This is a genomic window from Blattabacterium cuenoti (genome assembly GCF_014252095.1).
GTDB classification, from domain to species: domain Bacteria; phylum Bacteroidota; class Bacteroidia; order Flavobacteriales; family Blattabacteriaceae; genus Blattabacterium; species Blattabacterium cuenoti_F.
Genome location: NZ_CP059210.1, coordinates 543218 through 600888, shown reverse-complemented (window position 1 = coordinate 600888; position 57671 = coordinate 543218). Strand labels below are relative to the sequence as shown.

Genomic DNA, 57671 nt, shown 5'->3' with positions numbered 1-57671 from the left:
TTCTTGGATTTCTTTCTACAACAGAAAAGGTACCAAATCCAACTAAGGTAACCTTATTTCCTTTTTTTAGGGATTCAATAACCGTTTCAATAAATGCATCCGTAACGTTTTTTGCTTTTATTTTCGTCATCCCTGTTTTTTCAGCTATTGAATTCACCAATTCTGTTTTGTTCATGAAATATATATTGAATTAACTATAAAACATTTATTTACTCAGATAACAAATATAAAAGATTTATTATGGATAAAACGCCTTATGTAGTAAAAAAAAATACTTGTTATCGAACAAAAAGATTTTTTCTTATTTGTATTCCGTTAATTAAGTTTTTTATATTCATTTTTTTTTTCCCTTCTATTTGTCCTTCAATCACAGATATAAATCCTTCTTTTACAGAAATTTTCATTTCACAGGAAGAAAGGATGACTAATCCAATTGGAAAATTGTGTACTTTTCGTATTTTTTTTACAAAGAAAATTTTGAATCTTACAAATTTATTTTTATGAAAAAATAATGTTGTCCATGCTGATGGATGAGGACTAAGTCCTCTTATCTTATTATAAATAAAATCTATAGAATTTTCCTTCCAATGAATTTTACAATCTATAGGAGATATTTTTGGGGCATATTTTAATAAGGAAGAACTTATGATTTTTTGCGGAATAGGTTTAATTTTTTTTTGTAAAATTCCTTCTAATGTTTTTCTAACTATAGATCCACTAATCTTTTTTAATTTATCTTCAAGTTCTCCAGCCGTTTCATCTTTTTTTACCTCTACTTCTTTTTGCAAAAGAATATTTCCAGAATCTACTTGATTAGAAATAAAAAAAGTAGTTAATCCAGTTTTTTTTTCTCCATTGAGAATAACCCAATTTATAGGGGCAGCTCCTTTATATTGAGGAAGAAGTGAGGCATGTAAATTAAAAGTCCCCATTTTTGGATAAGACCAAATTTCTATAGGTAAAATTCTAAAAGAAACAACAATTTGTATATCTGCTTTCCACATTGTAAAATTTCTCAAAAAAGAATAATCCAAAAGATTTTTTGGTTGTAAAAGAGGAATATGATTTTCTAAAGCATATTCTTTGATAGGAAAAGAATTTTTTTTTTTAAAAAATGGAGGATCAGGAGTCGTGATTATTCCTACAATATTATATTTTCGAGTATATAATTCTTTCAAAGAGAAGAAAGAAAAAGGAGTAGAACCTATAAATACAATTCTAGGAAATTTTTTCATCTTATATATGTTTAAAATAATATCAAATTATTTGTAATTTAAATACACTAATTTTATCTTGTATGTGAAAAAGTTTATTGATTTTTGAAAATCAAATAAATGTCATTTCTTTGCAAAAAAATTTTTGGGATTTTTTTAATATAATTCATATATGTATTGGACTTTAGAATTAGCTTCTCATTTAGAAGATGCCCCTTGGCCAGCAACAAAAGAGGAATTAATTGATTTTGCTATTCGCACTGGCGCTCCATTAGAAGTCGTGGAAAATCTTCAACAATTAGAAAATGGAGAAGGAGAAGTTTTTGAATCCATAGAAGATATATGGGCGGATTATCCACGTGATGACGAAGATTTTTATTGGAATAGAGATGAATATGAACTTTAATTATCTGTTTATATTTTAATCATAGTATTTAATGAGTTTTTTTAAAAAAATATTAAAAAATTTATTGGGAAATAAAAATGAGAGAGATCTTCAAGAAGTAAAAAAATTCATCATTCATATAAAAGAAGAAGAAAAAAAAATATCTTTTTTACCAGATGATGAATTAAGGAATAGCACTAAAAAATTTAAAGAGATCATAAAAGAGGCTACAAAAAAATTTTATGAAAAGGAAAAATATTTCATTAAAAAAATAAAGGAAAAATCTTATTCTATAAGTACTTTAGAGGAAATTTACTTGAAAATAGAAAAACTGCGAGAAGAATGTTACAATACGGAAAAAGAAGTCTTGATGAATCTTTTATCCAAAGCTTTTGCAGTTATTAAGGAAACAGCTAAACGTTTTAAAGAAAAAAAGCAACTTATAGTCAAGTCTACTCTTTTTGACAAGGAATTGTCAAAAAAAAAATCTTATGTTTTATTGCAAAATGATAAGGCGATCTGGAAGAATAAATGGGACGCATATGGAAAATCTATCATATGGGATATGGTTCATTATGATGTTCAATTAATGGGAGGAGTAGTTTTACATCAAGGAAAAATAGCGGAAATGGCAACTGGAGAAGGAAAAACATTTGTGGCTACTTTATCTGCTTATTTAAATGCTCTATCTGGAAGGGGAGTTCACATTGTTACAGTAAACAATTATTTATCTAAAAGAGATGCTAATTGGATGGCTCCTTTAATGGAATTTCATGGATTAAGAGTGGATTGTATTGATAATTATCCATCTTCTAATGGATATATGCGTAAAAAAGCTTACCAAGCGGATATTACTTATGGAACTAATAATGAATTTGGTTTTGATTATTTACGTGATAATATGGCTTGTTCTAAAGAAGAATTAGTTCAAAGGGATTTGAATTATGCTATTATAGATGAAATTGATTCTGTTTTAATAGATGAAGCACGTACTCCTTTAGTGATATCAGGACCAGTTCACCCTCATAAAGATAATAAAGAGGAATTTAAATTATTAAAGGATAAAGTAGAAAAAATTGTTAATCAACAAAATATAGAAATTACAAAATTTTTTCAAGAATCTAAAAATTTAATTAAATCTGGAGAAAAAAAATTAGGTGGTTTTAAACTTTTTCAGGCTTACCGTGGTTTACCAAAAAAAAAATCATTGATTAAATTCTTAAGTGAAGATAAAATACGTTTGCTTTTACAAAAAGTGGAAAGTCAATATTTACAAGATAATGGTAGAGATATGCATAAAGTAGATCAAGATCTTTATTTTGTCATTGATGAAAAAAATAATACTGTAGAATTAACAGATAAAGGAATTGAATTTCTATCTAAAAATGTAGAAGATGTAGGTTTTTTTGTCTTACCTGATATTAATGTGGAAATTACTGAATTAGAAAAAGAAAATCACTCAAAAGAGAAAGAAACAAAAGAAAAAGAAAATCTTTTAAAAAATTTTACTGTCAAATTACAACGTATACATACTGTTAATCAACTTCTTAAAGCTTATACGTTATTTGAAAGAGATATAGATTATGTAGTTATGGATGGAAAAGTGAAAATTGTGGATGAACAAACTGGTCGGATTATGGAAGGAAGACGTTATTCAGATGGTCTTCACCAAGCTATTGAAGCTAAAGAAAAAGTAAAAATAGAATCTTCTAGTCAAACTTTTGCTACCATAACTTTACAAAATTATTTTAGAATGTATAAAAAAATTTCTGGAATGACTGGAACTGCAGAAACAGAAGCTGGAGAATTTTGGCATATCTATAAATTAGACGTAGTAGTCATTCCTACACATAAAACTATGCAAAGACAGGATTTACAAGATCTAGTTTTCAAAACAAAACGTGAAAAGTATAACGCAATTATAGAAAAAATTATTCATTTATCTAAATATGAACAACGTCCTGTTCTTGTTGGAACCACATCTGTTGAAGTTTCTGAATTTCTTAGCAGAGCTTTAAAATTTAGGAAAATAGCACATAATGTTTTAAATGCTAAATTACATGATAAAGAAGCGGAAATTATAGAGAAAGCAGGACTCCCTGGATCAGTCACTATAGCAACCAATATGGCAGGAAGAGGGACGGATATAAAGCTTTCGAATGAAGTCGTAAAATATGGAGGTTTAGCTGTTTTAGGTACGGAAAGACATGATTCTAGAAGGGTAGATAATCAATTAAGAGGACGTTCTGGACGTCAAGGGGATCCAGGCTCTTCTCAGTTTTATGTATCGCTAGAAGATAATTTAATTCGTTTATTTCTTGATTCAGAAAGACTTTCTAAATTAATGGATCGTTTCGGACATAAAGAAGGAGATATTATTCAACATCCTTTATTAACAAAATCTATAGAAAGAGCACAAAAAAAAATAGAAGATAATAACTTTAGTATACGTAAACGTTTGCTAGATTATGATGATGTTATTAATAAACAGCGAGAATTTATTTATAAAAAACGTAGAAATGCTTTATGTGGAGAAGAGTTAAGTTTAGATATTTCTAATATGATCTATGTTTTATTAGACAATATGATATTGTTGAACAAATCTTTGAATGATTTTAAAAATTTGGAATATGAATTCATTCAAACTTTTGGACTTGTATTTCCTATAAAAGAGAGTGAATTTTTTTCTTATAAAGAACGTGATTGTATCAATTATCTTCATGATCTTATTATAGATTTTTATGAGAAAAAAAAAGAAAGAATAGCTTTTAAAGAAATTATTCCTGTTATATCTCATATAATAGAGAAGGACGAAACTGATTATCAAATTCAGGTTATGTTTACGGATGGAATCAACAATATTAGTTCTGTATCAAGCTTAAAAGAAATTTATGATAGTCGTGGATTATCATTGTTCTCTATATTTGAAAAAAAAACTATATTGTGTTTTTTAGATGAAAAATGGAAAGAACATTTACGAGAAATGGATAGTTTGCGATATTCAGTGCAAAATGCAGTTTTTGAACAAAAAGATCCTCTGATTGTTTATAAGCAAAATGCTTTTAATTTATTTCAAGAAAGAGTTTATGAAATTAACAAACAGGTAATTTCTTTTTTGCTGAAGTCTATTATAATGAAAAGTGATATTTTATGTATTCCAAATCATCCTAGAATGATAGATCCTTTTTTGAAAGGAAAAAATGGGAAAAAATTAGGAAGAAATAATAGAATTAATATCCGTCATCTAATTACAGGAGAAACTAAAAACATAAAATTTAAACAAGTGGATTTTTTTTTAGAAAAGGGAGAATGGATCATAGAAGACGATCTTTTTTAGAATACGATTGTGTTAACTAACCATAAAACGTATATTCTTTATTATAGTTTTTATCATAGTTATTTGTTATCTAGGAATTAGTTTATGGGCTATAAGAAAAAGCTATGATAATATTGAAAAAATTCCATATAATACATTTGGAGTCGTTTTAGGTACTTCTAAGTATTTGCATGGAGGGGGATTAAATGCTTATTTTAAATATAGGATAGATGCCGCTTGTTTTCTGTTTTATCAGAAAAAAATTCGTTATATTATCGTAAGTGGAGATAATAGAGAAAAGAATTATAATGAACCAAAAATGATGAAAAAAGAATTAATAAGTAAGGGAATCCCCGATTATTTTATATATGAAGATTTTTCTGGAATCAGCACTATACATTCTGTATTAAGAGTCTATAAAGTTTTTAATCAAAAAAAGTTTACTATAATTTCTCAAAGATTTCATAATGAAAGAGCCATATTCATTGGAAATTGTTTCGGTTTAGATGTCATAGGTTTTAACGCTAAAAGTCTCTCTTTTGATTGTAAAACACAATTTAGAGAAATCTTAGCTAGAATCAAAGCTATATGGGATATTTTTTTATCTTTAAAATCAAGAAAGATAGGATAAATATTTTTTCAAAATTTTTGCATTTTTAGATTTTTGAGTATTTATTTCTAGTAGACAAGGAACATCCGATTTATTCCAAAAAATATTTAAACTCTTTTTCAAAGAGAATTTATTGGATATTCTTTCATATTTCCAATTATGCATTTCACAAATTTTTTCTGCAGTAAAAAGATGTTTTGTTTCAAAAAAATTGAATATTTTTTCAGGAATTTTATATTCTGAAATAGATCTAAAAATACTACCTCCTCCATTGTTAATAAGTATAAGTCGAAAATTATTTGGAATATAATTATTCCATAAGGCATTACTATCGTAAAAAAAACTTATGTCTCCGATAATTAAAGTTACCTTTTTTTTGCTACTAACCGCATAACCTATCGCAGTAGAAACACTTCCTTCTATCCCAGAAGTTCCTCTATTACAATAAGATTTTATGGAGGGGTTTTTTTTCTCAAAAAGTTGATAATATCTTATTATCGTGCTATTTCCTAATTGTAAAACTGAATGATTAGGAATAGATTTGAATATGCAAAATAAAACTTTGAGATCTGAAAAACTTTTCTCCTTTTTTAAAAAAGAGTCATTCTTTTTTCTTCTACATTTTTTCAATTTTTCCCATTTATATCGATAATCCGATGATTTTAAACTTTCTAAACTGTAAAAATGAAATATTTTGAAAAAAAATTCTGGTTCTATAGGCCAATAGGTGGTTAGTCTATAATAGGTATCTGGGTAATTATTTACATCATTATTTTCTCCTATGTGCCAATGATACTTAGGAGGTTTTTTTCTTAAAAAATACTTTATTTTTTTGGATATAATATTTCCACCAATAGTTAATAAAATGTGAGGTTTTAAATTTATCCATTCAGTATCTTTCATACTGAAAAGTAGTTGATCTATACAGGAGAAAAAAAATTTTCCGTACACATGAGATGTAGTTTCCGTGAAAATAACTATGGAAGGATCTTTACTTAATTTATTTAAAATTTTTTCTAATTTTTTTCCTGTATTATTATATAAACCTAGCAAAATCATTTTTTTTTTAGATTTTTTCCATATCTGTTTTTCTTTTTGATAATATTTAGGTTTTTCAATACAATTTTTTACAGGAAAAGTATTGATAATTTTAGGTTTTACGTGTAAAAATTCAGTGGTTTCATAAAGAGGTTCTGAAAATGGAATATTAATATGTATCGGTTTTTTTTTTTCGATACATTTATTAATAGATTCATTGATTAATCTTTCATTATACCATAATCCTAATTTTGATTCATCTTCTGTTAATTGAATAGATAATTCTACATGGTTTTGAAAAATATTTTCTTGATGAATGGTTTGTCCTTCTAGAATATTTATAATTTCTTTAGGACGATCTGCTGTAAGAAAAATAAGTGGAATATTTTGATAAAAAGCTTCTGTCACTGAAGGATAATAATTAACAACAGCAGATCCAGAAGTACAACTAAGAACTACTGGATTCTTTATTTTTTGAGCTATTCCTAAAGCAAAAAAACCTGCACAACGTTCATCTACAATACTATAAGTTTTAAAGTCTTTATGTTGTGTGAAGTGAATAATTATTGGAGCGTTTCTAGAACCTGGAGAGATTATTATATGAAATATGGATTTAGCTTTTAGGATTTCTCCTAAACTTTGTACAATCTTTTTATTTGAGTACATTTAAATTAAATTAGTCCTCCATTAACATTTAAAACAGATCCAGTTATGTAATTGGATAAATCCGAGGCTAGAAATAGAGTACAGTTAGCCACATCTTGAGGAATTCCCGGTCTTTTTAATGGAATATTCTTTATCCAATTTTCTTTTGTTTTTTGAGAAAAAAAAGAATTCATTTTCGTAGAAATATATCCAGGAGCAATGGCATTACAACGTATGTTTTTTTTTCCTAATTCCTTAGCTATAGATTTAGTAAAACCAATAATTCCAGCTTTGGATGTCGCATAATTAGTTTGTCCAGAGTTTCCTGTTATTCCTATAACGGAACTCATATTAATGATGCTTCCATTTTTTTGTTTGATCATAGGAAATATGACATATTTAGTCAGATGAAAAACAGAATAAATATTAGTACGAATAACTGTATCCCAATTTTTTTCAGACATTCTAAATAAAAAATTATCTCTTATAATTCCAGCATTATTGACTAATATATCTATACTTCCAAATTTGTCTATAACTCTTTGAACAAAGGTTTTAGAAGAATTTAAATCTTTTAGGTCTATTTCGTAAGCTTCTGCAGAATTTTCTAATTCTTTCACTAATTTTTTAGCGTTTTTTTTTGATGAAAAGTATGTAAAAATAACATAGGCTCCATGTTTTACAAATGTTTTCACTATAGATTTTCCTATATCTCCTGAACCACCTGTAACTATGGCTATTTTTCCATCTAGAAGTTTCATATTTTCTTTTTTTTTCTAATCTTATCTACCAATTGAAGTACAAGATCTAACTGTTTTTCAACATTAAGAAATGTATTATCTATTTCTACGGAATCTATAGGTTTTTGAAGTGGAGAAACTTTACGAGAAATGTCCATCATATCTCTATGAAAAATGTTTCTTCGTATTTCTTCATAAGAAACTTTTTTTCCTTTTTTTTGAAAATCTTGATATCTTCTATGAGCGCGAACATTTATAGATCCTTTCATAAATATTTTTAATTCTGAATGAGGAAAAATTCTATACCCCATGTCTCTTCCTTCCATAATAACCCCTTTTTGATTCCCAAATTTTTTTTGGATTTCTGATAATTTTTCCCGAATTTCTGGAATTCTTGCGATGAAACTGACTTTATCTGTCACTTCTATTGACTTAATTTCAGATTGAACGTTTTCTTGATTTAAAAAAATTTCTGTCTGATTCAATTTTTTATTCCATTTAAATTGGAAATTTATATTATTCAAAATAGGTATAAAATTTTTGACATTCCATAAATCACTGTTGAAAATTTTTTTTCTAATAGCTAACAAAGTAATACTTCTATACATAGCTCCAGTATCTATATGGGAGTATGATAATTTCTTAGAAAGCGCTTGAGATAAAGTACTTTTTCCAGAAGAAGAATATCCATCTATAGTTATGATCATTTTTTGATTCATGATTGATAAGTTATTAATTCATATTTGTATGACAATAGTTTATAATAAAGTTTAACGACTAAAAAATCTGTAGAAAATTCTCGTTCATTTGGTAAAAGTTCTACAATATCAAAACCTATAATTTTTTTCTTTTGAAAAACCATTTTCAAAAATTTTAAAGTTGTGTACCAAGATAAACCTCCTGGTTCTGGAGTTCCTGTAGAAGGCGCTATGCTTGGATCAAGAACATCTATATCTATGCTTAAAAATACATTTTCAGATAGTCTTTTAATAGCTTTTTTCATCCATAAATCATTTTGATAAATTTCATGAAAATAAAAGATGTTCCCATTTTGGATGTACGATTTTTCTGAAATATCCATACTTCGAATTCCTATCTGTATTACAGGATATTTTGTAGAGGCTTCATGCATAGAACATGCATGATTATAAGGATCTCCATTATAGATAGGACGTAAATCTGCATGTGCATCCATATGAAGAATACTCATATTAGTATATTTTTCTCCAAAAGCTCTGATACTTCCTATGGAAATGGAATGTTCTCCACCAATGAAAGTAATAAATTTTTCTTTTAAAAGATACTTTTTAGTAACATTATAAACTTTTTTTACCATTTCTCTGGAAGAAATTGAAGAATTTACAAAAGGGTTAACAAGAAAAATTCCTCTTTTGTATACTTCAGAATTAGTTTCTATATCATATAATTCCATATGTTCTGAGGCATCTAAAAAAGCTTTAGGTCCTTTTTTAGATCCTTTTTTCCATGTCCCTGTATAATCGTATGGAACAGGAATAAGGATTATTTGAGATGTTTTAAGAGTTGCATATTTTATAGGAATTTTTGCGAATGTTTTTTTTTTCATAATATTTTTATTAATCACCTTAATAACCTAAGATTTTCAATATTTCTTCAGGATTTTGAGAATGACGAAATATTTTATATACTAATTTTTTTTGATCATCATGATCAATTAAAATATGAATAGGTTGTGGGATTAAACAGTGGTGGACTCCTCCATATCCACTGATGGTATCTTGATAGGCTCCAGTATGAAAAAAACCAATATAAAGTGGAGGATTTTCTCGAAAAAGAGGAAGATATATGGCGTTCATATGCTGTTCAGAATTATAATAATCGTCACTATCACACGTTAAACCTCCTAAAAAAACTCTTTCATAAGAATCATTCCAACGGTTTATAGCCATCATAATAAATCTCCGACTAATAGCCCAAGTATCAGGAAGAGTCGTCATAAAAGAACTATCTATCATATTCCATTTTTCTCTATCATTTTGCCTTTTTTGACTAAGTATTCTATAAATAATTCCTCCACTTTCTCCAACTGTATAAGCTCCAAATTCTGTGTATATGTGAGGTTCTGAAATATTTTCTTCTTGGCAAAATTTTTTTATTTGATAAACGATTTCATTAGTCATGTATTCATAATCATACTTGAACGACATAGAGGTTTTAATAGGGAACCCCCCTCCTATATTTAAAATATCTAACTCTGGAGCAATTTTTTTTAATTTAGCGTAAATATGTAAACATTTAAAAAGTTCATTCCAGTAATAAGCCGTATCTTTAATTCCCGTATTTATAAAAAAGTGTAGCATTTTTAGTTCCACTTTTGGATTGTTTTTTATTTTATTCAAGTAAAAAACAATGATGTCTTTATATCCTATTCCTAAACGGGAGGTATAGAATTCAAATTTTGGTTCTTCCTCAGAGGCAATTCGAATTCCTAATTTAAATGGATAATGGATAAAAAAACTCAATTTTTCCAATTCATCGGAATTATCCAATATAGGAATAGTGTTATAAAAACCATTATTAATCAAATATGATATATTTTCTATGTAATTATGAGTTTTAAACCCATTGCAAATAACTTCAATATCTTTATTTGTTTTTCCTTTTTTATAAAGATTTTTTACAATTTCTATATCATAAGCATATGAAGTTTCAATACTAATATTGTTTTTTAATGCTTCTTCTAATACAAAAGAAAAATGAGAGCTTTTTGTGCAATAACAATAAGTATATTTATTATTATAATTATTAGAATGAATCGCCTTTTCAAACCATTTTCTAGCCTTTTGTATGTTTTTAGATATTTTTGGTAAATAAGTAAACTTTAATGGAGTTCCATATTTTTGAATCATCTCCATGAGTGGAATTCCATGAAATTCTAGAAGATTATTTTTTAGAGAAAATTCCTCGGTAGGAAAATCAAAAGTTTGATCGATAAGATCTGCATAGAGAATTTTCATTTAAAGAAAAATTAATTTTATGGTTAAATAAAAATAGGGTTTAAAAATTTTTAATTTTTTCATTCTTTTTCCTTTTTTTCTATTTTTTTATTGTATACCAAAAATTTTTTCAAGAAAATATCTATTTCTCCATTCATTACAGAATGGATTTTTTTAGTTTCATAACCTGTTCGTAAGTCCTTGACTAATTTATAAGGATGCATGATATAATTTCGAATCTGAGATCCCCATTCAATTTTTTTTTTACTGGATTCTATTTTGTTTTTTTTTTCATTTTTTTTTGAAATTTCTATTTCAAACAATCTAGACTTTAATAAATGCAATGCTTTTTGTCTATTTTGCATTTGCGAACGGGTCTCTGTATTTTCAATAATAATTCCCGTAGGATGATGACGTAATCTGACTCCAGTTTCCACTTTATTGACGTTTTGTCCTCCAGATCCACTAGAACGAAATGTTTCCCATTGAATATCAGATATGTTAATGTTTATATTTATGTCTTTATCTACTAAAGGATATACATAAACCGAAGAAAAAGAAGTATGACGTTTTGAATTATTATCAAATGGAGATAAACGTATTAATCTATGAACTCCATTTTCTCCTTTTAAATATCCAAAAGCATATAATCCATCTAATTCTAAAGTTACAGATTTGATTCCTGTGATATCTCCAGGAATATGATGAATGTTTTTTACAGAAAATTTATTTTTTTCAGCCCACATAATATACATTCTCATTAACATAGAAGTCCAATCACAACTTTCAGTTCCTCCTGCTCCAGAGGAAATTTGCAATATAGCGTTCAAAATATCTTCTTCTTCCGAAAGAAGATTTTTAAATTCTATATTTGACAAAAGTTTTTCTGTTTTATGGAATTGAATTTTAACCTCTTTTTCTAAATCTTCTTCTTTAGATAAAGAGAATAAAATTTCCAATTCTTCTAAAGCGTTTTTTAATTCAAAAAAATCTTTTATGCATGTTTTCATAGCATGCAAACGTTTTGTAAAATTTTTAGCTTTTTGACAGTTCTTCCAAAAATTTGGATTTAAAATTTTTTTTTCTTCTTTCTCAAGAAATTCTTGAATTTGATCTATGTTTAGAACCTCCTGAAGGTTATTAATTTTTTCTGAAATAAATTGAATATCTTCATTTTTTATCATGATACGAAAATCAATATTTTCGTAACTAAAAAATAGTTACATCTAAGTTAGAACACTTATTTTCTATTAATTCTTGAATTTTTTGTAAATTCTGGAAAAACTTAATTCATCCAGAAATATATGGAACTAATTTTCTATTAAAAATTCAACTTTTATTATGAATTTCAATAATAAATTTACTATAAAAACTCAAGAAATAATACAAGAAGCACAAAACATTGCTTTAAAAAATAATCAACCTTCAATTGAAAATGCACATATTTTAAAATCTCTTTTAGAAAAAGAAGAAAGTTTCATTCCTTTTTTTCTAAAAAAATTAAATATTAACCATCAAACACTTATGATCGGTTTGGATCGAATTATATCTTTTTATCCTAAAGTAGTAAGTGGAACAGTAACTCAACAACATTTAAGTCATTCAGTGACAAAAATGTTCAATATAGCAGAAAATTATGCTAAAACATTAAAAGATGAATTTATTTCTGTTGAACATATTTTTTATGGAATTTTTATGACTTCGGATGCTACTTCTAAATTCCTAAAAGATCAAGGAATTACAGAATTTAAGATCAAAATTTCGATTGAAAATATTAGAAAAAAAAGCGGAAATATTATTTCTCAAACAGCAGAAAATACTTATAATGCTTTAAATAAATATGCAAAAAATCTTAATGAATGGGCATCTAAAGGAAAATTAGATCCTGTTATTGGACGTGATGAAGAAATTCGTCGAGTTTTACAAATTTTATCCAGAAGAACTAAAAATAATCCTATCTTAATTGGAGAACCAGGAGTAGGGAAAACCGCTATAGCTGAAGGATTAGCTCATCGGATTATTAATGGAGATATTCCAGATAATTTAAAAGATAAAAAAGTTTTTTCATTGGATATGGCTTCTCTCATTGCAGGAGCTAAATATAAAGGAGAATTTGAAGAACGTCTTAAATCTGTTGTAAAAGAAGTAACTTTTTCAGATGGAGAAATTATTTTATTTATTGATGAAATACATACTTTGGTAGGTGCTGGAGGTGGAGAAGGAGCCATGGATGCTGCAAATATTCTAAAACCTGCATTGGCGAGAGGAGAACTTCGTGCTATAGGAGCAACGACTTTAAATGAATACCAAAAATATTTTAAAATAGATAAAGCTTTAGAAAGAAGATTTCAGCAAGTATATGTAGATGAGCCTTCAGTCACTGATGCTATATCCATATTACGTGGAATTAAAGAAAAATATGAAAGTCATCATAAAGTGAGAATTAAAGATGAATCTATTATTTCAGCCGTAGAATTGTCTCAGCGTTATATTAATGAACGTTTTTTACCGGATAAAGCTATTGATCTTATTGATGAAGCCGCTTCAAAAATTAGAATGGAGATTAATTCTAAACCAGAAGAATTGGATGTTTTGCATAGGAAAATTATGCAAATGGAAATACAGATAGAAGCCATCAAAAGAGAAAAAGATGAAAAACAATTGGTTCTTTTAAAAAAAGAATTAGCAAAATTGAATGAAGAAAGAATGCGATTACAAGTTCAATGGAAAAAAGAAAAGGATTTAGTTGAAGGAATCCAAAAGGCTAAGGAAAGAATAGAAAATTTCAAATTTGAAGCAGAACAAGCAGAAAGATCTGGAGACTATGGAAAGGTGGCGGAACTAAGGTATGGAAAGATTAAAGAAGAAGAAAATAAAGTCAAATCTTTTGAAATAGAATTAAAAAAGCAGGAGAATAAAGGAAAAAAAATGATTCAAGAAGAAGTTTCTAAAGAAGATATAGCTCAGGTAGTATCTAAGTGGACTGGAATTCCAATTACTAAAATGTTGAAAAGTGAAAGGGAAAAATTACTTTTTTTAGAAAAAGAATTACATAAAAGGGTTATAGGTCAAAATGAGGCCATTCAATCTATTGCAGATGCAATAAGACGTTCTAGAGCAGGCCTTCAAGATGAAAAAAGGCCCATAGGTTCTTTTCTTTTTATGGGGGGGACCGGTGTGGGTAAAACAGAATTAGCCAAAACATTAGCCGAATATCTGTTTGATAACGAAAATAACATGGTCCGTATAGATATGAGTGAGTATATGGAACGTCATTCTATAAGCCGACTTATTGGAGCTCCTCCTGGATACATTGGATATGAAGAAAGTGGACAATTAACAGAAGCCATACGTAGACGTCCTTACAGCGTTATTCTCTTAGATGAAATAGAAAAAGCTCATTCAGATATATTTAATATTCTTTTACAAATTTTAGATGATGGAAGATTAACAGATAATAAAGGTCGTACTGTCAATTTTACCAATACAATTATTATCATGACTTCCAATATAGGATCAGATATTATTCAGGAAAATTTAGACACGGAAATATCTATCAATAGAATGGAAACAACAAAAAATACTTTGATAGACTTGTTAAAGAATATAGTGAGACCAGAATTTATTAATAGAATTGATGAAATCATTTTATTTAAACCTATTTCTAGAAAAGAGATTAAAGAAATCGTCAAATTACAAATGAAAAAATTTGCTAATTTATTATCTCATAAAAATATTCATATAGAAGCAACTAATGAAGCTATAGATTATTTATCAGAAAAAGGTTATGATCCACATTTTGGAGCAAGACCCTTAAAAAGGGTTATTCAACACGATATCCTCAACAATCTTTCTAAAGAAATATTGAAAGGAAAAATACATGATAACAATAGAATATTAGTGGATTTTTTTAAAGAACAAGGAATTGTATTTAGACAATCTGATTCTGTGAATGTGCAAAGAAAAATTAATACATAAATCTGGTTTTGTAAACATTATAGGATTTCCTAATGTAGGAAAATCTACATTAATGAATTCTCTTGTAGGAGAAAATCTTTCTATCATTACACATAAACCACAAACAACTCGTCATAGAATAGTAGGAATAGTGGATAAATATAATGCGCAAATTATTTTTTCTGATACTCCTGGGTTGATGATAAAAACCCCATTCTTTATGCAAAGAATCATGATGAAATATATAGAAGAATCATTCATATCCTCTGATATTGTTTTGTTTACAACAGAAATAGGAAAATTTTTTATTTCCGATAAATATTTTTCTATTTTGAATTCTCTGAAAAATATAAAAAAAAATAAACCTTTTCTTATCTTAATCAATAAAATAGATAAAATTGGAGTAGAATGTGATGAAAAAATATTATATAAGACAATCAATTATTGGCATAGAATTTTTCCTCATTCAGAAATATTACCAATATCTGCATTGAAAGATATCAATCAAGATTTATTAATGGATAAGATTTTAGATTTATTATCGGAACATCCTCCTTATTATCCTAAGGGGGTCTTGACTGATAGATCAAAACGGTTTTTTGTGAATGAAATAATTAGAGAAAAAATATTTCTTCTTTATAAAAAAGAAATTCCTTATTCTGTAGAAGTTTTCACAGAAAAATTTAAGGAAAATGAAATGTTTCTACATATATTTTCTTCTATCTATGTAGAAAGGAATTCTCAAAAAGGTATTCTAATTGGAAAAAAAGGGAATTATATAAATAAATTAGGAGCTTTATCTATAAAAGGAATAGAAAAATTTTTTAGGAAAAAGGTTTGGCTAAAATTAAATGTAAAAATATGCAAAAATTTGCGTTCTGATTACAAAATATTAAAAAGATTTGGATATTAAATTTATTCAACTTTGATAATAAAAAAGTTTTTTTTTCCAAATTGAAATAAAATATATTTTTTTCCTATTAAGTTTTCTTTTTGAAGAAGAATATTTTTTTTGACGAGTTTTTTGTTGATAGAAATGGAATTTAAATTCAAAGCACGATTTGCTTCACTTTTTGAAGAAAAAAGACTGCTTTTTTTCAAAACGTCTAATAAAGAAACTCCTTCTTCAAATTCTTGATAAGAAAGTTTCATATGTGGAATATTCTCATATATAGAGAACAATATTTTTTCATCTAAAGTAAGTAAGAGGTCCTTGATATACTTTTTACAAAATAAAACATGCGATATTTTAACTACTTCTTCATAAGCTTTCTTTCCATGAACCCATTGAGTGATTTCTTCCGCTACTCTTTTTTGTAAAAATCTTTTTTCAGGATTTTCTCTATGTTTTAAAATCAAAGATTCTATTTTTTCTCTTGAAAAAAAAGTATAAATCTTAATAAATTTTTCAATTTCTTTATCTGAAACATTCATCCAAAATTGATAAAATTTGTATGGAGTAGTACGTTTTCTATCTAACCAGATATTTTCTCCTTTTTCACTTTTTCCAAACTTGATGCCATCAGATTTTGTCACTAAAGGAAATGTTATTCCATATGCTTTTTTTCCTGTTTTTTTTTTAATCAACTCTATTCCAGTAGTAATATTCCCCCATTGATCGGATCCACCTATTTGAAGTAGACAGTCTTTTTCTTGATTTAAATAAAGAAAATCATATCCTTGTATAAGAGAATAAGAAAATTCCGTAAAAGACATTCCGTTTTTTTTATTGTTATAAATTCTTTTTTTTACAGAATCTTTAGACATCATGTAATTTATAGGAAAGTGTTTTCCTACATTTCGTAAAAAATCTAAAAGGGATATTTTTTTTATCCAACTAAAATTATTTAATAATTCTGTCTTTTCTAAATTTAGCAATTTAGATAGTTGTTTTTTTATAGATTCTGTATTTTTTTGTAAATCTTCTAGACTAAAAAAAACTCTTTGATTTTTTTTTTCTGACGGATCTCCTATAAGACCTGTAGCTCCTCCAATTAACACTATCGATTTATGTCCAAGTTTTTGAAAATGTATCAATATAATAATAGGAAGTAAGCTACCTAAGTGTAAAGAATCTGATGTAGGATCAAAACCTACATACATAGTAGTACGTTTTTTTAATTGTTTTTCTACGCCAGGAACTTTATTTTTTATTAATCCTCTCCAGGAGAGTTCATCAATAATGTTTTTCATGTAAAAAATTAATAAATAACATTATTTTATTTTTATGGAATTTTGTACAATTCAACGAATTTTTCCATGATGATTAAAAAAATTATACTTTATAATCTTTTAACTGTTTTTTTTTCTTGCATTCATATAGTTAGTAATTTTCTTTTTTTTGAAAAAAATTTTTCTTTGTTAAAAATATATATTTTTTTATTACCTCTCAGTAGTTTTTTTTTCTCTTTTTTGTTGTTTACCATAAAAAAAAAACCCAATATAGCTATATTTGTTTATATTGTAGGTGGAATTGTAAAGTTTTTTTTTAGTATTTTTGTATTTTTTTATTTCATCCTAGAATATTTGAATATTTTTAAGACCCTTTTGGATTTTATTTTTTCATATTTTATGATTCTTTTTTTTAGAACTTTTTTATTAATAAAGGAAATTAACTAACAATGGTTTTTTAGAAATTTTTCTTTTACAATCATCTCCACAGATTTATTTTCTATTTTAGAAGTTAACCAAGAAATAATATCTAAATACAAGAAAGTTCTTTTTTCATAAGGATGATCAGAATATTTCATGAGTCTTTCTCTCAATTTTTTGAATTGTCCTTTAATTTGATGTGGATAGACATTTCCTAAATTTTTAAAAAAATGGATAATTTTTTTTTGGACAATGTACCAATCATCCATTTGAATAAAAAATTTATATGCGGATTGAATTTTTTTGTCCATATTTTCATCTAATCCACTTTCGTAACAAGCGATTATATGTAAAAGCCTGGCAAAACATTGTAAATCTTGTCGTATATTTTTTTCTTGATTTTCCATAATTTTTAATAAATATAAAATAGCATTTTGATTATCTCCACTTCCAAAATATAAACAAGAAATTTTATAATAAAGGACCATGATATAATGAGAATCCAAACGATTAGAAATTTTATGAAAATCTTTTAATAATGGAGGGATCACTTTTTTCACTCCTTCTGAAAAAGTCCCTTCCATATAATGTTTATTGATACGATTAGTATATTTATACATGAAAATTAATATTCTAGTGTTTCCATTTAAAATTATTTTTTCATTTTGAATTTCCTTTTCAAACTGTTCTAAAACTTTAGTGAATTTAGAATAATGATTTAAATAAAATAAAGTATCTAACAAATAATGATATCCTTTCAGATAGCTTACAGGAGCCATCTTTTTTGCTTTTTCATGATTTTTAAATAATTCTACCCATTTACATGATGATCTATAACACATGATAAAATCCTGTCTAATATAATGATACCAAACTTTAGCTTGATATAAAAATAATTTTTCATAAAAACTAAGTTTTTCGATATCAAATTTTGGAAGGTTAGTACGAAAGTAAGTTTCTATAAATATTTTATCTTTTTCATTTCTCACGTATCCAACTTTTAAATATAATCCGTATAATTCCAAGGAAAGACTAGATAGAGCGTCATGACATTGAATTCTTTCAATTAGTTCTTTGGATTCTACAGATAATTCTCCAGATCTAGAATAAAGACTTCTAGTTATATGTTGAGATTCTATCATTTTTTCAAATTCCACTAATTCTAAAAGAATAGTATTAGATTCATAACATCTAGCAATGATTTTTGCTTTTCCTAAAAATTTTAAACTTTGTATATACAAACCTTTGTTGTATAAAACTTTAGCAAAATCTAAATATTCACGTATTTGTAAATCGTAGTTTTCTTCAGTATGTTGTAATCGGAGACTAATTAAAATTTGCTTATATAAATGGGCTTTTATATTAGATAATTGTATTTTTCTTATAGGAGTGTTTTTCAAAATTTTTTTTTCATTATAACAATGTATTTTACTCATAATTTCAAATAGTTTTATAAACTTTGCATTTTTATTTCGTTTTATACGACCTGCATAAAGGTTAAAATTTATTTTTTCTGATTTTGATAAAGACTGAATCAATAAAAAAAGATGATCTAATTTATTATGATTTGACATTGTAATTATATTTTTTTATTTGATTTGATTGACAATAAAATATAAAATAGTTTTATCAATTAGATATTGTAAATATGTAAATTATTTGATATGATTTTCTTTTTGGAAAAAATAGTTTTGGAATTATCAAATAATCCAATGAGTATGGAAAAGAAAAGAATACAAATTTTTGATACAACACTGCGTGATGGAGAACAAGTTCCAGGATGTAAATTAAATACTAAAGAAAAAGTAAGGTTAGCTAAACAATTAGAAACTTTGGGTGTTGATGTGATTGAAGCTGGATTTCCAACTTCTAGTCCAGGAGATTATCAATCTGTAAAAGAGATTTGTAAATCTATTTCAGAACCCATTATTTGTGCATTATCTAGAGCCGTAGAAAAAGATATAGAAGTAGCTGGACACGCGTTGAAAGATGCGAAAAGAGCTAGAATCCATACTGGAATCGGAACTTCTGATTGTCATATTCGTTATAAATTTAATAGCACTCCAGAAAAAATTGTAGAAAAAGCAAAATTTTCGGTTCAATACGCAAAAAAATTCGTGGAAGATGTGGAATTTTATGCAGAAGACGCAGGGCGTACTAATAATGAATTTTTAGCAAAAATTTGTGAAACAGTTATAAAATATGGTGCTACGGTAATTAATATTCCAGATACTACAGGTTATTGTTTACCGGAAGAATATGGAAAAAAAATTCGTTTTTTGAAAGAAAATGTTAAAGGAATTCATAAAATCATATTGTCTACTCATTGTCATAATGATCTAGGATTGGCAACAGCTAATTCTTTATCTGGGATTATGAATGGGGCTCAACAAGTAGAATGTACCATTAATGGAATTGGAGAGAGAGCTGGAAACACCTCATTAGAAGAAATAGTAATGATCATTAGACAAAATTCTCATTTAAATTTATTTACAAATATAAAAACAAAGCTTATTTCCGAAACAAGTTATTTGGTATCAAAATGTACGGGAATGAAAGTTCAGCCTAATAAAGCCATTGTAGGAGTCAATGCTTTTTCTCATTCATCAGGAATTCATCAAGATGGTGTAATAAAAAAAAGAGAAACTTATGAAATTATCAATCCAGAAGATGTTGGAATTGATCAATCTTCAATTATTTTAACAGCTAGGAGTGGAAGGGCGGCTTTGGCATATCGTTATAAAAAATTGGGATATGTTTTAAGTAAAAATTCTTTGGATTTAGTTTATTCTATTTTTTTAAGTTATGCAGATAGAAAAAAAGAAATTGAAGATAAAGAATTAAAGATTATTTTAGAAAAAGCAAATATTAAGAAAAAACGCATATTACATAATAATGGTAATAATGGTAGAAGAAGAATAAATGTTGTTTAGTCATGTCAAAATCATTGTTTGATAAAATTTGGGAAACACATATAGTAAAAAAATTTGAAAATGGAGTAAATGTTCTGTATATCGATAGGCATTATATACATGAAGTCACTAGTCCTCAGGCGTTTTCAGAAATAGAAAAAAGAGAAATTCCAGTTTTTAGACCAGAAAAAATTATAGCCACGGCGGATCATAATGTTCCTACTATTAATCAACATTTACCTATTTCAGATCCTCTTTCTAAAAAACAAATAGATTTATTAATTAAAAATTGTAAAAAATTTGGAATCACGTTGTATGGATTAGGGCATAAAAATCATGGAATTGTTCATGTTCTGGGTCCAGAATTAGGTTTAACATTACCTGGAATGACTATAGTTTGTGGCGATAGTCATACTTCTACTCATGGAGCTTTTGGAAGTATAGCTTTTGGAATTGGAACTAGTCAAGTAGCCATGGTTATGGCTAGTCAATGTCTATTAGTATCTAAACCGAAACAGATGAGAATTCAATTAAAAGGGAAATCTTTGAAAAAAGGGGTGACTCCAAAAGATGTTATTTTATACATGATATCCAAGCTTGGTGTAGATATAGGAACTGGGTATTTTATAGAATATACGGGACCTATCATTAAAAATATGAGTATGGAAGGGAGAATGACTATTTGTAATATGAGTATTGAAATGGGAGCAAAAGGTGGATTAATTGCTCCAGATAAAATAACTTTTGATTATCTGAAAAATCATACTTTTTTAAAAAGAAAATATCATAAAAGACATTTGGAGTATTGGAAAACTTTAAAAACAGATGATTACGCAATTTTTGATAAAGAATATGTCCTAGATGCTGAAGAGGTTGAACCGATGATTACATTTGGAACAAACCCTGGAATGGGAATGAAAATTTATGACCGTATCCCTAAATTAACTGAATTTCAACAAAAAAAATCTTTGTCTTATATGGGATTTAAATCCGGAGAATCTCTAATTGGGAAACCCATTAATTATATTTTTATAGGAAGTTGTACAAATTCTAGGATAGAAGATCTACGATTAGTAGCTTCTGTAGTAAAAGGAAAGAAAAAAGCTAGTCATGTAACCGTTATGGTGGTTCCTGGATCGCAAAGAGTTATTCAACAGGCAAAAAAGGAAGGATTAGATCAAATTTTTAAAAATGCTGGATTTGAATTTCGTCAACCAGGATGTTCGGCTTGTTTAGGAATGAATGAGGATAAAATTCCTTTTGGAGAGTATTGTGTTTCTACGTCTAATAGAAATTTTGAAGGAAGACAAGGACCAGGTGTTCGGACCCTATTAGTAAGTCCTTTAACCGCTTCTATCATAGCGATTGAAGGAAAAATTGTAGATATTAAAAAATATGTATGATCTATGAAAAAATTTACTGTCATAACAAGCAAAGCGATTCCCTTGCCTGTGGAGGATATAGATACAGATCAAATTATCCCCGCTCGTTTTTTAAAAGAAACTAAACGTGAAGAATGTGGAAAGAATCTTTTTAGAGACTGGCGGTATTCTAACGATGGATCTTTGAAAAAAGATTTTATTTTAAATAATCCACTTTTTTCTGGAAAAATTCTTTTATCAGGAAGAAATTTTGGTTGTGGTTCTAGTCGTGAACATGCGGCTTGGGCTCTTTTTGATTATGGGTTTCAAGTAGTGATATCTAGTTTTTTTGCTGATATTTTTAAGGAAAATGCATTAAATAATGGATTACTTACTGTAGAAATATCCGAAAAATTTTTACAAAATTTATTTAATCTAGTTAATAAAAAACCGGAGACTAATATTAAAGTCGATTTAATCGAACAACTTATTACAATAATGGAAGTAGGAATTTCTGAAAAATTTTATATCCATCCATATAAAAAAAATTGTTTTATCAATGGTTATGACGATATAGATTTTTTAGTTTCTATTAAAAATGACATAGAGAATTTTGAAAAAAAAACAAATTTCTTTAAAATATGAAAAAGAATATTGTTATAATCGAAGGAGATGGGATAGGACCAGAAGTTATCAAACAAGCTATAAAAGCTTTGAATTCAATTGGGGATAAATTTCATCATGAGTTTTCTTATCAAAAAGTCTTAGCAGGTGCTAAAGCCATAGAAACGGTTGGGAATCCAATGCCAAAAGAAACTATAGATAGTTGTTTAAAATCAGATGCTGTTTTATTCGGATCTATAGGAGATCCAAAATACGATTCTTATCCAAGAGGAATGAGACCAGAAGACGGATTATTAAAACTTAGAAAAAAAATGGACTTATATTGTAACATTCGTCCTATAGTTACTTATCCAAGAGTTAATAAATCCCCTATAAAAGAAAAAAAATTAGAAGGAGTTAATTTTGTTATATATCGAGAATTAACAGGAGGAATTTACTTTGGAAAAAAAGGTCGTTCCAAAAATGGAGAAGAAGCATATGATTATTGTGTGTATTCAAAAAAAGAAATTGAACGTATTGGCGAAATGTCTTTTAAAGCAGCACGTTCTCGTAATAGAAAAATGACTTTGGTTGATAAAGCTAATGTCCTAGAGACATCTAGGTTATGGCGGGAGGTAATTCAAAAAATGGCTTTAGATTATTCTGATGTAGATTTAGAATTCTTATATATAGATAATGCAGCTATACAAATTCTTATTAATCCTAGAAAATTTGATGTAATTTTAACGGATAATATGTTTGGAGATATTTTATCAGATGAAGCCAGTATATTAACTAGTTCTTTAGGACTCCTTCCATCTGCTTCTATTGGGAATAAAAAATCATTGTTTGAACCGATACATGGATCTTATCCTCAAGCAAAAGGAAAAAATATCGCCAATCCATTAGGTTGTATACTTTCCGTATCTATGATGCTAGAATATTTTGAAATGCCTCAAGAAAAAAATCTTTTAGAAGAAGCTGTAAAAAGCTCTATCCAAGAAAAAATAAGCACTCAAGATATTATTCTAGATGAAAAAAATTCTTTTTCTACTGAAGAAGTGGGAGATTATATAGAAAATTATATTAAAAATCATTAATTTTTTTTTCTTTTATTGGAATTTTTGGATCCAAAATTTCATAAATTCTATTCATTAAATATGGTAAAAATTCTTTTATATAATTTTCATATGTAATTTGATGAAAAAAATTTATAGGAATGGTTTTTATAGAATTTTTTTTATTTTTTTCAGGTGAGACAAGAGCTATAAGTGGAGGATTTTTTTTACAACCATGAAATGGTTTCAACCATAAATACATATAAATAAATAATTGCATAATATTTCCATAATGAGGATCTTGAAAAATTTTTTCTATTTTTCTTAAAGAAATATGGATTTGATTTATTTTTGATATCCCTATTTTATAATCAAGAATACGTATAGTTCCGTCACATTCATCTATACGATCTATGATTCCGTATAAATTAACTTTTTTATTCGATCCAATATCTAATAGAGTTGACATATTGTATTCTAATTCTTTGATAAAAATTTTATGTCCTTTATAAAAGGTTTTCTCCTCCCAAGAAATAAAATTTTTTATGTAATTATTTACTATTGAATTAATTAACTGATTTTTTTCTTCTAGACTTTTTTTATTTTCTGATATTATATTTTTTATAATAGATTCATAATTCTTTTTCATTGTATCAATGCTATCTATAGTAATAAAATTTCCCTTAATAGGATGATATAAAACTTCCAAGATTTTGTGTATAATTTTTCCTATTCTTTGTTTAAGAGATGTTTTTTCTATGTTTAGTCCAAGTACTTTTTTGTAGTAAAAAAGAAGAGGATTATAATTGTACAAATGGATGGATGAAGGAGATAGACCATGAGTAGCTAGTTCATATAAACGTTGAATCATGGAATTTGTTTTTTTTATTACAATGGGAGAGATTTGAGTACTTAGAATAAGTGGATGATCTTTTCTTTCTTTTATGGAGAAGTTTGAAATCATTTCTATTTGATGAATGAAACGGCTTTTTTCTCCAGAATTTAGCTCATCAGGTTGATTTTTATATATCAAATAAATATTTTTTGAATTTTCCAAAAGATCTTGAAAATGATGAGAATAAAAATTCTCATTTTTTTGAGAACTAGATAATTTAAATTTTTTTCTAATATCATTGGGAATTAATGTTTTATAATAGTTTTCTTCTTTATTTGGGGGGATCACGCCTTCATTAACGGAAGTCATAATTGTGGTTTCAACACTTCCAAAATAAGAATCTAAAAATCCTATTAAATGAATCCCTTTTGGATTTTTCTGTATATAAGAAATTTTTTCTATTTTTATAAATTGCTGATAAACATTAAATAAGTCTTTTATTCCAAAAAAAGAACATTCTTTTTTTCTGATTAAAATTTTTATTTTTTGCATATAATTTTCTAATTCAGATAGAAATTTTAACTCTAACAGATGTTTTTTTGTATTTAGAAAAAATAAATTTTTTAATTTTCTAATAAAACTCATAAGACCAAAAAAAACTTTCTTAGCATTATGAGTTTGGATTTGAAAAATGATATTTAGATTATTATTGAATAAATATTTGTTTATATTTTCTTCTGAAATAAAATTGGAATCTTCTATCTCTAATTTTTCTATAAAAGAAAGATCCTTTTTAAGGAAAAATTTTTGGATATATCCATCTAATAAAACTCTTAGTATATCTTTTTTAGAAAATTTTTTTAATTTTTCTTTTTTTAATAATAGCTGAAAAATTGAATCTAAAGTATAATGAATCGGAAGATTTTTTAGTGGATAATCTATGGATATAGATGGATAGATTCCTGAAATTTTTTTTATAGAATGTAATAAAGGAAAAGTTAAATAGGAATCTCCTAAGACAAGAACGATCTTAGATGGTTCTTGTCTGTTTTTAATAAGTTTATCAACTAATTCTTCTACTATTTTAACTTGTTCTATTTCGTTAGAAACGCTGATGATTTTTAGATTATTTTGTGGATTATTAATCCATATTGGTTTATTCTGGATATTGATAAAAAAATCATCAGATTTTTTTATCTGTATATCGCCTATACTATGTAATTGAATAGAATCTTGATTTAATTGAATAATTTTTTTTATAAAAAGTTTTTCATATTCAGAAAGTAGATTGAATTTATAAATCAATAAGATTATTTTCACATCCGTTTCTTTGGAGAGAAATTTTTTTAAACGAGAAATAGCTATTCTAAATAGGAGCCCTTTATAACCTATTCCTTTTCTTAATAGGTCCTCTTGAAAAAGGTTGTAATATTTATAAATTTCCTCCCAAAATAGAAATTTTTTTTTTCTTTTACATCCACTTTTTCCAAAGGATTTATATGCCAGTTTTTTATTTTTTCCGTGGAAATAATGTCAGAAAAAAAACCCTCAACATTGATCAGATGAATATCTAAATCTTGAAAATCATTTAGAATATTAGGAGCCCAATTCAGAAAATTGTTCAAATTTTTCGATAAAACACTATTCTTATTTCTTAATAGAGAAAAAAAATAAAAAAGAATCTGATTTACAGAACATGGAGATAACTTTGAGATTTTCTCAATAAATTTATCCATTGTATAAATTTCAGGAAAATGACTCAAATTCGTATAGGATTTTTTTCTAATATATTCTACAATAAAGTTCTCCGATGAAACTAATAGAAATTTTTTTTTTATGCTTTTTTCTTGAAGTAACAAATGTTGAATAATTTTATCTAGTTTTTCTATCACCATAAATAATTTGGTTAAAAAAATTTTTTATATTCATTTTATCTTGACTTATTTGTCTTTTTAAGTCATGAAGTGTTTGGAATTTCATTTCATCACGAAAAATTTGAACGATTAAAATATCAATTCTTTTACCATATATATTTTGATGAAAATCAAAAATATGTACTTCTATTTTGATTTCCTTATTAACTAAGTTAATAGTAGGACATATTCCAATGTTCATCATTCCTTGATAAATTTGATTCAAGTAATTAATTTTTACAGCATACACCCCTTTTTTCGGAATCAGTTTTTTTTTATCTACTTGAACATTAGCAGTTGGAAAATTTAAGGTTCTTCCTATTCCTCTTCCTTTTATGACATATCCAGAAAGGGTATATAAATACCCTAAAGCTCTATTAGCCCATTCTATGTTCCCTTTCATAAGAGATGTTCGTATATAAGTGGAACTTATAATTTTTTTTTTTATTTTATGAGGACTGACTTGGTAAAGCTTGAATCCATAAATTTGAGAAAATTTTTTTAGTTGATGAGAAGAAGCGTCTCTGTCTCTTCCAAGATGAGAATCATATCCAGTAATAATTTGCTTAATCTTTAGTTTAGAAAACAAAATTTTTTGTAAAAAATCTTTTGTGCTTAATTTTGAAAAGTTCATAGTGAAAGGATGAATAATTAAATGTTCTATTCCAGTTTTTCGTAAATGACATATTCTTTCAGAAAGAGTATTTAAATAAAGTATTTTCTTTCCTGGATTGATAACTTCTTTGGGATGTGGATTAAAAGTCAGCAAAACGGAGCAATATTTTTCTTCTTTTTTTGCTCGAACAATTAAATTTTGAATAACTTTTTTATGTCCTCTATGAACTCCATCAAAAAAACCAAGTGTAAATACACATGGAGAAAAGGATGAAAATTCATCAATCAATGAATAAACTTTCAAAATTTTTGTCTTTTTATCTTACCTTTACAAAGATAAAGGTTTCATATGTACTACTCCTTAATACCTGGAAATCTTTTTGAAATCTTTTTTTTGAAAAAAAATTACATGGATAAAAAAAAGTTAAAAGGGAAAATCATTAAAATTGTAGGACCAGTTATTGATGTTTCATTTGAAGAGAGATCTTTTCTTCCGAAAATTTACGATGCGTTAACCGTAAAGTTATCCAAAAAAAACAAAATAGTATTAGAAGTTCAACAACATATTGGAGAATATAGTGTTCGTTGTATATCTATGGAGGCCACGGATCAAATCCCAAGAGGTCAAGAAGTAGAATTTTTAGGAGGACCGATTAGCATGCCTATAGGAGAAAGTATTAATGGACGTGTTTTTAATGTCTTAGGAGACCCTATAGATGGATTAGGAAATTTAGATAGATCTAAAGTAAGACCTATCCATAACACTGCTCCAGCATTTAAGGATTTATCTACAGATACAGAAATATTATATACAGGAATCAAAGTCATTGATTTAATAGAACCTTATCCAAAAGGAGGAAAAATTGGGTTATTTGGAGGAGCTGGGGTTGGAAAAACAGTGTTAATACAAGAATTAATTAATAATGTTGCTAAAGGACATGGAGGACGTTCAGTATTTGCGGGAGTAGGAGAAAGAACTAGAGAAGGAAATGATTTATTACGAGAAATGTTGGAATCCGGAATTATAAAATATGGGGATTCCTTTATGGAATCTATGAAAAAAGGAAGATGGGATATTTCTAAAGTAGATAAAGAAGCTTTAAAGGAGTCTAAAGCCGTTTTTGTTTTTGGACAAATGAATGAACCTCCTGGAGCAAGGGCTAGAGTAGCTTTATCTGGATTAACTTTAGCGGAATACTATAGAGATCAGAAGATTGGAGAAAAAAAAGGACAAGATGTTTTGTTTTTTATAGATAATATATTTAGGTTTACTCAAGCTGGCTCAGAGGTTTCAGCCTTGTTAGGGAGAATTCCTTCATCTGTTGGTTATCAACCGACTTTATCATCTGAAATGGGAGCGATGCAAGAGAGAATTACCTCTACTAAAAATGGGTCCATCACTTCTGTACAAGCTGTTTATGTCCCTGCAGATGATTTAACGGATCCAGCGCCTGCCATTACATTTTCACACTTAGATGCCACTACTGTTCTTTCAAGGAAAATAGCTTCTTTGGGAATTTATCCTGCTATAGATCCATTAGATTCGTCTTCTAGAATTCTATCTCCGGAGATAATAAATCAAAATCATTATGATTGCGCTTTACGTGTGAAAGAAATTTTACAAAAATACAATTCTTTACAAGATATTATTGCGATTTTAGGAGTAGAGGAACTTAGTGAAGAAGACAAATTAATAGTTTCTCGTGCTAGACGTGTTCAACGTTTTTTATCCCAACCATTTCATGTAGCAAAACAGTTTACAGGTATTGAAGGAGAATTTGTAAAAATAGAAGATACAATTAAAGGTTTTAATATGATTATGGATGGAGAATTGGATAATTTTCCTGAAATGGCTTTTAATTTAAAAGGTCCCATTGAACAAGTTATAGAAACTGGAAAAAAAATGTTATCCTAATAAATCTTTGTTTCCATGCAAGTAAAAATTATCAATTTAGAAAAAATCTTTTATCAAAATAAAGTTGTATCTATTGTAGCTCCTGGATTAAATGGTTATTTTCAAATATTAGAAAATCACGCTCCATTTATTTCTATATTAAAAGACGGAGTATTAAAATTGAAACCTATCTATGATAGAAAAGATTTGGAAATAAAAATAGAAGGTGGAATCTTACAAGTAAAAAAGAATATGGTTTCTATTATTTTATAGAATAGATCATAATCATATTCCATTTTCATTCATATATTCCTTTCTATTTTTGAATATTTTTATAGCACTAAAAATAGCTTCTTCAAAAGAGTTTTCATTAGCGATCCCTTTTTTTGCTATATCATATGCGACTCCATGGTCTGGAGATGTCCGTATGTGAGAAAGACCTGCGGTGAAATTAACCCCTTCATTAAAAGTTAGTGTTTTAAAAGGAATCAAACCTTGATCGTGATACATAGCTAAAACAGCATCGAAATTTCTATAATGTTGATTTCCAAAAAAACCATCTGGAGAATAAGGACCAAAAATTAAAAATCCTTGTTTTTGAAATAAACTATCAATAGCTGGTTTTATCTTTGTTTTTTCTTCGTCTCCTATTAATCCATTTTCTCCTGAATGAGGGTTACATCCTAAAACCGCAATTTTAGGTTTTTCTATAGAAAAATCCATTATTAAAGATTTATGTAAAATTTTGATAGATTTTATAATTTTTTTTTCAGTAATTTCATGAATTACATTTTTTAATGGTAAGTGATTAGTAACTAAGGCAATTTTTAAAGTATCATGAATCATGAGCATTAGGGATTCCCCCTCTAAAATATTTTGCAAATATTCAGTATGACCAAAAAAAGAAAATCCTTTGTTATTCATCCAATTTTTATTCACAGGGGCTGTAACAAGAACATCTATTTTTCCTTCTTTCAAAGCTTTTGTTGCTTTTTTTAAAGATGAAATAGGATATTTTCCTGAATCTTGGTTAATTTTTATCAAATCAAATTTGATATCCTCTTTCCAAATATTTAGAACATTTATTTTATAATCTACAATATCTTTTAAATTTTTTATTTCTCGTATATGATTTACTTCAATATTTAGAATTTTTTTGTAATAGGAACATAATTTGATAGATCCAAATAATATAGGAGTAAAAAATTCCAAAAGTTTTTTTTTACGACATACTTTTAAAAAAATTTCTATTCCAATTCCATTGAGGTCTCCTGTAGAAATCCCTACTTTAATTTTATTTTTTCGATAATTCATCATTATAAATATGAAATAAATATCTTAATTTAAAACAATTATGAATAATTTTCAATCATGTTTACTGGAATTATAGAATGTACTACTCAAGTACATGGATTAGATTATCAAAAGAAGAATCTTTGTATTACTTTGAAAAATCCATTTTCAGATAGATTAAAAATTAATCAAAGTATATCTCATAACGGAATTTGTTTCACGATTATAGATGTGAAAAATAAAACTTATTCTGTAATTGCTTCAGAAGAAACTTTACGTTGTACTAATTTAAATGTTTTAAAGATAAAAGATAAAGTTAATTTAGAACGTAGCATGAAAATTAATGAAAGATTTAATGGACATATAGTACAAGGACATGTAGATACCACAGCCAAAGTTTTGGATATAGAAAACAAAAATGGAAGTTGGTTATTTTCTTTTAAGTCTAAAAAAAATTTATCTGGATTAACTGTAGAAAAAGGCTCCATTGCTGTAAATGGGATTAGTCTGACTATCATAAAATGTACCCAACACATATTTAATGTTTCTATAATCCCTTATACATATGAAAAAACTAATCTCCAATTTATAAAAATTGGAAATTTTGTTAACATAGAATATGATATACTTGGAAAGTACGTTCGGGAATATATGAATTCGATGAATAGGAAACTATAATTCTATTTTTGGTTCTTCATAGGGAATATTTTTATCCGCATATTTTCTATATGTATCAAAATTTTTGATGAATTTTTTGACAAGTTTTTCTACTTGATTTTTATAGAGTTTCTTATCTTTCCAAATTTTTTTCGGATTTAGAATATCGGAAGAAACACCTGGACAATACTTAGGAATTTGAAAATTGAACATCGGATAATTTTCATAAGGAACTCTAGATAAATATCCATCTAAAGCACATTGTACAAGTTTTCGTGTATCTTTTAATTTAATACGAAAACCTAAAGTACCCCCTCCAGATATTAATCCTGTATTTACCATCCATACGTTTATTTTTTGATTTTTTAATTTTTCTATTAGCATTTTTGTGTATGTCACTGGATGTAAAGGCATAAATGGAGCTCCAAAACAAGAAGAAAAAGTTGCCTTGGGTTTTTTTATATTTAATTCAGTTCCAGCTACTTTAGAAGTATATCCCAATAAAAAATAATAGGAAGATTGTTCTTCATTTAGTTTGGCTATAGGAGGTAAGACTCCAAAAGCATCATAGGTTAGAAAAAAAATATTCCTTATATTAGAGGATAATAATTTTTTTTCAATATTTTTTATAAAATAAATAGGATAACTTATTCGCATATTTTGCGTGATAGAATCATTGAAAAAATCTACTTTTTTAGTTCCTTTTTTAAAAACCACGTTTTCCAACATCGCCCCTCTTTTTATAGCATGATAAATCATAGGCTCTCTTTCTTTTGAAATACCTAGTATTTTTGCATAACAACCTCCCTCAAAATTGAAAATAACATCATCATATGTCCATCCATGTTCATCATCTCCTATCAATTTTCTATTAGAATCGTTGGAAATAGTGGTTTTACCGGTACCGGACAATCCAAAAAAAAGAGCGGTGTCTTTTGTATATTTTCCAATATTTGCTGCACAATGCATAGGAAATACGTTTTTATACGTAGGAAGCATAAAATTTAAAACAGAAAAAATAGATTTTTTTATTTCTCCCGTATATCCTGATCCACCAATCAGGATAATTTTTCTTTGAAAATTTAATATGGTAAAATTTTTTTCCCGTGTTCCATCCGTTTTTGGATGAGCTTGAAATCCTGGTGCACATAATAACAACCAATCTAGTAAAATTTTTTCTATTTTTGAAATTCTAAAAAAAAGATTGTGTACAAAGAGATCTGACCATGGAAATTCACTAATGGAACGAATGTTTACTTGATAACGTTTATCTGAACAAAGATATCCATCTCTTACATAGAGCTTTTTTCCAGATAAATATTGGACGACTTTTTCATATAAATTATCAAATTTTTTTGGATCAAAAGGTTGATTAAATTTTTCATCCCACCAAACTTTCTTTTCTGTAATATTATCCTTTACAATAAATCGATCTTTAGGGGATCTTCCCGTAAACATTCCGGTATTAACAGCTAAAACTCCTGATTGGGTTTCTTCACCCATTCCATTTTGGACAATTATATTTTGTAATTCTTCTGGGGATAACTGCCAATTGTTTGAAGAATTAAAAATTCCATAATTTTCTAAAGAAAGAGAACTCATATTCTATTGTATTACTACTACTACTAAATCCTATTGCTTACCAAGACAAATTTATATATGATTTACAAAAGTTTACTAATTTTGTACAAGAAAAAACAAAAATTATGATCCTATGTCGGATATTGCATCAAGAGTCAAAGCCCTTATCGTAGAAAAATTAAATGTAGAAGAAAGTGAAATTCTTCCTACTGCTAGTTTTACTAATGATTTAGGTGCAGATTCCTTAGATATAGTGGAACTTATTATGGAATTTGAAAAGGAGTTTAATATTAGTATTTCTGATGAAAAAGCAGAAAAGATAACTACTGTAGGTGAAGCTATACAGGCTATAGAAGATCTTTTAAAGAAAAAAAATAAAATGGAAAAAAAGGATACCCATTCTGATTAGATAAACCATTGATTATTAATTTATTTATGATAAATAAATTAAATAGAGTAGTAGTTACTGGTATTGGTTCTATTACCCCAATAGGAAATAATGTAGAAGAATACTGGATATCTCTTATTAGTGGAAAAAACGGATCCGCACCTATTACCTATTTTGACACTAAAAAATATAAAACAAAATTTGCTTGTGAGTTAAAAAATTATGATCCAGATATTTTTTTCAGTAAAAAAGAACAAAGAAAACTGGATCCTTGTGCACAATATGGGATTGTAGCCTCATCTGAGGCTATAAAAAATAGTGGAATAAATTTTTCTAAAGAAAAAAAAGAACGTATTGGGGTAATTTGGTCGTCTGGAATAGGAGGGCTTTTGAATTTAGAAGAATCTATTTCGGATTATGTAAATGGAGGAAAAAATCCTAGATTTAGTCCTTTTTTTATTCCGAAAATGCTTATAGATATTACAGCGGGTTTTATTTCCATGAATTATGGACTTCACGGTCCTAATTACGCAACTGTTTCAGCTTGTGCTTCATCTTCTAATGCCATTGTAGATGCTTACCATTTAATATGTTTGGGAAAAGCTGATATGATGGTAACTGGTGGATCTGAAGCGGCTATAACACAAAGTGGAGTAGGAGGTTTTAATGCTCTCCACGCTTTATCCACTAGAAATGAGGATTATAAAACCGCATCACGTCCTTTTGATCGGGATAGAGATGGGTTTGTCTTAGGAGAAGGGGCGGGGTGTCTTATTCTGGAAGAATACAAACATGCTAAAAGAAGAGGGGCCAATATCTATGCTGAAATAGGAGGAGTTGGAATGTCTGGAGATGCTTATCATATTACCGCCCCCCATCCAGAAGGAAAAGGAATAGTTATAGCTATGAAAACTGCTATAGAAGATGCAGGAATTGGGTATGATGAAGTAGATCATATCAATGCACATGGAACTTCTACTCTTTTAGGAGATCTGGCAGAGATGAAAGCAATTCAAGAAGTTTTTCATGAAAATGTCTATAATATTGATATTAATTCTACTAAATCTATGACAGGTCATTTATTGGGTGCAGCAGGAGCTATAGAAGCTATAGCTGCTATACTTCCTTTAAGTAAAAAAATAATCCCTCCAACTATTAACTTATTTCATATAGACAAAAAAATAGATTCAAAAATTAGTTTTACTCCAAAAAAGGCAATAAATAGAGAAGTGAAAATTAGTATATGTAATACTTTTGGTTTTGGAGGACATAATGTTTGTATTTTATTTAAGAAATTAGATGTTATCTGATGATATTCCTTTTCAAAAGGAGGAAAAAAATTCTATTTTAGTTAGTAGATTAAGAAAAATCTTAGGATTTTGTCCAAAAAATTTAAAACTTTTGAAAAAAGTATTCATCTATAGTTTTTCGACAAAAAGAAAGACTTTAGATAAGAACTATTTTTTAGATTTTCAAAGATTAGAATTTTTGGGAGACGCGATATTGAATTCTATTATTTCACATTTTTTATGTGAAAAACTTCCTGAGAAAAAAGAAGGAGAGTTGACTCAAGTTAGATCTAAAATTGTATGCAGAAAAAATTTAAATGAAATTTCTAAAAAATTGCCCTTTACAGAAGTTTTTTTTCAAAAAAATCAACCTATTATATCTGAGAATATATTAGGAAATACCTTAGAGGCTTTAATAGGATTTATTTATTTAGAAATAGGATATCAAGGTTGTAAAAATTTTGTTTATAAAAAGATATTACATTATCATGTCAATATCACGCAATTACAAAAAGAAATTTCTAGTTATAAAGTTTGGGTGATAGAATGGTCTCAAAAAAATAAATTCATTATAAATTTCAACACTTTTAGAGAAAAAAAAGAAAAAATTGAAAATAGACATGTGATCACTTATTTTTCTAAATTTACTATATCTGAATGTGGAATTCAAACGGAAGGAAGAGGTTCTTCAAAAAAAAAATCGGAAGAAATGGCTGCAAAGGCCGCTTATTTTCTTATTCAAAAAAAATGTAAAGAAAATACTTAATATTTTTTATTTCTGATATATCATCATATGTTATGTTCATTCTTAATCATGAAAAAAAGTTTATAAAACAGGGATCCGGTCATCCATTGGTATTGCTTCATGGATTAATGGGTGGGTTAAGTAATTTTAATGCTCTTTTAGATTTTTTTCCAAAAAAAGGATACAAAGTAATTATTCCTAGACTTCCTCTTTATAACATGCCTCTATTTCTTACAAATATTTCTAACTTATCTAAATATGTGATTCAATTATTGATAGAAATAGGAATTGAAAAAGCTACATTAATAGGTAATTCCCTCGGAGGACATATAGCTTTAATTGTAGCAAAAAAAAGAATAGATTTAGTACATTCTGTAGTTCTTACGGGAAGTTCTGGTCTATTTGAAAAAGCTTTTGGAGATGCTGTTCCTAAAAGAGAAAATTATGAATATATTAGAAAAAAATCTCAAGAAGTTTTTTATGATCCTAAAATAGCTACAAAAGAATTAGTAGATGAAGTATTTCACATTGTGAATGATAAAAAGAAAGGAATGAAAACTTTATATATTGCAAAGAGTGCTATGAAATATAACATGTCTAAAGACTTATCTGTTATTCAACAGCCGATTTGTTTGATTTGGGGAAAACAAGATCATGTAACTCCACCAGAAGTCGCAGAAGAATTTCATCGGTTACTTCCTCATTCAGAATTATATTGGATAGATAAATGTGGACATGTTCCTATGATGGAACATCCTCGAGAATTTATAAAAATATTAGAAAAATGGCTTTCTAAATTTAATTTAAATCATGAAAATTATTTCTGTACAATTTGAAGGGAGTAAGATTCAATCAAATCAATTATTTCTTTATAATTTTCCTGAGTATGCTTTTATTGGACGTACTAATGTAGGTAAATCGAGTTTAATTAATTGGATCACTAATCGAAGAAAATTAGCTAAAATTTCTTCTTTTCCAGGAAGAACGCAGTTCATAAATCCTTTTTTAATCAATCATCAATGGTATTTAATTGATTTGCCTGGATACGGATATTCTTCTATCTGTCAAAAGAAAAAAAAGAAAATACAAAAATTAATGATGGATTATATTTTTTATAGAAAAAATTTAGTTAATCTATTTCTATTGATAGATAGTAGAATATTTCTTCAGAAATCAGATATACATTTTATACAAAAATTGAAATTTTTTCAAATTCCTTTTTGCATTGTTTTTACAAAAACGGATAAAATTTATCCACGGATTCTTAATAAGAATATAGATTTTTTCAAAAAGGAATTTGAAAAAATCTTTTTTTCAATGCCTAAATATTTTAAAGTATCCATAAAAAATAGAAGTGGAAGAGAGAAAATCATCCAATATATTAACGAGATTTATAAAAAAAATTTTTCTTTACGAAGAAAAACTAAATATCCCTAATTCATAAGATTTTAATCCAAAACCGAAAATAGTTCCTTGACAAACAGAAGATAAAAATGATTTTTTTCTGAAAGATTCCCTTGAATGAATATTTGAAATATGAATTTCTATAACGGGAGAAAGAATAGATTTGATAGCATCAGCAATCGCCAAAGAAGTATGAGTATAAGCTCCCGCATTGAGAACGATTCCGTCTGATTGAAAACCGATTGAATGTAATATATCTATAATTTCTCCTTCATGATTACTTTGATAATAAGTAATCTCCATCTCAGAAAAAATTTTTTTCTTTTTTAGTTTGTTTAAATAATCTACAAAATTTTCTGTTCCGTATAATTCTGGCTCTCTTTTTCCCAAAAGATTTAAATTAGGACCATTAATTATGCTTATTTTTTTCATGGAATAAATTTTTTACAGTCTGATCTACTTCTTTTTTACTTAAAAAACACCAATTTCCTATTTTAAGATTTTTATTAGTAAATCCTCCAAAATAAACTCTTTCCAGTTTGATTACTTGATAGGTAATTTTTTTAAACATACGTCTAATTACTCTATTCCATCCTATATGTAATCCAATTTTTACTATATTTTTTGCATATTTATAAATAAAATCTATTTTTACTCTTCCTTCATTTAGATATATTTTTCCTTGTCTAATTTTCTCTAAATCTTGATCATGAACGATTTTATTCAATACCACTAGATATATTTTTTGGACTTTGTATTTTGGATGGGTTAATTTTTCAGTTATCAGTCCATCGTTAGTAAGAAGTAAAACCCCAGTAGTTGAACGATCCAATCTTCCAATAGGATAAATTCTATAGTTATGGAAATTTGGGATCAAATTCATGACAGTTTTTCTATTAAAAGGATCACGAGTAGAAGTAATATATCCCTTGGGTTTATTAAGAAGTATATATATATTTTCCTGATTTTTTATTCTATTTCCATGAAATTTAATAACATCATTTTTCTGGACTATACTGCCCAATTTTGTAACGATTTTTCCATTCACCTCTATGAGACCTGATTGAATTAATTTATCTGCTTCTCTCCTAGAAGAAATTCCAGCATTAGACAAGTAATGATTTAATCTGATCAATTTCTCTCCTTCTATCTTTTTTTGATTCATGATCATTTATTAAAAACGAAAAAGAACTTCTGTTGCATATTCTTTTAATTTTTCCCTCGAGATTTCGTAATTTGGAGTAAAACCTAAAATAAACCCACCTCCTCCAGATCCACATAACTTTAAATAATGAAGATTAGTCAAAAGACCTTCTTCCCATATTTTCCAGAAATTTTTTGGAATCATAGGACGAAAATGATGAAAAACCCAAGTAGAAAGTAACTTAACGTTTTTAAGTAAATTGTTGAAATCTCCTTTTAGAAAAGCTTCAATGCATTTTTCATTGTATTTCATAAACTCTTCTTTTAGTATTTTTTTAAAACTATCGTGTTTTAATTTTACGAAAAAAAATTCTATCATAGAATAAGTTTTCCTGGGAAAACCAGAATCGATTAAAAAAATCGCTCCTCTTCCTTTTCCTTTTTTTTCTTGAAAATTATTCTTGTCAGGAATTCCTATGGAATAAATATCTGTTTCTGAACGAATGAGTAGAGGAAGATTTAAATAGCAAATTAAGGGGTCTATTCCAGAACTTTTTCCATGGAAAAAAGATTCCATTTGACTAAATATTTTTTTTAGAGTTATTATATTTATATTTCTCTTTTTTAAACAGAGTTTATTTTTTGCATATTTCTCATAAATAGCGGCAACTAATGCTCCTGAACTTCCTATTCCATATCCTTGAGGGATATTAGAATGAAAAGAAATTCCTTTTTGAATATCTTCATATAAGTTTTTAAGATCAATTTTTGCTAAGTTTTTTTTTTTTTGTTCCAAAAAAAACAAAAATTTGTAATATTTTTCCAATTGAGAATTAGAATGTAAAAACTCTTTTTTAAAAGATAAATTAGAATGGAATTTCAAGGTCCCTTGATAAAAACTATGAGGAATTGAAAGTCCACTAGAATTTTCTATTATTCCGTATTCTCCAAATAAGAGAACTTTTGCAGGAAATAAAGATGGTTTCATTTTTTATTCTTAATATAGAAAAACAAATTTAATCAAAAATGAAGTAATTCTTTTTTTTCAATCAACATTGACCAATTACTGATTAATTTTGTATTTTTTCTTTTTTGTAGTTATTTTAAACTAATTATTTATATATAATGAAAATAGCCCTATATGGACAAAAATTTGGAAAAAAAAATATTCCATACATGAATCAGTTCATTGGCTATGTGTCCAATCATTCTATAGAAATTTACATTGAAAAATCCTTTTTGAACATTTTATCTTCTTTTGAAGAGTTTAAAAATCTAAACTTTCCTGTTTTTTCTCATTATAAGGAATTAACTAAGGATTTTAGTTTAATGTTTACTTTTGGGGGAGATGGGACCATACTATCGGCAATTACTTTTATTAGAGATTCTGGAATTCCTATTGTTGGAGTGAATACAGGAAATTTAGGGTTTTTAGCCACTTTTAACAAAGATGTTTTTATAAAAAAAATGGATAAAATTTTTCATGAAAAATTTCATTTAATTCCTCGCACTTTATTATGGTTAGAAACATCTATCATAAATGATGATCAGTTTTTTAATTTTGCATTAAATGAAATCGTTATCCTCCGTAAGGAAACAGTTTCTATGATCACTATAGATGCTTATATAGATAATGAATTTTTAACTTCTTATTGGGCTGATGGATTAATTATTTCTACTCCTACTGGTTCTACTGGATATTCTTTAAGTTGTGGAGGTCCTATTATTACTCCTGGAAATAAAAATTTTGTTCTTACCCCTATCTCTCCACATAATTTATTTTCCCGTCCATTAATTATTTCAGATCATCAAAAACTGCATTTAAAAATACATAGTCGTGGAAAGTATTATTCTTTATCTATGGATACGAGACTGACTTCTTTAAAAAAGGATAATGAGTTATACATTAAAAAAGCTCCATTTTACATATATCTTATTCAAGAAGAAAAACATACATATTATCAAACTTTACGAGAAAAATTATTGTGGGGAATGGATCAAAGAAATTAAAGGAGGAAAAAAATAAAAAGGCCATATTTTTTTACTTTTTATTTTCTTTTATATTTGTTGATTAAAGTGTATGAAAAATTTATTAGAAAAAATAGATTTAAATAATCTTCCTCATCATGTAGCCATCATTATGGATGGAAACGGACGTTGGGCTGAGAAAAGAGGGAAATTGAGAACTTTTGGACATCATAATGCTATGCAATCTGTGAGAGATTCCATAAATGGATGTAAAGAATTAGGAATCCCTTATATGACTCTATACGTTTTTTCTTCAGAAAATTGGAATCGTCCTAAAAAAGAAATAGATGATTTAATGCATTTATTTCATTCTAGTTTAAAAAATCATTTAGAAGAAATCCACGATAATAATGTAAGAATTATTCCTATAGGAGAGGTAGAAAAATTTTCTGATGTCATTCAGGAAGAATTATTTTTTTTTAGAAAAAAAACAAAACATAATACATCTGTCACATTAATTTTAGCATTAAGTTATGGAGCTAGAGAAGAGATTTTAAGAGCTACAAAAACTATAGCTAAAAAAGTTTGTATGGGGCACTTATCCTTAGGAGACATAGATAATTCTTCTTTTAAAGATCATTTATATACTAAAGAAATTCCAGATGTAGATCTTCTTATTAGAACCAGTGGAGAACAGAGAATTAGCAATTTTTTGCTTTGGCAATCCGCTTATGCAGAACTATATTTCACGAAAGTCTTATGGCCAGATTTTCGTAAAACAGATTTTTTCAAAGCCATAATAAATTATCAAAAAAGACAACGTCGTTTTGGAAAAGTTGGATAATAAAAATTTATTCTTATTTTCGTTAATTTTTTTTCTTCTGCATATCCCCTATTCTAAAACAGAAAATAGAATGGATAATTTGATGCGTTTCGATCAAGAAAATCATGAATCTTTTTCCAAAATAAGGATAAGAAATATTTATGTTATGGGAAAAACAAAATATAACAGTTCTTTTGTTTCAAATTTATCCCATCTTTTTCCTGGTGAAGAAATTTCTATCCTTGAAAATAAAGTGGATCAAGCTATCATAAAATTATGGAAGAGTAATCTTTTTGGGAAGATTTCCATCTATAAAAAGAATATCTCTAAAAATGAAATTGATCTATTTTTTGATTTAGAAGATTTAATAGAAATTCATAAAATAAATGTTGAAGGAATAGGAAATATGCAGTTTCCTACTATACAAAAGATACATCCAGGAGATAAAATTACGGAACATTTGATTCAAAATATTAAAAATGATATTAAAAACTATTATGTAAAACAAGGATACCCTGAAGTGTCTATAAAAAGTCGATTAATTATTAAAAATAAAAAAAACATATTAAATATATATGTAAAAAAAGGAAAAAGAATTGGGATAGGGAATATTTTATTTGATGGTAACCAATCACTTTCTACAAAAAATTTACTCAATTTAATGGAAAAAACTAGAAAAAAAATCCATATTCCTATCATAGAAAAATCCTCCTATTTTGTGTACGAAAACATCAAAGATGATTTAAAAAATATTCGATCTAAATATCAATCAATGGGATTTATAGACGTTCAAGTAATTTTAGATTCTATATGGAAAAATGAGACGGAAGATTATGAAGTAAAAATTAAGATAATTGAGGGAAAAAAATATTATTTAGGAGATATTAATTTTATAGGAAATAATATTGTACAAACGGATCTTTTGAGAAAAATCCTCTCCTATAAAAGAGGAGATATTTATAACAAAAATGGAATTAATAATAACATTTTAAACACAAATATTTCCAGCATAATTTCACATTATTTAGATTTAGGATATCTATTTGTAAAAATAGTCCCTGTAGAAAAAAGGATCGAAGATGATAAAATTCATTTAGAAATAAAAATAGAAGAAAATCAACCAGTATATATAAATAAAGTACACATATCAGGCAATACGATTACTAAAGATCATGTTATTAGACGTGAGTTAAACATTTATCCAGGTGATCTTTTTTCTTCTAAAAAAATAAAGTCTAGTTTGTTTCGTTTAATAAATTTAAATTTTTTTGAAAAAAATAAAATATATCCCTATATCCAAAAAAATAATGATAAAACCATAGATCTAGAATGGCGTGTTACAGAAAAAAGCGCTAATCAAATTCAATTGTATGGAGGATACGGAAAGGATAAACTGCTTGGAAATCTCCAATTAAACTTTGGAAATTTTTCTCTTAGCGATCTTTTTCAGTTAAAATCATGGAATCCAATTCCTCAAGGAGACGGACAGAAACTTATATTGTCTTGTCAATTTGGAAAGTATTTTCAATCTTATGGTTTTTCCTTTATAGAACCTTGGATAGAAAAAGATAAACCAACCGCTCTGGCTTTAAATATAAAGTATTCCAAAAAAAAGGTCAATAATGAGGATATTTATTTTCTTCCTTTCTTAAATGAAATCAGTGAAAAAATTCCTCATGATGGATTTTTAGAAAGAATAGGGACTTCCGTTAAGTTAGATAAACTTTTAACATTTTTAGACCCCTATACTAAAATAGAATTATCCATGAATTATGATAAATTTTTCTATGAGAAAAATTTATTCAAATTAAATAATTTGAGTTATTTAATCTCTTTACAAAGATTTTCAGGTGAACCTGATTTCGTTTTTCCTTTAAGAGGATCAAACATACAATTGAATAGTATATTTACCCTTCCTCATTCCATTTTATTTAAAAAAAGTAGATCAGAATGGATAGAGTTTTTTAAATTTAAGATCAATTCTTTTTGGTATAAAAAAATTATAGAAAAAATGATAATGAAAATAGGTGGAGAATTTGGAATATTAGGAAAATATCCTACAAAAAATTTGTTTTCATTTCAAAAATTTTATATGGGAGGGATAAAAAATACGACGGATTTCAAATTGTTAGAAAATATAGACTATATTCCATTAAGGGGATATTCTTCTCATATAAATGATTCAGATTATATTACCCCAAAGAATGGTGGTGTTATTTATAATAAATTAGTTTTAGAAATTCGTTATTTAGTTAAGGATTTTTCTAACTTATCTAAGTTATGGACAAATTTTTTTATAGAAGGAGGAAATATTAGTGATTCTTATCAAGAATTTCATCCATTGAAAATAAAAAAATCTTTTGGATTTGGATTTCGTTTTTTTTGTTTACCAATAGGTCTTATTGGAATCGATTTAGGTTATCCTATAGATGGGGGAAGGGGGATTCAATCAAAATGGAAAACCCATTTCATTATAGGTAAAGATTTATAATTATATAGAATATTATTCTATAACTCTATACAAAATTAATAATTACAAAATTAATAATTATATGAAAAAAAACACGATTCTTTATTGTTTATTGTTTTTTTTGTTGTTTGGAATATTTGGAAAAGGAAAGTCTTTACAACAATTCAAAGATTGCAATCAGAAAATTGTTTGTCTGAATAGTTTGATTCTTGTAGAAAAAATGCCTGAATTTTCTAAGGCTCAGAAAGAGATAGAAAAATTAAGTAAAAATCATGAGAATATATTGGAAAAATTGGCAAAAGAATTCCACAAAAAAGCGGAAAAATTTCAGAAAAATAAAAATCCAATTCTTAAAAAAGAACTGGAAATATTACAAGCTAGAGCTCAAGCATATCAGAAAAACGCAGCAGACGATTTAGCTAAAAAACAGAATAAATTATTAAATCCTATCTATAAAAAAATAGAAAATGCTATTCACAGAGTTCTGGATAAAGATCAAACAATTATAAGAGTTGATGATTGTAGTCCTGGAAAAGGGGTATTGGTTAATAAAGGGGTAGACATCACAGAAGAAGTCAAGAAAGAGTTAGGCATTTGATTAAATGGTATCTCCCGGAATCGAACCGGGGACACAAGGATTTTCAGTCCTTTGCTCTACCGACTGAGCTAAGATACCAACCAAAGAACAAAAATACGATAATAATAAGTAAAAAACTAAAAAGTTTTATAAGTATATTTTTTTTGTTATTTTTTTCTCTTTTTTCTTGTTCTGAAACAAAAAAAGAAATTTTCAATAAAAAAAATAGAAAGGAAATTCCTTATAGAGTTTTTATTCAGACTAGTATTTTATATAAAGAAAAAGGCCTTGTTCGGTTTTTTATTTATTCTCCAATTATGGAAGAATATCCTATTTTTACTTTGTTTCCAAATGGATTGAAATTATTTCTTTATGAAAAAGGAAAAGATCAGTATACTTATCTTAGTGCAAATTGGGTTAAATCAACTGAAAAATACTTTTATCATCTTAAAGGAAAGATAATGATTATGAATCCTAATGGAGATTTGTTAACAACAGAGGAAATATACTGGAATAGAAAACGTAAAAAAATATTCAATAACTTACCTACAGTTATCTATTGTTCTGATGGAACAATATTACATGCAATGAATGGATTGGAAGCCTCTGAAGATTTCAAAAAAATTAGGTTAAAAAATATTAGTGGAATTTTTCCCATATGAAAGAAGTCCTATGATTTTTCATATTAGTATAGTTTTTGTTACTATACTTCTATCTGCTTTTTTTTCTGGGATGGAAATGGCTCTAATTTCTTCTAGTTTGTTTCAAATAGAATTAGAAAAAAAGAAAGGATCTTTGCGTTCTAAACTTCTTTCTGAAAGTATTAAAAAACCAAAGAAATTTATCACTACAATGCTAATTGGAAATACTATATCTTTGGTGATATATGGAATATATATGGAAAAATTATTTTTATATATTCTTTCTAAATGGTTTTTAATTCACGATAATTCTTTTTTCATTTTATTGTTAGAAACAGTAGTATCCGCCACTATTATTCTCATAATTGGAGAATTTATTCCTAAAATAATATTTAGCCTGTATTCCAATGAATTATTAAGCTTTTTTATTGTTCCAGTATATATGATATATAAGATTTTTTATCCTATCACAAATTCTATTATTTTTATTTCTAATATTTTTTTAAAAATTTTAGGAGAAAAAGAAGATGATAAAAAAAAAATTTTTGATAAAGAAGATTTAAGTTATTTCGTTTCAGAAAACATAAAAAATAACATTCAAGGTATGGTAGAATCTGAAGTTGAAATATTCCATAAAGCTTTAGATTTTTCTGAAAAAAAGGCAAGAGAGTGTATAATTCCTAGAAAAGAAATGGTATCTTCCAATATATACACTTCTTCTATTGATAAAATTCGTCATATATTTACGGAAAAAGGACTTTCAAAAATTTTGATTCATAAAAATAATATAGACAATATTATAGGATATATTCATTATTTGGAAGTTTTAAAGAACCCAAAAAATATAGAGTCTATAATTAGACCTGTAGAATTAGTTCATGTAACTACTCCTGTTCGAGAGATCATGGATCTTCTTATTAAGAAAAAAAAAAGCATAGCTATTGTATTAGATGAATACGGAGGAACAGCTGGGATGATAACTATAGAAGACATTTTAGAAGAATTTCTCGGAGATATAAAAGATGAACATGATGAAACTAAATTTGTGGAAAATAAATTCAATGATAATGAATTTTTATTTTCTGCTCGTCTAGAAATTGATTTTCTTAATGCTAAATATAGCTTAGGTCTTCCTAAATCAGAAGAATATGAAACTTTAGGTGGTCTAATTGTTTTTCATACAGGATATATTCCAAAAAATGGAGAAAAAATAATCATTAATGATACTTGGAATATGGAAATAAAAAAAGTTTCTAAAAATAAAATAGAGGAAGTTTTTCTTAAAAAAAATAATTTATAGATGAATTTTTTAGAAAAAATTAGAAAAAATACATGGATTTTATTTTTCCTCATAGGAATAGCCATATTGGCTTTCATATTAGATCCTAATGTATTATTTAAATTTTTTACTGAAAAATCCAGTATTATTGGGAAAGTAAACGGAGAAAATATTTCCATAAAAGAATATGTTAATTGTTTTCAATTTTTAAAACAATTTCGTCAAGGAGAATCAGATTCCCATTTAAAAAAGGAAACTTGGAATTTATTGATTCATGAAAAATTGTTAAATCAACAAGCTGTGAAACTAGGAATACAAAACACAAGAAAAGATTTTTTGGAGGCTATATCTAAACAATCTATATATAGTTATATTCCAGAATTACAGGATAACTTCGGAAAGTTAGATCTCAAAAAATTTCAATTATACCTAAAAAATTTAGAAAATACATCTCCTGTTTCCCATCCTCAAATAGAAATAGAAAAGAATATTTGGTCCTATGAAAAAAATAGTATTCCCAAAAGAATTCTTGCAAAGAAATATGTAGAAATGTTAATGTATGGATTAAATACTTCTTCAATAGAAGGAGAATTAAATTATAAGGAAAAAAACTTTTTTTCTATCATTGATTATATTTTTATTCCTTATTCAGAAATAGAACACAAATATAACATGTTTTTAATAGGAAAAAATGAAATTGAAAATTTTATTAAAAAACATAAATTTCTTTATAAGAGAGAAAATTTAAGGAGTCTTAGTTTTGCGATTTGTAGATCGGAACCATCTTTGGAAGATGAAAAAAACATGAAAAATAAAATGGAAAAATTATTTCATAAATTTAAATCAACCAATAAAAATTATACATTTGTTTTGACGAAGTCTGAGAAACCTTTTGATTCGAATTTCTATTTAAAAAATCATCTTCCTCCTATTTTGCAAAATTTTGTTGTGAACAATAATAAAATTGGAAGTATGTTTGGTCCTATAAAAGAAAACCATACATATATTATGGCCAAAATAATTGGAAAAAAGATGATTTCTGATTCTGTTTTATCTAGTCATATATTGATTTCTCATAAAGATGCTATACGTTCTTCCAATAAGAGAAATAAAAAAGAAGCGGAAGTGATAGCTCAGAAAGTCTATAAAATTCTTCAAAAAGATCCTTCTAGATTTGAAGAATTAGTGAGAAAAAAATCTGATGATTTAATTAATGCAAAAAAATATCAAGGAAGTTTAGGATGGTTAAAATATAATGAACAAAATTCTATTGGAAAATTTAATATTTTTGATTCGGAAAATAGAAAAAATATGATAGGGATTACTGAAACTCAATTCGGTTATCATATTATTAAAATAGATGAGAAAAGTATCCCAAAACCTGCTTATCAATTTGCTGTAATTGTAAAAACCCTTATTCCATCCAAAGAAACAGAAGATAAACTTTATAGTCGGATCAGAAAATTTTTTGAAAAAAATAAAAATCATAAATTAAATACATTTATTAATAATGCAAGAAAAGAGGGGTATGAAACTATATTTTTAAAATATATTAGATCTACTCAATGGGATATAGATGATTTGAAAACAGAAATAGATAAAGAAATTATTGATTGGTCTTTTGATAAAAATAGAAAAGAAGGAGACAGTCATATTTTTTCTACTTCCAATAAAGATTATATTATCGTTTATCTTTCAAAGATTCAAAAAGAAGGATTTTCTATTCCAGAAATCAAAAATAATTTGATTCCTTTTCTTAAAAGAGAAAAAATCAATCGGCTTTTATCCAATATGGAAAAAAAGAAATTTTTTACCAGAAATTTAGAAGAAATAGCATCTTATTTTTCCAAGAAAATTATAAAAAATTGCAAAATAAATTTTTATGATTCTATGGTTAATGACTATAACGAACCAAAAGTGGTTGGTTATGCCTCCTCTTTAAGATTATATGAAACATCTAAACCAATTTTAGGAGAAAAAGGAGTCTTTTTTGTAAGACCATCAAGACATTTTTTTCCTTCTAAAAAACCTTCTTATTTTTCCCATGAAATAGAAATGTTAAATGCTCTTTTGAGGAAAAAAATGTTAGAAAATATAGGAAATGTATTAATCAAAAAATCAATAATAAAAGATTATAGAAAACATTTTCAATGACGTTTTATAGAAGAATGTATTTTATTTTCTTTCTTGAGCTTGAGAAGAGATCTTTTTTTTCCTACTATTTCAATATCACTTTGTCTCAATTCATTTTGAATTTTATTTTTCGCATTTTTTAAATATCTCATCCCTTCTCCCATTCCACGAGCTATCTCCGGTATTTTTTTTGGGCCAAATATAATAATAGCTATGAGAATAATGAAAAAACTTTCTTCGAAACTAATAAATAAAGGATTTATCATTTTTTTCTTTTTTTTTAGAAAGATCATATACTATGGATGATGCTATAAATATAGAAGAATAAGTTCCAATACTTACTCCGAAAAACAAAGCTAACATAAAACTACGAATAGTCGTTCCTCCAAAGAAAAAAATAATACATATGGTCAATATGGTCATAAATGAGGTATTCATGGTTCTTGTTAAAGAACTATGAATACCCTTATTTATAATTTCTTTTATAGAAAAAAATTTTTTACTTGAAAATTTTCTAATCTTATCATACACAATTACTGTATCATTGATAGAATAACCTATTATGGTTAACAATGCGGCAAGAAAAGACTGATCTATTTCTAGAACAAAAAACCATTCATGAAATATAGAAAATAATCCAATTACAATTATTATATCATGTAGCAAAGAAACCAAAGCACCTAAACCAAATTGCCATTTTTTAAATCTGATAAAAATATAAAAAAATATTCCAAATAAGGACAAAAGTATTGAAATAAAAGCATTTTTAGTTATATATTTTGCTATAACTGGTTCTACTTTTTCTGAAGACAATATTCCTAAAGTTTTATCTTTATCTATAGTTTTAAAATCCTGGAAATCTATCGTATGAAAATACGGTTTTAATGCCAAAAACATTTTTTCAAAAATTTCTTGATCTATTTGGTTTTTTTCATTCCATATTTTGTATTTAGTTACTATTTTCATTTTATTTTCTTCTCCAAAAGGAAGTACTTTTGGAAAAGAAGGTTTTCCATTTTCTATAAAATATTTGGATAAAAGAAAAGAAATGTGATCTGGTAAGACCTTACGATCAAAACGAATAATATAAGTCCGACCTCCTACAAAGTCTATTCCAAGATTTAATCCTTTATAATAAAAAGAGATAAGACTTCCTAAAATACAGAGAAAGGAGATAGCATAAGAAAATTTTCTTTTAGATAAAAAATCCCATGAAACTTTATTAGAATTCCATATTCTAAAGAATATTTTTTGATACTTATTTAAGTGCCACTCTAAAAATAATTTTCCCAAACATATAGAAGAAAAAAAAGAGGTAAAAATTCCAATAATTAAGGTAGTAGAAAAACCTTTAATAGGTCCTATTCCAAAGAAAAATAAGATAATCCCGCATAATAAAGTAGTAACTTGTCCATCGATAATAGATGATAAAGCTCCTTGTAAAGTGTAGCTATTATATACAGCTGAATGAATAGAAATTCCGTTTCTCATATCTTCTTTAATCTTTTCATAAATTAGAACATATGAATCCATGGACATTGCTAATGTTAATATGATCCCTGCAATTCCAGGAAAGGTTAATACAGAATTAATGGAAATAAGAAAACCGAATATAAATAACAAATTAAAAATTAATGCTATGTTAGCATATAATCCTGGAATTTTATAATAATAAAACATCCAAATAAATACAAAAATAATGGCTATAAAAAAAGAAAATATTCCTTTCTGTATAGTTTCCTTTCCCAAAGAAGGACCCACTATTTCTGATTGAATTATTTTGACTGAAGTAGGCAATCTACCAGTACTTAGTATATTGACTAAATCTTCGGATTCTTGTAAAGATAACTTTCCAGATATTTGAGAAATCCCATTGGGAATGACTGATTTTATAAAAGGGACTGTATAAACTAAATCATCAAGAACTATAGCTATGTTTCTTCCAATATTTTTTTCAGTAAATATTTTCCAATTTTTAGCTCCTTCCTGATTCATTTTTATATTGATGAATATTTCGTTAAGAGGGCCAAAAGATTTATATGCACTAGTAATCATATCCCCATCCAAGGAATTATTTTCTTCTTTTACAGCAAATAACGGAACATATTTTTCCTGATTCTCTTGATAAGTTTTAGCTCCCCATAAAAATTTTACATTTCGTAATGTATATGGAAGATATTCCATTACGTCCATAGAGTTTAAAAAATCGGTAATCTTGTTCATCTCTTTCTTATGGACTAATCCTACTAGAAAAAGATTATTATCCATTTTTTTTATTTTGGAAATATTTAACATTTTTATGAAAGACTTAGTTTTTCTTTCATAGGATAAATTATTCGGTTCAACTCGTTCTAATTTTTCATTTTTTGAATAAATTTTATTTATCCTTTCAAAAAAAGGAAAAATTTCTTGAAAATTGTATATTTCTAAAAAGTGTAATTCTGCTCTTTTTCGTAAAATATTTTTTACTCTATCTATATTTTCTATTCCAGGTAGTTCTATTAAAATCCGATTGGATTTTTTGATTCTTTGCACATTTGGTTGGACTACCCCAAATTTATCCATTCTAGATATAAGAATATCATAAGTATCCGAAATAGATGATTCTAGTTTTTTTCTAATCACTTGTTCAAGTTCTCTATCTGTATAGTTGATTTCATCTACATAAGATCTATTTACAAAAAAATCAGAAATAGAAAAATCCGTTTGGAATTTTTTTTTATTTTTATAAAAAAAATTTAGGAAAGAAGAAAAATAATCTACATTAGGATTTTTTTCTTTTTCCTGATCTGCATGATTTAATGCTTTTAAAAAAATAGGATTTTTGGAATTATTAGAAAATTTTTTTAATAGATCTTTTTCAGATATTTCTAAAATCAAGCTGATTCCTCCTTTTAAATCTAGGCCTAGATTTAAAACTTTATTTCTTGCGTTAGAATGATTATATTTTAAAAATCCTATTCTTTTTTTGGATTCAAGATATTTTTTTTTGATTTCTAAGTTTCCTTTAGAATATACATCAGCATTCCTTTCTAATTTATAAAAATACAGGCTAAAAAGAATGTAGTAAAAACAAATAACAGTAAGTGAGGAGACGATAAAAATCGTAAAAGAATTTTTTATACGCATTCTATTTACATGGTTTTACGGTAAAAATATAAAAAATAGAGATGAAATAAATCTTTGAATATTTTTCTATTCGTTTACTTATAAAATTTTATAATTATCTTTGTTCAGTGTACTTAAAGAAATTAATGCACTTGGAAAAATTTTAACTTACTCAAAATTTTATAAAGATCATTATATTCTTAATATATCATGTAATTTTTTACACTCTTTATTTTCAGTCATATCAATAATATTTATTTCTCCTGTATTGAGTATTTTATTAGAAATTTCTGATAAAAAAACATGGTTATTTTAATTTTATTCAAAAAAATTTTCATGACTATATAGAAATTTTCTCATATAAATTAAATATGGAAAAATCAAAACGATTGGAATCTTTTTTTATTCGTAATATATTTAAAAGTATTTAGCTGAATATTTCATGATAGAAATCAGAACATCTATAGTCAGAAATATTCGGAAGGATGTTCATCAGAAAGGATTGTCTTTACTTTTCTGATAATTAATGTCAAGATGATCTAATGATGTAAATGAAATAGAAGGATTTATGGTGAATTATTTAGCCAACATCATTAGTTCTCCTATTTCAGTTAACTTTATTGGCATTTTTTCTAATAATGGGGACTTTCATATCTCTCATCGGTATAGGTAAAAGTTTAAAACATAATGCTATAGAAGCTAAAAATCAATTAAGAAAATTGTTTTCTGTGATAGAAAAAACTTTAAATTCTACAAAAATTAGAAATATTTTTAATAATGTCAAAGAAAACTTTCCGCTTGTGTTGTAAATGGAGGAAAACTTTTAATTCCATATCGAATATTCAAATACAGAACGTATTGTTGAAATCTTGAATACTAATTATCATGTTAAAAATGAAATTTTATTTCGTCATGTATCCTGGACATATATTATAATAAAGAGGAAATAACTATTGACGGAATCAATATTCAAATTTAAAAACTACTAGAGAATACAGAAGATTATAAGGTTTTTAATAGTCAAAATGAAGAACTTTTTCTTAAATTCTATTATAGATATAGTGGAAAATCCTCTCATTTCCATTTCCATTATAGGAAATTTATTTCTTATAGAAAGTATTTTATCAATAGATAATGCTGCTGTGCTAGCTTCTATGATTATGGATTTGAAAAAAGAAGATAGAAAAAAAGCTTTGAAATACGGAATTTTTGGAGCTTATTTTTTCAGAGGAATTGCGCTTTTATGCGCTTCTTTTTTAATTAAAATTTGGTGGTTAAAACCATTAGGAGGACTCTATTTGATTTATCTTGGATTAAATTATTTTTTTTCATCCAAAAATTCTTCTATTAAAAAAAAGAAAGAGAGAAAACTTAGAAATTCTTTTTGGATGGTTCTTCTTTCTATAGAAATAATGGATTTAGCTTTTTCGATAGATAATCTATTTGCTGCTGTAGCTTTATCAGAAAACTTTTTATTAATTTTTTTAGGGGTTTTTATAGGAATCTTCTCTATGAGATTTGCAGCTCAAGGATTTGTGAAACTATTGGAGTTATATCCATTTTTAAAAAATTCAGCATTTTCCGTAATTTTTTTACTTGGGATCAAACTTTTATTATCTCCTTTTATACATTCCATTTTCTCGAAAAAAAAATTTTTTTTGGATAGTTTTTTTTCATTTCTTACCATAGCCATATTTTTATTTCCAATGATTATTTCCTGGAAATTTACAAAAAATAAATTAAATTAATATGAGGATTGGATCTTCTAACAGGTTTTTTAAATGCTGAAGAAAATTACTTCCTATAGATCCATCTATTATCCTATGATCACAAGATAAAGTCACTTTCATGACATATCCGATTAAAATCTCTGAATTTTTTACAATAGGTTTTTCTGTAATGGTTCCTATAGAAAGAATAGAAGAATTAGGAATATTAATAATAGAAGTAAAAAATTCTATTCCGTACATTCCTAGATTTGAAACGGTAAATGTACTATTTTCTATCTCTTCAGGCTTTATTTTTCTAGACTTTGAACGTAAAACTTTGTCTTTGATTTCTTGGGATATTTGTAGTAATGATTTTTTATCCGCATTGTGAATCACTGGAACAATTAATCCTTCTTTTACTGCTACGGCTACTCCAATATTAATGAAAGAATGATAAATTATTTCTTCTTTTTTCCATGAAACATTTACATTAGGATTCTTTTTCAAAGAAATTGCAACTGCTTTAATAATAATATCATTAAAAGAAATTTTTTCTTCCATAGAGAGTTTTTCATTTAAATCTTTTCTTAATTGGATCATTTTTTCTACATCAATTTCAATAATAAGATAATAGTGAGGAGCTGTAAATTTAGAATGAGTTAAATGTTCAGCTATTTTTCTTCTCATAGAAGAAAGAACGACCCGTTTTTCATTCATTTTATCATGGATTATTTTTCTATTATTATCATCTAATGTTTTTTCGTATGTTTCAATATCTCTTTTAATGATCCGACCGTAATCTCCACTTCCTTTTATCTTTTTGATAGAAATTCCTATTTTTTTAGCCATATTTTTTGCTAAAGGAGAGATAAAAACCCTGTCTTTCTTCTTCTTTCTATTTTCATTAGAAAGGATTTTTTCTACCTTTTTCTCCTCTATTTTTTCTTTTGAATTTTTAATAAGATGGCTAATATCTTCTCCTTCTTCTCCAATGATGGCTAATATATCATTGACACGTGTTTTTCCTCCTTCTTCTACGCCAATAAAAAGGAGAATTCCACTAACATCAATTTCAAAATCTTGAGTAGCTTTATCCGTTTCAATTTCTGCTAAAATATCTCCTTCGGACACTTTGTCTCCTACTTTTTTATTCCATTTAATTACAGTCCCCTCTTCCATTGTATCACTCAATTGGGGCATGGATATTATTTCCGCCATGATTTTTCAGATATTTAAAGTAACCTAATAAAATCAGAAAGGGATCACTTTATCCAAAAAAGGATAATTTGATTCTTTATAAACAACATTATACATATGTTCTAAAGAAGGATCATCAGATTTTTCTGCAAATTCTACACAAGAATCTACTTCTTCTTTTATTTTATTTTCAATAGAATTTAATCTTTCTATAGTTTCCCACTTATTTTGTATAATGATTTTTTTCAATTTCAAAATGGGATCCTTTTTTTTATAGGAATGAACTTCTTCTTTACTTCGATATGATTCAGAATCAGACATAGAATGTCCCCTATATCTGTAAGTTTTAATATCTAAAAAAGTTGATCCATTTCCACTTCTAGCTCTTTCAATAGCTGTATAAGCCGCTTTAGCTATTTTTTCAGGATCCATTCCATCTACAGGAAAAGATGGCATTCCATACGAATGACCAATTTTATAAATTTCTTCTATATTTGTACTTCTTTTTACAGAGGTGCCCATGGCATATTGATTATTTTCACATATAAAAACAACAGGAAGTTTCCATATCATAGCCATGTTCAAAGTTTCATGGAAAGCCCCTTGTCTAACGGCCCCATCTCCCATAAGTGTAAGCGTAACTGCATCTCTATTAAAATATTTATCTGCGAAAGCAATTCCAGCTCCTAGGGGAATTTGTCCTCCTACAATTCCATGTCCACCATAAAAACGATATTTTTTGCTAAAAATGTGCATAGACCCTCCCATTCCATGAGAAGTCCCTGTGACCTTTCCTAGGAGTTCTGCCATAACTTTTTTTGGATTCACTCCCATAGAAATAGGTAAAATATGACATCTATAAGCGGTAATTATATTATCTTTAGACATATCCATAGCATGAATCAAACCAGCAGGAAGTGCTTCTTGTCCATTGTATAGATGTAAAAATCCTCTAATTTTTCGTTTTAAGTATAGAGAACGACATTTGTCCTCAAATTTTCTCCAAAAAGACATATCTTGAAACCACTTTAAGTAAGTTTCTGTGGTAATTTCTTTCATCAAATTTATGAAATTATCGTAATACAAATTTAATCTTTAAGATATAAATCTACAAATGAATCAGACTTTCTAAAGTATTTATATGAAATGAATCAGACTTTCTAAGGAATTTTTTCTAGATCCTTTAATTAAGATATAATCTGCTTTTAGAGAATTTATTTTTATCCATTGAATAAAAATATTTTTATGAGAAAATCTTTGGATTCTATTAGAGGAATTTCTATTTGTAGAAGAAAATATTTCTCCAATTAAGAAAATTGTATTTATATCGCTTTTTTCTAAAAATGAAATGATTTTCGCATGTTCTTTCTTAGAAAAAGCCCCCAATTCTAACATATCTCCTAATATAGCTATTTTATTTCCTTTAATTTTATTAAAAAAGGTAAGAGTTTCTCTCATACTGCTAGGATTTGCATTATAACAATCTACTATAATTTTTACATTTTTTTTCTCTAAAATTTGAGAACGATAATTATTGGGGATATAGTCTTCTACAGCTTCTTTTATTTTTTTTAAAGGAACTTTAAAATAATTTCCTATAGTTATAGCAGAAGCTATATTATACAAATTATAAGGACCGACCAATGAAGAAACTATTTTCATATCTTTAATACATAATACCGATTTTAAATCGGTATTTTTCCAAAAATATTTAATAGGAACATCTACATCCGAATTAATTCTTTCCGAAAAAATATATCTATCCATACCTAAACTATGAATTAATTGAATAGCGTCATCTCCATTTACAAAAACTTTTTTTTTGTTTTTTTTTAAAAAATTATACAATTCCAATTTTCCACGAATCACTCCTTTTATATTTTTAAATCCTTCCAGATGAGCTTTTCCGAAGTTTGTTATATATCCATAGTTTGGATGAATAATAGAACACATTTTTTGTATTTCTTTTTCTTGATTTGCTCCAATTTCTACAACAGAAATCTGTGTATTTTTAGGCATAGATAACAAGGTTAATGGAATTCCTATATGATTATTGAAATTTTTTTTTGTAGAATGAATTACTTTATATTTTTTAGAGAGAATAGCTGTTGTTAATTCTTTAGTCGTTGTTTTTCCATTACTTCCTGTAATGGCAATAATAGGAACTCTATTAAGTTTTAATCTATGATAGAGAGCCAACTCCTGTAAAGAAAATAAAGCATTTTTGACAAAAAAAATGTTTTTATGAGGAAAAGAATATTTCATATTATCTACAATGGCTATCATAGCACCATTTGAAATCGCCTCATGAGCAAATTGATTTCCATCAAAATTTTTTCCTTTTAAAGCAAAAAAAATGGAACCATTTTTTACTTTTTTACTATTTATTTCTATCCCGGAAGAAATAGTATACCATCTATACAAATCTTGTGTTTTCACAGATCTAATTTATAAAAAATGAATTTTGAAAAAAAAATTCTACAGAATATCTTTTTCCAACTTCATTTTTAAATTATTAATGTTAGTAATCACTGTTCTTGTTTGATCTTTAATATAAGAAATATAACCTGTTTCTTCGGAAATAACTAGACATATGGCATCTGTTTTTTCGGATAAACCAATAGCGGCTCTGTGACGAAGACCTAAACGAGATGGAATTTCCTTATTGTAAGAAACGGGAAGGATAGCTCTTGTTCTTACTATTTTATCTCCTATAACAACTACTGCTCCATCATGTAATGGGCTATTTTTATAAAAAATGCTTTCTAAAATAGGAATATTCACTTTCGCTTCCATTTCATCTCCATTCTGTATAAATTCTTTTATATCTTGATGCATTTGAATAACAATTAATACTCCTGTTTTATCTCCTGATAAAATAGCACAAGTTTTTACGATACTATCTATTGTTTCTGTTTTCACAGAAACACCGGATTTTCTAAAAAGAGAAATAATAAATTTTTTAAAAAAAATTCTGCTCCCAACTATGAGAAGAAATTTTCTTATTTCTGGTTGAAATAGAATAATTAAAGCTAAAAAACCTCCTTTAAAAAAAGCACTCATTACTATACTTAGGTATTTCATTTCATATGCTTCGACTATTTTCCAGAAAACAAAAGTCGCAATAATTCCGTAAAAAATATTTAAAGCCGCTGTGTTATAAACAAGTCTATATATTTGTAAAAAAATCAGGGCTACTAGAAAAACATCTAAAATATCAATGAAAGAAATTTTCAAAAAATATAATAATGAAAAAACGGATTCATACAAAAATAATATACTATATTCTATTCCTATTATAATACTGCACCAGTTTGATACATTCTACAGCTTCTTTTACATCATGGACACGTAAAAAATTAGCTTTTTTCAAGAGAGCTATAGTATGGATGATCGAAGTAGAATTTAAAGATTCTTCGGAAGAAATACTTAGAACTTTTTGAATCATAGATTTTCTAGAAACACCTACTAAAATTAGGTAATCTCCAAATCCTAGCAAAGATAAATGTTTTAATAATTGAAAATTTTGTTGTAATGTTTTTCCAAAACCAAAACCAGGATCTAGAATTATATCATTGATCCCATATTTTTTTAAAAGAGCAATTTTTCGAGAAAAAAAATTGTTTATTTCTATGATTGGATTCTGATAACATGGTTTTTTTTGCATATTAAAAGGGATCCCCTTCATATGACATAATACATATGGAATCCTAAATTCCGATAACACGGAAAACATTTTTTTATCTAGATTTCCTCCAGAAACATCATTTATAATTAAAACGCCTTCTTCTACAGCAATTCTAGCCACTTTACTACGGAAAGTATCTATAGATATTCTAGTATTTGGAAATGTTTTTAGTATAGAACGAATAGACGGAATAACCCTCTTGATTTCTTCTTCTTCTGTAGAAAATTTAGACCATGGACGAGTGGAACAACCTCCCACATCTATAAAATCAGATCCTTCTTGTAATAGATTTTCTACATGTCGTAGCATATGAAGTTCGGATTTAAACTTTCCTCCATCATAAAAAGAATCAGGAGTTAAATTAACTATCCCCATAATTTTTGGTTCTTTAAAACACAATAAGGTTCCTCCACAATTAATTGTCATTAAAAAATTATTTTTACACCTATATCCATATATAAAATTAAATGATATGAATCATATTTCTATTGATTTTCTCATGAAAAAATGTGAAGAATTATTTAAAGAAAAATTAAAAATTTATGATCTTTCATGGAAAAAAATAAAAATATCTTCTATAATAGATCAAATTTTCATTAAAGTAGTTCGTATTCAAAATATTCAAGAAAGAGGATTTCAAGAAGTAGAAGAAGAGAAAGTTATCGATACATTTATCGATGTAATTAATTATATTATAATTACATTAATAAAATTAAATATTGATTTTAAAAAAAAGGTTTCTCATTCTGAAGTCATGAACATTTATATTCAAAAATTTTCTAAAATTAAAGAGTTATATGATGATAATAACCAAAAGGAAAGTATTTCAATAGAAAATTTATTAGAAGAAATTTTGTATTTGAAACAAAAAAAAACAAAAATTTTATACAAAAAATTAGAAAATATCTGTTTAAA

The 57671-nt window shown here is 26.7% G+C and carries 52 protein-coding genes and 1 tRNA gene (1 of these 53 cut by a window edge); 27 read left to right on the top strand and 26 right to left on the bottom strand.

The features are described 5' to 3' along the window. Together H0H45_RS02940 and fmt are read right to left on the bottom strand one after the other, a co-directional pair. Nucleotides 1-175, bottom strand: the 5' portion of a protein-coding gene (locus tag H0H45_RS02940; protein ID WP_185866564.1) for an HU family DNA-binding protein. Its footprint begins 92 nt before the window's first position; 175 of the gene's 267 nt are visible here — the first part of the coding sequence; its start codon is at nt 173-175; the stop codon falls past the left edge of the window. 103 nt (nt 176-278) lie between these two features. Beyond that, complete coding sequence (gene fmt / locus H0H45_RS02935; protein ID WP_185866563.1) at nt 279-1235, bottom strand: methionyl-tRNA formyltransferase; 957 nt, start codon at nt 1233-1235, stop codon at nt 279-281. Nucleotides 1236-1386: 151 nt separating this feature from the next. Here fmt and H0H45_RS02930 point away from each other — a divergent pair, with 151 nt between their 5' ends. From H0H45_RS02930 to H0H45_RS02920, 3 genes are all read left to right on the top strand, one after another. Beyond that, the gene (locus H0H45_RS02930) at nt 1387-1620 is read left to right on the top strand and encodes a DUF2795 domain-containing protein (protein ID WP_012821710.1); all 234 of its coding nucleotides are present in this window, start codon (nt 1387-1389) and stop codon (nt 1618-1620) included. A 31-nt stretch (nt 1621-1651) separates the two neighbouring features. Then, on the top strand, nt 1652-4936 hold the full coding sequence (gene secA / locus H0H45_RS02925) for a preprotein translocase subunit SecA (RefSeq protein ID WP_185866562.1): 3285 nt from the start codon (nt 1652-1654) through the stop codon (nt 4934-4936). Between the two features lie 166 nt (nt 4937-5102). Further along, on the top strand, nt 5103-5546 hold the full coding sequence (locus H0H45_RS02920) for a SanA/YdcF family protein (RefSeq protein ID WP_238785208.1): 444 nt from the start codon (nt 5103-5105) through the stop codon (nt 5544-5546). On the opposite strand, the gene menD is transcribed toward H0H45_RS02920, so the two are convergent. Genes menD through prfB form a run of 6 tightly spaced genes read right to left on the bottom strand, consistent with a single transcriptional unit; the run spans nt 5529 to nt 12107 of the window. Beyond that, nucleotides 5529-7229 carry a 2-succinyl-5-enolpyruvyl-6-hydroxy-3-cyclohexene-1-carboxylic-acid synthase gene (gene menD / locus H0H45_RS02915; RefSeq protein ID WP_185866561.1) on the bottom strand — a complete coding sequence of 567 codons (1701 nt, stop codon included), beginning with the start codon at nt 7227-7229 and terminating at the stop codon, nt 5529-5531. The two genes, H0H45_RS02920 and menD, sit on opposite strands and share 18 nt — an antisense overlap. A 5-nt stretch (nt 7230-7234) precedes the next feature. Then, nucleotides 7235-7969: a 3-oxoacyl-[acyl-carrier-protein] reductase gene (gene fabG, locus H0H45_RS02910; protein WP_185866560.1), complete on the bottom strand. Its 735-nt coding sequence runs from the start codon at nt 7967-7969 to the stop codon at nt 7235-7237. Next, nucleotides 7966-8667, bottom strand: coding sequence for a (d)CMP kinase (cmk, locus tag H0H45_RS02905; protein WP_185866559.1), 702 nt, complete (start codon nt 8665-8667; stop codon nt 7966-7968). Before cmk ends, fabG begins: the two co-directional genes overlap by 4 nt. Further along, nucleotides 8664-9533, bottom strand: coding sequence for an agmatinase (speB, locus tag H0H45_RS02900; RefSeq protein WP_185866558.1), 870 nt, complete (start codon nt 9531-9533; stop codon nt 8664-8666). The genes cmk and speB overlap by 4 nt, the downstream gene beginning before the upstream one ends. Nucleotides 9534-9552: 19 nt before the next feature. Then, the gene (locus H0H45_RS02895; RefSeq protein WP_185866557.1) at nt 9553-10944 is read right to left on the bottom strand and encodes a type III PLP-dependent enzyme domain-containing protein; all 1392 of its coding nucleotides are present in this window, start codon (nt 10942-10944) and stop codon (nt 9553-9555) included. 59 nt (nt 10945-11003) lie between these two features. After that, nucleotides 11004-12107: a peptide chain release factor 2 gene (gene prfB / locus H0H45_RS02890; RefSeq protein ID WP_185866556.1), complete on the bottom strand. Its 1104-nt coding sequence runs from the start codon at nt 12105-12107 to the stop codon at nt 11004-11006. 157 nt (nt 12108-12264) lie between these two features. Between prfB and clpB the strand changes: the two genes are divergently transcribed. Both clpB and era read left to right on the top strand, forming a co-directional pair. Next, complete coding sequence (gene clpB, locus H0H45_RS02885) at nt 12265-14901, top strand: ATP-dependent chaperone ClpB (protein WP_185866555.1); 2637 nt, start codon at nt 12265-12267, stop codon at nt 14899-14901. Beyond that, complete coding sequence (gene era / locus H0H45_RS02880; RefSeq protein ID WP_185866554.1) at nt 14876-15793, top strand: GTPase Era; 918 nt, start codon at nt 14876-14878, stop codon at nt 15791-15793. Before clpB ends, era begins: the two co-directional genes overlap by 26 nt. Nucleotides 15794-15795: 2 nt before the next feature. Here the strand turns inward: era and tyrS are convergent, their stop codons facing one another. After that, on the bottom strand, nt 15796-17073 hold the full coding sequence (gene tyrS / locus H0H45_RS02875; protein WP_185866553.1) for a tyrosine--tRNA ligase: 1278 nt from the start codon (nt 17071-17073) through the stop codon (nt 15796-15798). 422 nt (nt 17074-17495) lie between these two features. After that, nucleotides 17496-19046 (bottom strand): hypothetical protein, encoded by a 1551-nt coding sequence (locus H0H45_RS02870; RefSeq protein WP_185866552.1) that lies wholly within the window; start codon nt 19044-19046, stop codon nt 17496-17498. A gap of 144 nt (nt 19047-19190) precedes the next feature. On the opposite strand from H0H45_RS02870, the gene H0H45_RS02865 reads away from it, so the two are divergent. The 4 genes from H0H45_RS02865 to leuB are packed head-to-tail and all read left to right on the top strand — an operon-like array spanning nt 19191 to nt 23448. Then, nucleotides 19191-20405, top strand: a complete 1215-nt coding sequence (locus tag H0H45_RS02865) for a 2-isopropylmalate synthase (RefSeq protein WP_185866879.1) — start codon at nt 19191-19193, stop codon at nt 20403-20405. 2 nt (nt 20406-20407) lie between these two features. Beyond that, nucleotides 20408-21787: a 3-isopropylmalate dehydratase large subunit gene (leuC, locus tag H0H45_RS02860; RefSeq protein ID WP_185866551.1), complete on the top strand. Its 1380-nt coding sequence runs from the start codon at nt 20408-20410 to the stop codon at nt 21785-21787. Between the two features lie 3 nt (nt 21788-21790). Then, nucleotides 21791-22390 (top strand): 3-isopropylmalate dehydratase small subunit, encoded by a 600-nt coding sequence (gene leuD, locus H0H45_RS02855; protein WP_185866550.1) that lies wholly within the window; start codon nt 21791-21793, stop codon nt 22388-22390. Beyond that, nucleotides 22387-23448 carry a 3-isopropylmalate dehydrogenase gene (gene leuB / locus H0H45_RS02850; protein ID WP_185866549.1) on the top strand — a complete coding sequence of 354 codons (1062 nt, stop codon included), beginning with the start codon at nt 22387-22389 and terminating at the stop codon, nt 23446-23448. The genes leuD and leuB overlap by 4 nt, the downstream gene beginning before the upstream one ends. Here the strand turns inward: leuB and H0H45_RS02845 are convergent. The 3 genes from H0H45_RS02845 to H0H45_RS02840 all read right to left on the bottom strand — a co-directional run bounded on the left by H0H45_RS02845 (nt 23435) and on the right by H0H45_RS02840 (nt 27073). Beyond that, nucleotides 23435-25561, bottom strand: a complete 2127-nt coding sequence (locus H0H45_RS02845) for a PD-(D/E)XK nuclease family protein (RefSeq protein ID WP_238785206.1) — start codon at nt 25559-25561, stop codon at nt 23435-23437. The genes leuB and H0H45_RS02845 overlap by 14 nt on opposite strands. Nucleotides 25562-25641: 80 nt before the next feature. Then, on the bottom strand, nt 25642-26136 hold the full coding sequence (locus tag H0H45_RS03135; RefSeq protein WP_238785204.1) for a hypothetical protein: 495 nt from the start codon (nt 26134-26136) through the stop codon (nt 25642-25644). Beyond that, nucleotides 26114-27073, bottom strand: coding sequence for a bifunctional riboflavin kinase/FAD synthetase (locus H0H45_RS02840; protein ID WP_185866548.1), 960 nt, complete (start codon nt 27071-27073; stop codon nt 26114-26116). Before H0H45_RS02840 ends, H0H45_RS03135 begins: the two co-directional genes overlap by 23 nt. A 105-nt stretch (nt 27074-27178) precedes the next feature. Here H0H45_RS02840 and atpD point away from each other — a divergent pair, with 105 nt between their 5' ends. Further along, nucleotides 27179-28684 carry a F0F1 ATP synthase subunit beta gene (gene atpD / locus H0H45_RS02835; RefSeq protein ID WP_185866878.1) on the top strand — a complete coding sequence of 502 codons (1506 nt, stop codon included), beginning with the start codon at nt 27179-27181 and terminating at the stop codon, nt 28682-28684. Between the two features lie 15 nt (nt 28685-28699). Then, a complete protein-coding gene (locus H0H45_RS02830) occupies nt 28700-28936 on the top strand; it encodes a F0F1 ATP synthase subunit epsilon (RefSeq protein WP_185866547.1) in 237 nt (78 codons plus the stop codon). 12 nt (nt 28937-28948) lie between these two features. Here the strand turns inward: H0H45_RS02830 and pdxA are convergent, their stop codons facing one another. Then, complete coding sequence (gene pdxA, locus H0H45_RS02825) at nt 28949-29977, bottom strand: 4-hydroxythreonine-4-phosphate dehydrogenase PdxA (protein ID WP_185866546.1); 1029 nt, start codon at nt 29975-29977, stop codon at nt 28949-28951. A gap of 57 nt (nt 29978-30034) precedes the next feature. Here pdxA and H0H45_RS02820 point away from each other — a divergent pair, with 57 nt between their 5' ends. Continuing rightward, nucleotides 30035-30634, top strand: a complete 600-nt coding sequence (locus H0H45_RS02820) for a riboflavin synthase (RefSeq protein ID WP_185866545.1) — start codon at nt 30035-30037, stop codon at nt 30632-30634. Here H0H45_RS02820 and pckA read toward each other — a convergent pair. Further along, on the bottom strand, nt 30629-32215 hold the full coding sequence (gene pckA / locus H0H45_RS02815) for a phosphoenolpyruvate carboxykinase (ATP) (RefSeq protein WP_185866544.1): 1587 nt from the start codon (nt 32213-32215) through the stop codon (nt 30629-30631). The genes H0H45_RS02820 and pckA overlap by 6 nt on opposite strands. A 112-nt stretch (nt 32216-32327) precedes the next feature. Here pckA and H0H45_RS02810 point away from each other — a divergent pair, with 112 nt between their 5' ends. From H0H45_RS02810 to yihA, 5 genes are read left to right on the top strand one after another with little or no spacing between them, the layout of a single operon-like run. Beyond that, nucleotides 32328-32603: an acyl carrier protein gene (locus tag H0H45_RS02810; RefSeq protein ID WP_185866543.1), complete on the top strand. Its 276-nt coding sequence runs from the start codon at nt 32328-32330 to the stop codon at nt 32601-32603. Between the two features lie 26 nt (nt 32604-32629). After that, nucleotides 32630-33892, top strand: a complete 1263-nt coding sequence (fabF, locus tag H0H45_RS02805) for a beta-ketoacyl-ACP synthase II (RefSeq protein WP_185866542.1) — start codon at nt 32630-32632, stop codon at nt 33890-33892. Then, entirely contained in the window at nt 33882-34637 is a 756-nt protein-coding gene (locus H0H45_RS02800) for a ribonuclease III family protein (RefSeq protein ID WP_185866541.1), read from the top strand. The genes fabF and H0H45_RS02800 overlap by 11 nt, the downstream gene beginning before the upstream one ends. Before the next feature lie 32 nt (nt 34638-34669). Beyond that, a complete protein-coding gene (locus tag H0H45_RS02795) occupies nt 34670-35452 on the top strand; it encodes an alpha/beta fold hydrolase (protein ID WP_185866540.1) in 783 nt (260 codons plus the stop codon). Next, nucleotides 35427-36053: a ribosome biogenesis GTP-binding protein YihA/YsxC gene (yihA, locus tag H0H45_RS02790; protein ID WP_185866539.1), complete on the top strand. Its 627-nt coding sequence runs from the start codon at nt 35427-35429 to the stop codon at nt 36051-36053. Before H0H45_RS02795 ends, yihA begins: the two co-directional genes overlap by 26 nt. On the opposite strand, the gene aroQ is transcribed toward yihA, so the two are convergent. From aroQ to H0H45_RS02775, 3 genes are read right to left on the bottom strand one after another with little or no spacing between them, the layout of a single operon-like run. Continuing rightward, the gene (aroQ, locus tag H0H45_RS02785) at nt 36027-36452 is read right to left on the bottom strand and encodes a type II 3-dehydroquinate dehydratase (protein WP_185866538.1); all 426 of its coding nucleotides are present in this window, start codon (nt 36450-36452) and stop codon (nt 36027-36029) included. The two genes, yihA and aroQ, sit on opposite strands and share 27 nt — an antisense overlap. Further along, complete coding sequence (locus H0H45_RS02780; protein ID WP_185866537.1) at nt 36430-37191, bottom strand: pseudouridine synthase; 762 nt, start codon at nt 37189-37191, stop codon at nt 36430-36432. The genes aroQ and H0H45_RS02780 overlap by 23 nt, the downstream gene beginning before the upstream one ends. 3 nt (nt 37192-37194) lie before the next feature. Beyond that, nucleotides 37195-38151: a mevalonate kinase family protein gene (locus H0H45_RS02775; protein ID WP_185866536.1), complete on the bottom strand. Its 957-nt coding sequence runs from the start codon at nt 38149-38151 to the stop codon at nt 37195-37197. A gap of 137 nt (nt 38152-38288) precedes the next feature. On the opposite strand from H0H45_RS02775, the gene H0H45_RS02770 reads away from it, so the two are divergent. The 4 genes from H0H45_RS02770 to H0H45_RS02755 all read left to right on the top strand — a co-directional run bounded on the left by H0H45_RS02770 (nt 38289) and on the right by H0H45_RS02755 (nt 43022). Beyond that, nucleotides 38289-39173 (top strand): NAD kinase, encoded by an 885-nt coding sequence (locus H0H45_RS02770; RefSeq protein ID WP_185866535.1) that lies wholly within the window; start codon nt 38289-38291, stop codon nt 39171-39173. A gap of 70 nt (nt 39174-39243) precedes the next feature. After that, complete coding sequence (locus tag H0H45_RS02765; protein ID WP_185866534.1) at nt 39244-39975, top strand: isoprenyl transferase; 732 nt, start codon at nt 39244-39246, stop codon at nt 39973-39975. Continuing rightward, a complete protein-coding gene (locus H0H45_RS02760) occupies nt 39959-42445 on the top strand; it encodes a BamA/OMP85 family outer membrane protein (protein ID WP_185866533.1) in 2487 nt (828 codons plus the stop codon). The genes H0H45_RS02765 and H0H45_RS02760 overlap by 17 nt, the downstream gene beginning before the upstream one ends. A gap of 61 nt (nt 42446-42506) precedes the next feature. Then, complete coding sequence (locus H0H45_RS02755) at nt 42507-43022, top strand: OmpH family outer membrane protein (protein WP_185866532.1); 516 nt, start codon at nt 42507-42509, stop codon at nt 43020-43022. A 5-nt stretch (nt 43023-43027) separates the two neighbouring features. Here the strand turns inward: H0H45_RS02755 and H0H45_RS02750 are convergent. Further along, nucleotides 43028-43100 (bottom strand) — tRNA-Phe (locus H0H45_RS02750). A gap of 65 nt (nt 43101-43165) precedes the next feature. On the opposite strand from H0H45_RS02750, the gene H0H45_RS02745 reads away from it, so the two are divergent. Genes H0H45_RS02745 through H0H45_RS02735 form a run of 3 tightly spaced genes read left to right on the top strand, consistent with a single transcriptional unit; the run spans nt 43166 to nt 47075 of the window. Beyond that, complete coding sequence (locus tag H0H45_RS02745; protein ID WP_185866531.1) at nt 43166-43663, top strand: hypothetical protein; 498 nt, start codon at nt 43166-43168, stop codon at nt 43661-43663. Nucleotides 43664-43673: 10 nt separating this feature from the next. Further along, nucleotides 43674-44942 carry a hemolysin family protein gene (locus H0H45_RS02740; RefSeq protein WP_185866530.1) on the top strand — a complete coding sequence of 423 codons (1269 nt, stop codon included), beginning with the start codon at nt 43674-43676 and terminating at the stop codon, nt 44940-44942. After that, entirely contained in the window at nt 44943-47075 is a 2133-nt protein-coding gene (locus H0H45_RS02735; RefSeq protein WP_185866529.1) for a SurA N-terminal domain-containing protein, read from the top strand. On the opposite strand, the gene H0H45_RS02730 is transcribed toward H0H45_RS02735, so the two are convergent. Together H0H45_RS02730 and secDF are read right to left on the bottom strand one after the other, a co-directional pair. Beyond that, nucleotides 47069-47320 carry a twin-arginine translocase TatA/TatE family subunit gene (locus H0H45_RS02730; protein ID WP_185866528.1) on the bottom strand — a complete coding sequence of 84 codons (252 nt, stop codon included), beginning with the start codon at nt 47318-47320 and terminating at the stop codon, nt 47069-47071. The genes H0H45_RS02735 and H0H45_RS02730 overlap by 7 nt on opposite strands. Then, nucleotides 47298-50183, bottom strand: a complete 2886-nt coding sequence (gene secDF / locus H0H45_RS02725; protein ID WP_185866527.1) for a protein translocase subunit SecDF — start codon at nt 50181-50183, stop codon at nt 47298-47300. The genes H0H45_RS02730 and secDF overlap by 23 nt, the downstream gene beginning before the upstream one ends. 617 nt (nt 50184-50800) lie before the next feature. On the opposite strand from secDF, the gene H0H45_RS02720 reads away from it, so the two are divergent. After that, nucleotides 50801-50971: a hypothetical protein gene (locus H0H45_RS02720; RefSeq protein WP_185866526.1), complete on the top strand. Its 171-nt coding sequence runs from the start codon at nt 50801-50803 to the stop codon at nt 50969-50971. A 216-nt stretch (nt 50972-51187) separates the two neighbouring features. Beyond that, complete coding sequence (locus H0H45_RS02715) at nt 51188-51910, top strand: TerC family protein (RefSeq protein ID WP_185866525.1); 723 nt, start codon at nt 51188-51190, stop codon at nt 51908-51910. On the opposite strand, the gene H0H45_RS02710 is transcribed toward H0H45_RS02715, so the two are convergent. The 5 genes from H0H45_RS02710 to folP all read right to left on the bottom strand — a co-directional run bounded on the left by H0H45_RS02710 (nt 51902) and on the right by folP (nt 57182). Further along, a complete protein-coding gene (locus tag H0H45_RS02710; protein WP_185866524.1) occupies nt 51902-53089 on the bottom strand; it encodes a dihydrolipoamide acetyltransferase family protein in 1188 nt (395 codons plus the stop codon). The genes H0H45_RS02715 and H0H45_RS02710 overlap by 9 nt on opposite strands. 33 nt (nt 53090-53122) lie before the next feature. Continuing rightward, the gene (gene pdhA, locus H0H45_RS02705) at nt 53123-54127 is read right to left on the bottom strand and encodes a pyruvate dehydrogenase (acetyl-transferring) E1 component subunit alpha (protein WP_185866523.1); all 1005 of its coding nucleotides are present in this window, start codon (nt 54125-54127) and stop codon (nt 53123-53125) included. A 78-nt stretch (nt 54128-54205) separates the two neighbouring features. Next, on the bottom strand, nt 54206-55507 hold the full coding sequence (locus H0H45_RS02700) for a UDP-N-acetylmuramoyl-tripeptide--D-alanyl-D-alanine ligase (RefSeq protein WP_185866522.1): 1302 nt from the start codon (nt 55505-55507) through the stop codon (nt 54206-54208). Between the two features lie 39 nt (nt 55508-55546). Further along, nucleotides 55547-56338, bottom strand: coding sequence for a diadenylate cyclase (locus tag H0H45_RS02695; RefSeq protein ID WP_185866521.1), 792 nt, complete (start codon nt 56336-56338; stop codon nt 55547-55549). Nucleotides 56339-56348: 10 nt separating this feature from the next. Further along, a complete protein-coding gene (folP, locus tag H0H45_RS02690) occupies nt 56349-57182 on the bottom strand; it encodes a dihydropteroate synthase (protein WP_185866520.1) in 834 nt (277 codons plus the stop codon). 46 nt (nt 57183-57228) lie between these two features. Between folP and H0H45_RS02685 the strand changes: the two genes are divergently transcribed. Then, nucleotides 57229-57671 (top strand): DUF1599 domain-containing protein (locus tag H0H45_RS02685; protein WP_185866519.1); only part of this gene is annotated, 443 nt, incomplete at its 3' end.

What these genes read in the sequence shown, in the direction of transcription:
- fmt (WP_185866563.1), bottom strand. Translation starts at nt 1,235, where the DNA reads ATGAAAAAATTTCCTAGAATTGTATTTATAGGTTCTACTCCTTTTTCT.
- H0H45_RS02930 (WP_012821710.1), top strand. Translation starts at nt 1,387, where the DNA reads ATGTATTGGACTTTAGAATTAGCTTCTCATTTAGAAGATGCCCCTTGG.
- secA (WP_185866562.1), top strand. Translation starts at nt 1,652, where the DNA reads ATGAGTTTTTTTAAAAAAATATTAAAAAATTTATTGGGAAATAAAAAT.
- menD (WP_185866561.1), bottom strand. Translation starts at nt 7,229, where the DNA reads ATGTACTCAAATAAAAAGATTGTACAAAGTTTAGGAGAAATCCTAAAA.
- fabG (WP_185866560.1), bottom strand. Translation starts at nt 7,969, where the DNA reads ATGAAACTTCTAGATGGAAAAATAGCCATAGTTACAGGTGGTTCAGGA.
- cmk (WP_185866559.1), bottom strand. Translation starts at nt 8,667, where the DNA reads ATGAATCAAAAAATGATCATAACTATAGATGGATATTCTTCTTCTGGA.
- speB (WP_185866558.1), bottom strand. Translation starts at nt 9,533, where the DNA reads ATGAAAAAAAAAACATTCGCAAAAATTCCTATAAAATATGCAACTCTT.
- H0H45_RS02895 (WP_185866557.1), bottom strand. Translation starts at nt 10,944, where the DNA reads ATGAAAATTCTCTATGCAGATCTTATCGATCAAACTTTTGATTTTCCT.
- prfB (WP_185866556.1), bottom strand. Translation starts at nt 12,107, where the DNA reads ATGATAAAAAATGAAGATATTCAATTTATTTCAGAAAAAATTAATAAC.
- clpB (WP_185866555.1), top strand. Translation starts at nt 12,265, where the DNA reads ATGAATTTCAATAATAAATTTACTATAAAAACTCAAGAAATAATACAA.
- era (WP_185866554.1), top strand. Translation starts at nt 14,876, where the DNA reads ATGTGCAAAGAAAAATTAATACATAAATCTGGTTTTGTAAACATTATA.
- tyrS (WP_185866553.1), bottom strand. Translation starts at nt 17,073, where the DNA reads ATGAAAAACATTATTGATGAACTCTCCTGGAGAGGATTAATAAAAAAT.
- H0H45_RS02870 (WP_185866552.1), bottom strand. Translation starts at nt 19,046, where the DNA reads ATGTCAAATCATAATAAATTAGATCATCTTTTTTTATTGATTCAGTCT.
- H0H45_RS02865 (WP_185866879.1), top strand. Translation starts at nt 19,191, where the DNA reads ATGGAAAAGAAAAGAATACAAATTTTTGATACAACACTGCGTGATGGA.
- leuC (WP_185866551.1), top strand. Translation starts at nt 20,408, where the DNA reads ATGTCAAAATCATTGTTTGATAAAATTTGGGAAACACATATAGTAAAA.
- leuD (WP_185866550.1), top strand. Translation starts at nt 21,791, where the DNA reads ATGAAAAAATTTACTGTCATAACAAGCAAAGCGATTCCCTTGCCTGTG.
- leuB (WP_185866549.1), top strand. Translation starts at nt 22,387, where the DNA reads ATGAAAAAGAATATTGTTATAATCGAAGGAGATGGGATAGGACCAGAA.
- H0H45_RS03135 (WP_238785204.1), bottom strand. Translation starts at nt 26,136, where the DNA reads ATGGTGATAGAAAAACTAGATAAAATTATTCAACATTTGTTACTTCAA.
- atpD (WP_185866878.1), top strand. Translation starts at nt 27,179, where the DNA reads ATGGATAAAAAAAAGTTAAAAGGGAAAATCATTAAAATTGTAGGACCA.
- H0H45_RS02830 (WP_185866547.1), top strand. Translation starts at nt 28,700, where the DNA reads ATGCAAGTAAAAATTATCAATTTAGAAAAAATCTTTTATCAAAATAAA.
- pdxA (WP_185866546.1), bottom strand. Translation starts at nt 29,977, where the DNA reads ATGAATTATCGAAAAAATAAAATTAAAGTAGGGATTTCTACAGGAGAC.
- H0H45_RS02820 (WP_185866545.1), top strand. Translation starts at nt 30,035, where the DNA reads ATGTTTACTGGAATTATAGAATGTACTACTCAAGTACATGGATTAGAT.
- pckA (WP_185866544.1), bottom strand. Translation starts at nt 32,215, where the DNA reads ATGAGTTCTCTTTCTTTAGAAAATTATGGAATTTTTAATTCTTCAAAC.
- H0H45_RS02810 (WP_185866543.1), top strand. Translation starts at nt 32,328, where the DNA reads ATGTCGGATATTGCATCAAGAGTCAAAGCCCTTATCGTAGAAAAATTA.
- fabF (WP_185866542.1), top strand. Translation starts at nt 32,630, where the DNA reads ATGATAAATAAATTAAATAGAGTAGTAGTTACTGGTATTGGTTCTATT.
- H0H45_RS02800 (WP_185866541.1), top strand. Translation starts at nt 33,882, where the DNA reads ATGTTATCTGATGATATTCCTTTTCAAAAGGAGGAAAAAAATTCTATT.
- H0H45_RS02795 (WP_185866540.1), top strand. Translation starts at nt 34,670, where the DNA reads ATGTTCATTCTTAATCATGAAAAAAAGTTTATAAAACAGGGATCCGGT.
- yihA (WP_185866539.1), top strand. Translation starts at nt 35,427, where the DNA reads ATGAAAATTATTTCTGTACAATTTGAAGGGAGTAAGATTCAATCAAAT.
- aroQ (WP_185866538.1), bottom strand. Translation starts at nt 36,452, where the DNA reads ATGAAAAAAATAAGCATAATTAATGGTCCTAATTTAAATCTTTTGGGA.
- H0H45_RS02780 (WP_185866537.1), bottom strand. Translation starts at nt 37,191, where the DNA reads ATGATCATGAATCAAAAAAAGATAGAAGGAGAGAAATTGATCAGATTA.
- H0H45_RS02775 (WP_185866536.1), bottom strand. Translation starts at nt 38,151, where the DNA reads ATGAAACCATCTTTATTTCCTGCAAAAGTTCTCTTATTTGGAGAATAC.
- H0H45_RS02770 (WP_185866535.1), top strand. Translation starts at nt 38,289, where the DNA reads ATGAAAATAGCCCTATATGGACAAAAATTTGGAAAAAAAAATATTCCA.
- H0H45_RS02765 (WP_185866534.1), top strand. Translation starts at nt 39,244, where the DNA reads ATGAAAAATTTATTAGAAAAAATAGATTTAAATAATCTTCCTCATCAT.
- H0H45_RS02755 (WP_185866532.1), top strand. Translation starts at nt 42,507, where the DNA reads ATGAAAAAAAACACGATTCTTTATTGTTTATTGTTTTTTTTGTTGTTT.
- H0H45_RS02740 (WP_185866530.1), top strand. Translation starts at nt 43,674, where the DNA reads ATGATTTTTCATATTAGTATAGTTTTTGTTACTATACTTCTATCTGCT.
- H0H45_RS02735 (WP_185866529.1), top strand. Translation starts at nt 44,943, where the DNA reads ATGAATTTTTTAGAAAAAATTAGAAAAAATACATGGATTTTATTTTTC.
- H0H45_RS02730 (WP_185866528.1), bottom strand. Translation starts at nt 47,320, where the DNA reads ATGATAAATCCTTTATTTATTAGTTTCGAAGAAAGTTTTTTCATTATT.
- secDF (WP_185866527.1), bottom strand. Translation starts at nt 50,183, where the DNA reads ATGCGTATAAAAAATTCTTTTACGATTTTTATCGTCTCCTCACTTACT.
- H0H45_RS02720 (WP_185866526.1), top strand. Translation starts at nt 50,801, where the DNA reads ATGGGGACTTTCATATCTCTCATCGGTATAGGTAAAAGTTTAAAACAT.
- H0H45_RS02715 (WP_185866525.1), top strand. Translation starts at nt 51,188, where the DNA reads ATGAAGAACTTTTTCTTAAATTCTATTATAGATATAGTGGAAAATCCT.
- H0H45_RS02710 (WP_185866524.1), bottom strand. Translation starts at nt 53,089, where the DNA reads ATGGCGGAAATAATATCCATGCCCCAATTGAGTGATACAATGGAAGAG.
- pdhA (WP_185866523.1), bottom strand. Translation starts at nt 54,127, where the DNA reads ATGAAAGAAATTACCACAGAAACTTACTTAAAGTGGTTTCAAGATATG.
- folP (WP_185866520.1), bottom strand. Translation starts at nt 57,182, where the DNA reads ATGACAATTAATTGTGGAGGAACCTTATTGTGTTTTAAAGAACCAAAA.